The organism is Turicibacter sp. HGF1 (assembly GCF_000191865.1).
GTDB lineage: Bacteria > Bacillota_I > Bacilli_A > MOL361 > Turicibacteraceae > Turicibacter > Turicibacter sanguinis.
The window spans coordinates 1-48,530 of sequence record NZ_AEXQ01000083.1 but is presented as its reverse complement, the minus strand read 5'-3'; the positions used below and the strand labels follow the sequence as shown (position 1 = coordinate 48,530).

The window sequence follows — 48,530 nt, the reverse complement described above, 5'->3', positions numbered from 1 at the left end:
GATAGAATCTCTACGGATTCTATCAGTTTTTTTGTTTACACTAATTCTAATGTTTTCATGAAATCTTTAAGTTGTGATTCACGACTTGCACCTGCTAGTGCACACATCGGTTGATCTTGTGTTAATAAAAATCCCATGATAACCTGAGTCAGACTAATGTTTCGTTCTTCGGCTAATTGGTTAATAAGTTTAGCTAGCTCTAAGTTTTTCTCAGTATAATAAGGGCTGTCTTTAACGGCACCCTCGCCAAGCGTTGCTAATTTTGTAAAGAATCCGCTACATAAACTAAAATAAGGCATCGCTAATACATCTGATGTTCGATGGAACTCTAACATTTCTTCGTCCATTGTAACCATTGTTTCATCTGCATAAGGTTTCATATGAATTGAGCCAATGTTATAAAGGGCTTGGTTGGCTACAAATCCGCGATATCCTTTAGACTTTGCATAGTCCATGGCTTCTTTCATACGGGCAGTTGACCAGTTCGAGCAACCATAGTATTTGATTTTTCCATCACGGACGAAGTCTTGCATCGTTTCAATGAGTTCTGATACGGGACGATTTACATCATCACGATGATAGAAGTAAAGGTCGATACAGTCGATTTCAAGTGCGTCTAAACTTTTATTTAAATCGTAAGTCATATCTTCTTTAGATAGACGTGATGTTTGCATGTTTTCAAGAGGGGGATGTCCACCTTTTGTGACAATTACTAAATCATCATGACCACCACGATATTTAATCCATTCGCCGATTACTCGTTCTGAACGTCCGATTTCGCCATCAATCCAGTCGTTATAAATACGAGCTGTATCGATGACATTTCCACCCAATTCAACATATAAATCTAACATTTTGAATGCTTCTTCGCTATCCCAGGCAACACCTGCATTTGCTGTTCCAAAACCAATCGGGCAAAGTGATAAAGTCGTATCTTTAATTTGAATTCTTTGGTTCATAGATATGCTCCTTTTCCATTTTATAAATAAAAGTATGTCATGTTTTAGAGAATTAGTAAATAGAATAAACATTCGAATGTATACCTAAAATAACAGTGTAACAGTCTAGTTAAAACCAAGTAGTTCTTGGTGAAATGGGGATGGGTTCTCAGTACTACGTAGACGAATTTTCATAGTTATCATCGATTGGTAGCTCTACAGAATTTTAAGGTAAAATGCTTTTAAATAAAACTGAGGATGAGGTTAAACAAGATGTTGAATTTCATTTGAAGATGAATTAAAGTTTGTATTCGTTAGAGTAGCTGTTTGATATGGCAAGATGTATTTATACGTTTAGAACGGGAAACATTATAGCGAAGATGTCTGTTTTAGAGTGGGCCCTTGAGCTTTTGGGTGATGACGTGCAACCATTCATTTTCGAATCAATTAGAAGTTGAATGACTGAGGAGGTGACTGTAATGGATGATAAAATTTACTATCTCATTGGCTTATTTGATGAAGTAACTAATGAACAAATTCAAAATATTCATCGAGAGTTATCAAATCATGAAGTTCCATCTTCTTCAATGTGTCCACACTTAACGTTTGGTTCTTGGACGAATGTGGATCTAAATTTGTTATGCCATTGGCTTGAAGAAGTATGTGAAAATCAAGAAGAGATTCAGATTAATTTTAATCATCTTGGTTTATTTTCATTAAAAGTTTCTTTTTTAGCACCCTATGTTTCTAAACAGTTAATAGAGTTTCATGATAAAATTCATGAACGCTTTGAAGAGTATTGTGGACAGATGGGATATAATTATACTGCTAAATCTAATAATTGGGTTCCTCATGCAACCCTTGTTTTGGATGAAGAAGAGGCTGTATTAAGGTCATTACCGGTTATTGCAGAAGCTTTTGTGCCGTTTAGTGGGAAAATTACATCGTTATTATTATGTGAGTTTGGAACATTCGAGGAAATAAAGAAATTTAAATTAAAACAAAGCATGGAGGTTTAGGCCTCCATGCTTTGTTTTTATAGGGCATTTTCTTTGTTAGTTGATGCATCAAAATAATATTTTAATAATTGTTCAATTTCACTTTGAGTTAGCTCTTCATTGTTTGCTGGGGTTGAAGATTGATTTTGAGATGTATTTTTAGGTGAAGTTTCTATACGAATCATAGGGCTATAAGATTGCTTAGTGGAGACTGTACTTAGATAGGCGTAGTTAAATAGTTGTGAGACTGAGAAAGTTAAGAGACATGAAATGATAGCCACTGCTAAAAAACTAAATATTAGTGAACGATTATTGCTTCGACAGTTGTTTAGTATGTTTTTTATCTCTGTTTTTAAAGTGGATTGAATGGTTACTTGATTTATCATCTCATGAGTTGTTTCATCTGCTCCCTCATGTGTCATAGCTAGTGATTCATTTGAAATATCTTCCTTATAATCTTTCATAAAAATACCTCCAATAGTTTAGATGTTAACCTAAAAATAACATAAGAACCTTAAAATTAAATTAAATAATCACAGGCATACTTGAATATAATTTCATGAGATGAAGGAGGATTGAAAATGAGGGATATAAAACAACTTATTAATCAAATGACTCTCCAAGAGAAAGCAGGAATGTGTTCAGGACTTGATTTTTGGCGTTTAAAATCAGTTGAACGATTAGGAATTCCCAAGGTGATGGTTAGTGATGGCCCACATGGGTTACGTAAACAAAAAGATGGCGCAAGTGATGTAAATGACAGTATTAAGGCAGTTTGTTTTCCAGCCGGGTGTGCAATAGCCTGTTCATTTGACCGCGATTTACTCTATAATCTTGGTATTTTACTTGGTGAGGAATGCCAAGCAGAAAATGTTTCAATCTTGTTAGGTCCAGCGGTGAATATTAAACGTTCTCCCTTATGTGGACGAAATTTTGAATATTTCTCAGAAGACCCGTATTTGTCATCAGAGATGGCTTGTAATTATATTCAAGGTGTTCAAAGTCAGGGTGTTGGAACAAGTTTGAAGCACTTTGCTGCTAATAACCAAGAGTCACGCCGTATGACAGCAAGCGCTCAAATAGATGAGAGAACGTTGAGGGAAATTTACTTAGCTAGTTTTGAGAATGCTGTTAAAGTAGGAAAACCATGGGCAGTGATGTGTTCTTATAATCGAATTAATGAAGTCTTTGCTTCTGAAAATAAAAAGCTATTAACAGATATTTTAAGACATGAGTGGGAATTTGACGGATATGTGATGAGTGATTGGGGAGCTGTTAATAATCGAGTAGAAGGATTAAAAGCAGGTCTTGATTTAGAAATGCCAGGAAGTCATGGAACAAATGATAAATTGATTATTGAAGCTATTAATAAAGGGATATTAGATGAAACGACTTTAGATGAGGCTGTTGAGCGAATTGTAACGAAGATTTTTGAATTTGTGGATAACCGACAGGATGCTATTTTTAATCGAGATGTGCATCATGAAGCAGCAAGTAAGATTGCAACGCAGAGTGCGGTGTTGTTAAAGAATGATGGGGTTTTACCACTAAATAAAGAGGCCAAGATTGCTTTTATTGGGGCGTTTGCTAAGAGTCCTCGTTTTCAAGGAGGGGGAAGCTCGCATATTAATACGTATAAAGTTAATAGTGCACTCGAAGCGGTGTCAAATGTGACGTCGGTAAGTTATGCACAGGGATATGAGTTAGACGTCGATCAAATCAATGAAGAGTTAGTTCAAGAAGCGATTCAAGTTGCTAAATCTTCAGAAGTGGCTGTGATTTTTGCTGGATTACCCGATTTTTTTGAGTCAGAGGGTTATGACCGGACACATATGCAACTTCCAAATTGTCAAAATGAATTGATTAAAGAAGTAGTGAAGGTTCAACCAAATACGGTTGTCGTGTTACATAATGGATCACCAGTCGAGATGCCATGGATTCATGATGTTAAAGGGGTTCTTGAGATGTATTTAGCTGGTCAAGCGGTTGGATTGGCGACAATTGATTTGTTGTTTGGGCGCGTAAATCCAAGTGGAAAGTTAGCCGAAACATTCCCCTTAAAGCTTTCAGATAATCCATCATATTTAAATTATCAAGTTGTGGATGATTTAATTCATTATCGCGAGGGAATTTTTGTAGGATATCGATATTACGATAAAAAAGAAATGAATGTTTTATTCCCATTTGGATATGGATTAAGTTATACAACATTTGAATATCATGATTTAGTTTTAAGTCGAAAAGAAATGTTAGATACGGATGAACTTGTTGTTAGCTTGAAAATCACGAATACAGGAGCGGTAGCAGGAAAAGAAGTGGTTCAACTTTATGTGAGTGATTTAACTCATCTGACAATTCGTCCTATAAAAGAGTTAAAAGATTTTGTGAAAGTTGAGTTACAAGCGGGAGAGACAAAAGAAGTTCAGATGACACTCGATAAACGAGCTTTTGCTTGGTATAATGAAACTATTTCAGATTGGTATGTAGGCACTGGTGAGTATGAAATTTTAATTGGAAAATCTTCAAGAGAGATTGTTTTAAAAGATGTCATTAAAGTCCAAAGCACAGTGGAGTTACCATTTAAAGTCACAGCAAATACAACGTTTGGTGACTTAATGAAGCATGAAACATTAAGACCTATTATTGAATCCTTAGCTAAACAGATTGATATTTCTAATGTAGGGCAGGAGATAGACTTCAATCTTGAGCTAATTCAGGATACACCACTTCGTGAACTTCGCACTATTCAAAATATCGATAATGCAATGATTGAGTATTTAATTCAAACATTTAATCATTATTTATCTTAATTTTTTGAATAAAAATTATATAAAATACAGAAATTAGTCATGTAACATATTCTTAAAGGAGGCGGCTTATATGAAGCTAGCACCTGGAGAGTTACATAATTTAAAACAATTAACAATGAAGCGTTGTAGTCATTTAACTAACCAGGCTTTATATAAAGATAATGCTAAAGTTAATGCTACTAAATCTAGCTGATACTAGTACGTTTCATTTAGAAACAATGGCTTTTAGTTTTCTTTAATGTAGTACAGAGGAGATATATCGCGATGATATATCTCCTTTTTTATATTCAATTAGGTTCCGTCTAAAATATTTAAATTAATTTTCATTATCAATTAGAGTATTTAATTGATAAAATATCAGTTTTTATATTCACAAATAAACTCAATTTGATTATTATATTAATATAACTCTTTGCACTGCATATAAATCTACAGTACAAACTGAACAGGCAGCGACTAAGTCGTGTGGCCGGGTTGCTTAGCAACAGCAGATTTAATTATTCATATTGATGATAATTAACATCTGTGGGACAGTAAAATGTTTCACGGATGTTTTTTTATGTCCTTGTGAGACATTTTGCTCGTAAAACCATAGTAGTGAGGGTTATGAGAACGAAACTATGGGAGGATTAAGTATGAAGAAAAAAACTGATAAACAAATTGCTATGCGAGTATCAGCCGTCTCAATTATTGGAAATATTGCACTTTCTGTTATTAAATTACTTGCTGGTATTGTAGCTAATTCAGGAGCTATGATTTCAGATGCGGTTCATTCAGCATCAGATGTTATTTCTACATTTGTTGTTATTATTGGATACAACTTCTCAAGTAAAGGTTCAGATAAAGATCATCCTTATGGTCATGAACGTTTAGAATGTATTGCAGCATTATTTTTAGCAGCCATTTTATTTGCAACCGGTGTTGGAATTGGAATAGAAGGAATAAACAAAATTCTTCAAGGAAATTATGGAAACTTAGCGATTCCGGGAGCTATTGCACTTGTTGCGGCAGTTATTTCAATCGCCTTTAAAGAATGGATGTTTTGGTATACAAGACACGCTGCTAAAAAAATTAATTCGAGCTCTTTAATGGCAGATGCATGGCATCACCGTTCAGATGCTTTATCATCGGTTGGAAGCTTTATTGGAATCTTTGGAGCCAGACTTGGATTTCCAATCCTTGATCCAATCGCCTCAGTTATTATTTGTTTATTTATTTTAAAAGCAGCTTTTGAAATCGGACGCGATGCTGTGGATAAATTGACGGATAAAGCCTGTGATGATGAAACCATTAATGAAATGATTAAGTTAATAAAAGCTCAATCAGGTGTTATTAATATAGATGAAATTAAAACACGATTATTTGGAAATAAAATTTATGTTGATGTTGAAATTAGTGTAGATGGAAATCTAACACTTAATGAAGCTCATGATATTGCACAAAATGTACATGATGCTATTGAATCTAAATTTGAACACGTCAAACATTGTATGGTGCATGTTAATCCAGATACAACAAATATGACGTGCCATAAAAAAATTTCTCAAAGTGCCATGTAAGGCACTTTTTTTTATTTTAAACAGAGTATAATGAACTTAATCAAGGGGGGATTAGATGATTAAATTGAAGCATCTTTATATTAGAGAAGCAACGGTTACTGATGTGGAAACACTTGTGGTATGGTGGGCGACTGGTGAACTGATGCAACATGTTGGCTTTCCCAATGGGATTAGAACAAATATTGAAAAGTTAAGAACAGAACTTGAAATTCAAAAAGAGGATATTCAACCAACAAGTAAAAGATTTATGATTGTGAAAAATGATGGTTTTTCAATTGGAGAACTATCCTTTCATAATTTAGATCTTACGAATAAAAGTTGCGAAATCGGAATTAAGATATGTGAGCTTAGCGAACAAGGAAAAGGATATGGAGAAGAAGCGCTTCGAGGTTTTATTAATTATCTTTTTAGGACGTATGAGCTTCATCGTATTGAGCTTGATACGTTACTTGAAAATAAACGAGCACAACATCTTTATCAAAAAGTTGGTTTTAAGGTAGTAGGAGTTAAACGTGATGTTTGGCTTGATCCAGAAGGGAATTATCGAAGTGCTGTGGTGATGGATTTATTAAAAAATGACTTCTATTAAGAAGTCATTTTTTTATCTAAGAAAATTAATTTCGTTATAATTATATTGACGAAATTATACTATCATATTATGATAAAGTTAAGTTAAGGGAGGAATGAAAGTGGATATTAAACAAAAATGTGCTAAAGAAGCATTGAAGCTAATTCCTAAGTCAGGGGTTATCGGACTTGGTGGTGGAAGTACGATTAGTTATTTAATTGATGAAATTAAGGAAAATAAATTGAACGTTCAAATTGTAACGCCTTCTGTAAAAACTAAAATGCTCTGTCTTGAAAAGGAATTAACCGTCCTTGATCCTATGGCAATTCATCAAATTGATATTGCTTTTGATGGGTGTGATGAAGTAGATGCTAATTTTAATGCTTTAAAGAGTGGCGGTGGCATTCATACACGTGAAAAATTAATCGCATCGATGTCAAAAGACTACGTACTGTTAATTGATGAAACGAAGTTTAGTGAGGTTTTAACGTTTAAGCATCCAGTAGTTCTTGAAGTACTTGAATCAGCGATTTCTTATGTTCAATACGAGGTTTTAAAACTTGGAGGCGTTCCAGTGATGCGTCATTCAAGTGCAAAAGATGGATTTACGATTACGGAGAATGGTCATTATCTAATGGATGTGACGTTTTCTCAAGTATCAGATATTAAAGAGTTAAATGTAAAGTTAAATGAAATCTGTGGTGTGATTGGGACATCATTATTTACAAAAGAAGTGACTAAGGTTTTAATTGTGGATCAATTAATGGCAAAGGAGTGTTAAAATGAAAAAATTAAATTGGGCAATTTTAGGACCAGGATTAATTGCAACTGAGTTTGCACAAGCCTTACTAAATGTACATGGAGAAATTTATGCCGTTGGATCAAGGACGTTAGAAAAAGCAGAAGCGTTTGCTAAAAAATATCAGGTACAAAAAGCTTATGGAAGTTATGACGAACTATTAGCAGATTCAAATGTGGATGTTGTCTATATTTCAACCCCTCATTGTAATCACTATGAATATATTATGAAAAGTCTTCACCAAAATAAGCATGTGCTATGTGAGAAGGCCATTACGGTGAGTAGCTCAGAGTTAAAAGAAATTACTGAGTTGGCAGCCACTAAAAATTTAGTTGTTTCAGAAGCGATGACGATTTACCATATGCCTCTTTATGAAAAACTGAAACAAGTTGTACAGACCGGAAAATTAGGAACTTTAAAAATGGTCAATGTATCTTTTGGGAGTTGTAAGGAGTATGATGTGACGAATCGTTTCTTTAGCCCAGATCTTGCAGGGGGGGCATTACTTGATATTGGAACGTATGCTTTATCATTTGCTCGTTTCTTCTTATCAGCACAACCTCATGAAGTGTTAACGACAGTTAAAAAGTTTGAGACAGGTGTAGACGAGCAATCAGGAATCATTTTGAAAAATGATGCAGATGAGATGGCGGTCGTGACATTAACGATGCGTGCTAAGATGCCAAAGCGTGGTGTGGTAGCAGGAGATTTAGGATTTATAACAGTTGATAACTTCCCACGTGCAACACGTGCTATGATTACGTATCTTGATGGAACAACAGAGGTTGTTGAAGCGGGAGTCGAGGCAAAGGCGCTTGAATATGAAATCTTAGATATGGAAAACTATATTTTAAATAACGGTGGAGATGATGTTCTTCAGTTATCAGTAGATGTGATGGATATTATGACTGATGTCAGAAATCAATGGGGAATTAAATATCCATTTGAAAAATAAGGAGTTTTACTTCATGACTAAAAATGTGTTAGATAAAATTTTTGCGGTGTATGATGATTTATATGAAGCAGAGAAAAAAATAGCAACATATATTTTAAACAACCAGGAACAAGTCATTGAGATGACCGTTTCTTCTTTAGCATCTGCGAGTGGAGCTAGTGAAGCAACCATTATCCGTTTTTGTAAAAAGTGCGGATATAAAGGATTTCATGATTTAAAGATGAATATTGCAAAACAAATGATGAATTCAGGTTCAGTTAATTCAAATGATTTGAATGTAAGTAATTTAAAACAATCACTAAAAAATATTTTAGATAATAAAGTAGATGAGCTAACTCAAACGATTTCTTTGATGGATGAAAAAACGGTTGAATCGGTCCTTGATTTATTAGAAAAAGCAAGAGTTGTACAATTTGCCGCTGTTGGAAATACGATTCCTGTTGCACTTGATGCAGCTTACAAATTTAATCAAATTGGAATTAGTGCGGTTGCCACGCCAATTCATGAAACACAACTTGCACTTACTTATACGTTAACAGAGCAAGATATTATTATTGTCATTTCAAATTCAGGAGCTTCAAAAGATTTAGTGACTCTTATTGATGCAGCTAAAAAACACAATATTAAAGTCGTTGGAATTACGAATCATGATAATTCTCCAATTGCTGTTCTTTGTGATTATCACATTACCACGTTCTCAAGAGAGCGTCTATTCTTCAATGAATACTGTTTCTCTCGCATATCTGCGATGACTGTCATTGAAGTGTTATTTCTTTTATTAACATCTAAAAAACGAGATGCCTATCAAATCATGAATCAACATGAGCAAGCAATGGCAGATGATAAAATATAAACAGAATCATCTATGTTTTCTTTTTGGTGCAAATTAGTATTATAAATAGTAACAATATGATAAAATGGTAAAATTATCAATGGGTAACAGAATTGAAGAGAATAGGTGGGTTATTTTTGAATATTTTTACTATGATAAATGGATGGGGATCCGCAATCAAATGTAGTACCAGGATTCCAAATTTTAATTTTAAAAATATAATTTTTGAAAAAAACAGACCAGATTTAGAAGAAACTACATTAGTACAATCATCATTTGATAATTTATTAATGCAATTACCTATAACAATTATTAAAACAAAACATATTGTTAGAGATAAACAATGCAAGCATCTATATCCTGATATGTTACAGGCGGTGATTAAAAATAAGACGTCTGTAAAGATTAAAGATGTTGTTGTAGCCTTTGTCGCATGGGATAAAGACAATAGTCCGGTTAAAATAAAAGAAAGTATTGACTTTGGTGACGGGGCTTATATTAAAACAGTTAACTATACAGATATTAATTTAATTCCTGGTGGAATATTTAAAGGCCAAAGAAGATTAGAAATTGATGAAAGTTGTGAAATAAACACATTCAAATCCATTGTTTTATCGTACACCAATTATAAAGAAGAAACATGGATTAATCCACAATTTGAAAAATTCTGCAGTCTTTATGAAGGAAAACAATTGAATTAATTGATTTAAGAATATTAAATAAAAATGCGTCCTTTTAATAGAGACGCATTTTTTTATGAGGCATTTATCAAAGATATAAAAAACCGTGAGTGCCTCACGGCAGTCATGGTTTAGAAATAGGAGTGTAGAGCTATAAAAAGGAGGAACTTTAGTATATGGGTTGGATCACCAACCACTACTTATAGTTTCTACTAAATCCGACAAATTATTCAATTAAATTAAATAACACTTTTCTTATTAACCACAAATAATCAGAAAAGTGTTATTTTTATTTATGCACTTAAAAGAGGAACCTGGCTAAGCTAGGTTGAGATTTCCCCAAACTTTGTTCGCACTATCCACAACTAGTTTTAATTTGTTCCACTGATCCTCATGTGTAATAAGATTTCCTTCTTCAGTTGAGGCAAATCCACACTGCGGACTTAAACATAACTTATTAATATCCACATATTGAGATGCTTCTTTGATTCTTTCAATAATTAAATCTTGATTTTCAAGTTCGGCATGTTTCGTTGTAATAAGTCCAAGAACAACAAATTGGTCTTGGATGAAACGCAAAGGAGCAAAATCACCGTTACGGTCTGTATCATATTCAAGGAAGAACGCATCTACTTTCGCATTGCCAAATAAGATTTTGGCAACAGGCTCATAACCACCTGATGAAAACCAAGAAGAACGGAAATTCCCATGACAAACATGAAGCCCAATTTTTAAATCATCAGGACGATCCCCAATAATATCATTAATCATATTTACACAATCAAAGCATAACTCATCTACATCAATTCCTTGATCAATGTAACCTTGACGATACTCTTTTGACGCAAACACACCCCAGCTCGTATCATCTAACTGCAAATAACGACACCCTAAGTCATAAAATGCTGCAACCGCCTTGCGATACGTCTTCACAATATCTGCACGTAATGCTTCATTACTTTCATAAACTGGATTTTCATTATATCTTGAGTCAATAAGTGCTCCTACCATATAAAGCATACTTGGTGATGGAATCGTCATTTTGGCAACATGATCACCTGCTATTGATTTTAAAAACTTAAAATCTTCAAGCATAGGATGATTAGTAAAATCTAATTTACCAGATACATAAACTGTTTCAGCCTTTGTATCCACATCATGAAAATGATAACCTTCTTCTACCTCATACTTTGTTACGCCATCTAATCCTTCTAGGAAATCTAAGTGCCACCAAGCACGTCTAAATTCTCCATCAGTTACAAACTGTAACCCTGCGTCCTTTTGTTTTTGAACTAATTTTTTAATCTCATCATTCTCAATATCGCGTAACTCATCATCAGATAAAAATCCAGACTGATGTAATTTACGGGCTTCCTTAATACTATCTGGTCGTAAAAAGCTTCCTACAACCTCCGCTCTAAATGGTGCTACATGACGTGATTCTCCTTTAATAACCATTATATTTTCCCCCTTTATTTTTAGCTCAAAAAAACACTAGAGAATCGTCCTCTAGTGCTTAATAGCGCTAATTAACATTCTCTTATCTACCGAGATTTAGGACAAGAAATTCACGCTAAGGGGTGAGCAACAGAACCCTCAGCTATCTTCCTATGGTGGATAAAAATATTATTTCTGAATGTAGTCCCTTCACTGCTCTTGATAAGAATATTTAATTTTCTTTAAAGGTATTTTAATATATTTACCAATATTTGTAAATATCTATCTTACAATTAAGGTATAATTATCGATTAAACCTTGATCACTGCGAACTGCAATTTTCCCTTCAAACTTAATCTTATTTGTATTTGTATCTAAAATAGATAGATATTGAGTTGAATGACTTTGTTTATAAGCTATATAAAGAATATATAATTTATTGTCATGAGCAATGGTCTGTTCAATCCAGAAGTAATCGTACTGATTAAGTTCTTCTGTAAAACTTGGTGTTATGACCTCAGTAGAACTGATTGAAGCATCATACGTATAAATTCCTGAATCTGAAATTAAATATAGCTTATTATTTTTAACAATTAATTGATTTGGATAGATATTTAGGTTCAAGTCTATCGTTTTTGGTTCTTCGGTTTCTAAATCTAAAGACAGGAGTTGTAATTGATCTGAATGACTTGGATATCCTGTCATGTATAACATTTTTCCATCTGTTGTAGCAGTTCCTGAATAATCACTTGATAATTCGAATTTAAAAGTTGTACGTAATGTATCAGGGTTGAATGTATAAACAAGAATTCGAGAATTAGAATTCATTCTTCCGTAAGTTGTTAAAATGTAATAATAGGTTCCGTTATAGTCTGTAATATATTCACTGTCTCGTCCTTCTTGGGATGAGAATTCCTTTAACGCTACAGTAGTCGTTGTAATTTGATTTGTCTTTTTATTTTTAACAGCTAGACGACTCGTTGCCACATCAGCTGAGTAGGGGAATGAGGTATCAAACTGACTTGTGATAACATAGTCATCATTTTCAAACGTTTTAGCCCAAGGAGCATTTCTGTAAAGTTCTCTATTATCTAACTTTTCATCATCCATTGAATAGAAATAATCATATGTTGTGGGTGACATTTGAAAAGTGTCACTCTCAAGTAAAACTTTTGAGTAATTTGATTGATCCGTTTTAATAATTCCTTTAAGTGCAACTCCATCTAGTTCACTTAGATTCCCACTAATATTTTCTATTTTAAAATCTTGATTTAATTCAACCCGTTTCACATTTGTCATGAACGCCAGAGATCCTAACGAAATAAGACTAGCTGTAGTTAATCCGATCATATGATATAGTTTCATCATTTCACCTCTTTAAATTGACACTTTTTTATTTAGTAGCCAAGTGCTGATACCGTAACTTAAGACAGTCCCAATTAGAACAAATCCAAAGTTTACAAAGAAACGCTCATCTACAAATAAAAATAGTGATTTAGTATATAGGAAGACTGCAATATTGGCAATTCCATAGAATATCCCGAAGATAATTCCAAATATTCTTTTTGATCGGTCACTTAAGACAAAGACAGAAATAAGACCAAACATTAATATAACGAATAGTAATTTATAGATAAAATCAGTCATCGTTAGTGGAAGTACAAAATTGATGAATTGTGATTGAAGTAAGGCCCCTTGCACTAAATGTTTTCCGGTAAGTCCATCAGGTAGTAATGTGTTTAGGAGTAGTGAACCAATACCTAAATTTAAAAGTACGATGGCGTAATAAACAAAGACTGATAGGATAATCACGATTAATTTTGATAATAAAATAGACGTTCTTTGTCCCTTTAAAGATAACAACATGTAGATTCGTTTTGAAGAACCAATCCATTCTTTATACCATAGATAAAGGCCTAGGCAGATGATGATGATAGCGAAAAGAATGAAGATTCCAATAATTAATATTTGATTATCGAGTATTGATGCTAGTGTAACATGACCATTATTTTGGACGTAGTCATCAATAGAGCTATCTAATAGAGTAGGAATTAATTTTTTCTTTAAATCACTAATTTCTTTGAAAAAGAGGCTTCCTGTTAGAACGGTCATCAAGGTAAATAATGAGATGAGCCACGGAATAATTTTTTTGACTTCGATTTCAATTAAAGTTAAAAGTTTCATGTTACTATACCTCACTATATAAAGTTCGCATTTTATCCACAATGCTTAAACCTTCGTTTTGAGCTTCTTCTTTTGAGAAGCTTGCAAAGACTTGACCTTCTTCAAGCAAGACGATATGATCGGCAATATCTTGAATTTCATCAATTTCATGCGTCGTAATAATGACTGTTTGACCGTCTTCTAAGAATTCTGACTTTAAAAGATTGATAAACGACTGGCGTGTGAAAACATCGATTCCACTGAAAGGTTCATCGAGTAATAAATAAGGAGCGTCTTGGCACATCCCAACAATGATATTAAAACGTGCTAAATTACCTTTTGATAATTCTTTTAGTTTTTTATCCGTTGGAACCTTGAAAAACTTTAACATACGTTCTGCTTTTTCGAGGTTAAAGTTTTTATAAAAGACTTGTGCAAAACTTAAGTTCTGTGGAATCGTCCATCCTAAATCATGAATTGGAATATCTGGAATATAAGCCATTTTATTAATGTTTTGTTGTGTAATAGGCTCTCCATCTACTAGGATTTTCCCCTTTGAAATAGGAACTAATCGCATAATTGCTTTCATCGTTGTACTTTTTCCAACACCATTCAATCCCAGTAAACAAGTAATTTCACCCTTTTTAAATTGAATGGATACATCATCTAAAACTGTTTTTTTACCATAACGCTTTGTGACATTTTGAAGTTCTAGCATCATAATCCTCCTTGATTTGTTGATGAAAGAATTATATCTGTTAAATTTTAAGAAATAGTTACCGAAAAAGTGAAGATATTCTTAATATCATCTTAAGAAATAGATAAGTTGTATGTAGTTGAAACTTGTATATGAACCGTAGGGGGATGTTAGTACGGAATGTATTGATTAGGTATTATGCTTGATACGAGAACATCACTAAAGCTCGTGTATGGTGGAGTAAATTTAACAGTATGCTTTGAAATATTTCTTAGATTATCTAAATTTAGAGTAACTAAACCCAATCTTAACCGTTCTAAATGAACTTGATATCAAAGTAGAAAAACCTATTTTTATCGCTACTAATGTATGCAATATTACTATGACGTGATAAGGATATAAAATTATTCATTAAAAGAATTAAAAAAGTACTAAATCATTGATCTAGTACTTTTTTAATTCTGCGAAGACGGCGACGTCGTTCATTCAGAAGATATCCAGTTAGTGTTGATATAAGTGTGATGAATGTAATAGTAAAGAAGGTAACCCAGCTATAATGAAGTTTAGTAGCTGTGTTTTCAATGAATAGCATGAGAACTAGGTTCACAAATAATAAAGAAACACTGGCACAAGATCCTAAAACACTAATTAAACGTAAATTTTTTAATAATACAATCATCACCAATCATCCTTTTTTAAAATTATAATAATTTTTCCTGTGGATAATGTGTGCATTTTCCTAAAAGGTACTTATAATATCTCATATAAGTAGAGTGAAATTTGCCGAATTTATACATTCAATTTACGCAATAAAGTTCACGAAAAAACAAATTGTGATTTATCCTAATCTCAATTTTAACAAGCTGTGGATAATATTTTATGGTGAAAATTGGTCGAAAAAAAAGATATATCGTTTAGAAATTTTATGTTAAGATTGTCTTTGTGTATTTTTTGAGATGTCGTAAAATGTCGGACTCTTGAAAAATTTTTTTTATGATTAAAAGAGAGGAAGAGGTGAGCGATGTTGATTACTATTGGAGCGATGATTGGTGCAGGTAAAACAAGCTTAGCCACACTTGTTGCAGATCATTTCAATTCAGATGTATTTTTTGAAAGTGTTGATGATAATCCGATTCTACCGTTATTTTATACGTCAACAGAAGAAGAGATTCAAGCGAATCGATATCCATTTTTATTGCAGTTATGGTTTTTAAATACTCGTTTTAAAAGTATTAAAGAGGCTTTAATACAAGATAATAATGTACTAGACCGTAGTATTTATGAAGATTGGTATTTTGGTGCGACTTGTTGCTAGACAAAGGGAAGCGAGGGTTTCCTACAAAACTAGCCTAATTATTATAGATTAATAATTAGAACTATTATTGCGAAGAGTAGAATGATAGGGTAACGCCTTGAAATGCTCTCTCAAAGTTACGATTAGCATAACATTGAGTGAACAATGGTGTGTTAAAAGCTCGTTAAAACGGACTAGGTATTACCGTAAGATGTGGTTAAACAAATCACAACACGAAAAGCGAACTAGAGGTAGTCGAGTAATATATGGTTCTAGAGTCCATAAACTATCTATGGTTAGGATGCTTGCTATAAATAGAGCTGACGAAGTTGGGAATGTAAGGGTCTAAAACCAGAACTTCTCGAAAGGGATGTATCATCTAAGTATGATTTTAGTGTGGGTGAGTAAGACTCGAAGTTATGAAAATCCATATAGTGTTACAGGCACTATCAAGCTAAAAGGCTCAGACCAACGACCTAAGGATAGATGTAAGGATAGCAATAATGGAACAAGGGAAGCATGGAATATGGAGTGTTCACTCACTATGAAGTATTAATAAGGAAATGTTAAACAACTATAACTTATTTTAATCCATGTGAAAGTGGTGGCATGAAGCTATGAAATATTTTGTAATGAAATATGAGCAATAGCCACTAGACAATTTGAAGTTAAAACTTTAGAAGTTAAATAATTTTAATCAAGGTTCGAGTAAGACTAAGAGATGTTGTAGAACTATCTGAAATTGAATTTCAGATAAGGAGACAGACTTGACAACTAAAATCTTAAAGAAACAGAAACTCAGGAACAACGAGTATTACGATATACAAGATGTTTTTGACAGCTTATACAGTGAGTCTCTAGAAAACAAAAACTTCACTAAACTTATGGAGTTAATTACAAATAGAGAAAATATCTTATTAGCATACAGAAACATCAAAAAGAATAAAGGTTCAATGACTAAGGGAACAGATGGCAGAGACATAACGTTCTACAGTAATATGCCACAAGATGTGTTTGTAAAACATATCCAAAATATGTTCCGAAATTATCATCCTAAAAGTGTTAGAAGAGTCGAAATCCCTAAACCAAATGGGAAAATGAGACCTCTAGGGATACCATGTATGGGGGACAGAATTGTACAACAATGTATCAAACAAGTTCTTGAACCTATATGTGAAGCCAAATTCCACAAACACAGTTACGGATTCAGACCGAATAGGTCGACACATCATGCTATATCAAGAAGTATGTCTTTAATAAATATGAACAAACTTCACTATGTGGTTGATATTGATATAAAAGGTTTCTTTGATAACGTAAATCACAGTAAATTAAAGAAGCAAATGTGGAAATTAGGAATACAGGATAAAAACCTAATCTCTATAATTGATAAAATTCTTAAATCAGAAATCGATACTGTTGGAGTTCCAACAAAAGGCACTCCACAGGGAGGTATTTTATCGCCACTTCTCTCTAACATAGTTCTTAATGAACTTGACTGGTGGATAAGTAGTCAATGGGAATCATTTCAGACAGACCATGACTACACAAGCATTAGAAAGAATGGATATGTAGACCAATCTAACAAATACAAAACAATGAAAACCACTAACTTAAAAGAGATATGGCTCGTGAGGTATGCAGATGACTTTAAAATATTCTGTAGAGACTATGAAACTGCTAACAAGATATATATAGCAACCAAACAATGGTTGAAAGAAAGACTCAGTTTAGAGATAAGTGAAGATAAATCGAAAATTACTAATCTCAAAACAAATTATACCGAATTTCTAGGTTTCAAACTAATGGCTAAACCAAAGAAAGGGAAATATGTATGTCAAAGTAGAATGTCTGAAAAGGCACAAGATAGTGTAACTACAAAATTAAAACATCAGATAGTCTACATGAGAAGTAATTATGAATCTAAACAAGTAAACAAACTAAATGCTATGATTCTAGGAGTTCACAACTACTATAAGATAGCAACAAATGTCAGTTTAGACTTCAATAAAATAAATTACTTAACATCAATAACCTTACACAACAGATTAAAACAAGTAATTTCTGACAAACCTTCAACTTCCAAAGCTTTCAAAAAGTTTTATGGTAAGTATAAAGGAAAGATAAGAACAATTAGTAATGTAAGTATATATCCTATCAACGGAATATCTACATCACCACCAATGAACTTCACTCAAGAGATTTGCAACTATACAGTTACAGGTAGAGCGTTAGTGCATAAGAAGTTAAACAACAATTATCATCTTCTAGTCAGATACCTACTAAACAACGTTAGAGATTGTGAATCCACTGAATACAGTGACAACAGAATATCACTAATGATAGCACAAAAAGGTAATTGTGGTGTGACAGGAGAACCTCTTAACATATGCGATATGCAATGTCATCATAAACTTCCTAAATCACAGGGAGGAACGGATGCGTATAAAAACCTAATATGGGTTAATGAAGATATACACAAATTGACACACGCAACTAAAGAGGAAACAATAAATAAATACTTACATAAACTAAAACTTAACGAGAAAAGTCTTGAGAAACTTAATTCTTTAAGAGAACAAGTTGGAAATTTAACTATTTAAATAATAACTGAAAATTGTTGGAACGCTGTATGAGCTGGAAACTCTCACGTACGGTGTGAAGTGGGGGAAAAGATGGAGATAACATCAAAGTCTTACCTATCACTATCTAAAGTTAATAAAGATTTAGGTCGTATTTCAGATTTAGAATTCAGTTTATATGAGAGTCTTTTAAATAATATGATGGAAGAATTAAACGAAATTCCAAAAAAATCACCAGATTTAATGATTTATTTATCGGGAAGTTTCGAAACTATTTTAAATCGTATTAAAAAACGTGGGCGTGAGTATGAATTAGATGAAGGATTAGTATCCTACTATTATGAGTTATGGAAAGGATACGATCAATGGATTTACGAGCATTATAAAGCAAGTGAAGTTCTTGTAATTAATATCGATGAATTTGACTATGTGAATAATGAAGAACATAAAATGAAAGTTTTATCCATGATTGAAGAGAAATTAAAAGAAATTAGAAGTTTATAACATCAAGTGGAGGGCAACATGAATATTTTGTTTAGTATATTAGCACTAGTATGTTTACTAGGAATTGCATTTATTTTATCAACAGATAAGAAAAGTATTAAAGTTCAAACGGTTGTAATGGGATTATTATTACAAATTATTTTGATTTTCTTCGTTATTAAAGTACCAGTTGGACAAGTGATTTTAGAAAATTTAGCAATGGGTGTAAATTCTATTGTTCAAATGGGAATGGAAGGAGTTAATTTCGTTTTCGGTGGAATTTCAGATAGTTACGTTTTTGCAATTAATGTCTTATCATTAATCGTCTTTACATCAGCTCTAATTTCAGTTCTATATTTCTTAAAAGTTATCCCATTTTTAGTTAAATATGTTGGAAAAAGTGTTGCCAAATTAATGGGAACAACAGATGTTGAGACATTTGCAGCTGTTGGAAATTGTTTCTTGAGTGGAACAGAGTCTCCGTTATTAATCAAACCATATCTTCCAAAATTAACAAAATCTGAATTGTTTGCTGTAATGGTTGGAGGATTTGGTTCAGCATCAGCTAGCATCTTAGCAGGATATGCATTAATGGGAATTGATATGAGATACTTATTAATTGCTGTATTTACAGTTCCATTTAGTACATTAATGGTTTCTAAAATTATGGTTCCTGAAACGGAACAATCATTAACAGAAAATGCAGAAGTATCCGGATCTGAATCTGATAGTTTATTCGAAGCAATTTCTGAGGGAACAGGAAATGGATTAGGATTAGCTTTAAATGTAGGGGCAAGTTTAATTGCCTTCGTTGGATTAATTGCAGTTATTAATGCCTTCTTAGGATTATTCGATACAAATCTTTCACAGTTATTCGGATATGTTTTCCTACCATTTGCGTATTTATTTCATGTACCCTCAAATGAGGCTTTCACATTTGCTACATTAGTTGGAACAAAGTTTGGTATCAATGAGTTTGTTGCTTATGGAGACATGGTTAATGTTATGGGAGCATTATCACCTCGTACAAACGCTATTTTGGCTGTTGTATTATGTAACTTTGCTAACATTTCATCAATTGGAATTCAAGTTGGAGGATTCAATTCCTTCGCCCCAACACGTAAAAAAGAAGTTGCTAAATTAGGATTTAAAGCATTAATTTGTGGAACAATCGCTACGTTAACAACAGGAGCGATTTTAGGAATGTTTATTTAAATCGACAATCTGTTTCTAAATTTTATCGAAAAAAATCGTTACAAGTCGTAACGATTTTTTTTATGTCTTAAAACAAAAAAATATTAAAAATTTAATGATAAACGATAACTTTTTAATATTTTAAACATATAATTTTAGTGTAAGAGAAAAGAAAATTTGGGGTGAGCGTAATGAAGAAGTTAGCTAAGTATTTAGATTTATTTTTAAAGGTTGGTTTTTGGGTTTTAATTATTCTTAGTCCGCTAATGATTATCACGATGGTCGGAGTTGAAACTTTGATGAATAATCCAGCTATTCCTGATACTTTAAAATTAGAAACAAATTTTGTTTATCATGGATTAAGCTTTGTGATGAATTCAAATCTGGATAACTATAATTATATGTCATGGCTATCGGTCATTGAATTATTAATTGGAAATAGTGTCTTGTTATATAATATAGTTCAAATTAGAGGGATTTTAGCTGGGGTATTAGAAGATAATCCATTTAGTAAACAAATAATTAAATGTGTTAAAAAGTTAGCATATGGAATTATAATCGGAAGTCTTATCTTTTCAACTACACAAGCCATTATAAATTATTTATCACTAAATCATTTAAATATTTTAGAATCACTTTATCAAGCAGGAATTGAAGTAAATTATACCTTTAATATTTTTGAAAACTCACTCATTGTGGAAGGGTTGTTAGTTTTACTATTAGCACATGTCTTTCAATACGGACTTCAGTTACAAGAAGAATATGATGCTACACTTTAAGGGAGGAAATGAATGATGGCCATTATAACAAGACTTGATCGGATGCTTGCGGATCGAAAAATGCATTTATCGGAACTTGCAGACCGAGTAGGTGTATCTATTGTTAATTTATCAAATTTAAAAACAGGTAAAGTTAAAGCAATCCGATTCTCCACTTTAAATGCGATTTGCAAGGAATTGAATTGCCAACCTGGAGATATATTAGAGTATACGGATGAAGATTAATTTTAATGCTTTAAAGATGTGAATAGAAATAGGTGATAAGTGAAAGGATTTTATAAAGTCTACAGTGCTAGAGAGATTGTGAGATGCATATCCATATAATAAGGAAAGGATAAAGAAGGATGTGAAGACATGTCTAAAGAAGAGATGATTGTTGATTTATTTAAATGTATCGGGAATCCGACGCGATATAAAATTTTAAAAGTATTGTGTGAGCGTCCTTTATGTGTAAATAAATTAAATGAAGCAGTGGGTTATTCGCAACCTAATATCTCTCAACATTTAAAACTAATGAGAATGTCTGGGATTGTGACATGTTCTAAAAATGGAATGAATATTTGTTATCAGATTGCGGATGACGACATCATAAAGTTGTTAGAATTGGCAGAAGATATTGTTTTGAAACAACGAAATAGAACATAATGATATAATGAAATAATTATATCAACATTTAGATAACGTCAGCATACGATACTATATATTAACTATGAATATCATTATTCCGACAGAGGATAATGTTCCAAAGGAGAGAGTCTAGTGATTGAAATTAAAAATAATGAATTTAGATCAGAAATTGAAGATGGGATTGTTTTAGTTGATTTTTATGCACAGTGGTGTGGACCATGTCGTATGATTAGTCCAGTACTTGAGCAATTACATGAAGAATACGATGGAAAAGTTAAATTTGTAAAAGTTGATATCGATGTGAATCCGGAAACAGCAAAAGAATATGGAGTCATGAGTATTCCTAACTTATTAATCTTTAAAGATGGGGAGTTAGCAGATCGTTTATTAGGATTTAAGCCGAAACAAACCTTACAACAATGGATTAACAATTATTTATAAGCTAATGAAAGATTCATAAAGTAAAATCCATCTGTTTAGCTTTAATGAGTTTTTTAATCTGTGAAACACTTATCTACATATAGAATATGATTGAATAAAGAAGTCAATTTTATAAATAGCTAAGAAAAAGCGATAACTCTTAAAGAGTCATCGCTTTTTTTAACGCAAATTGTTGAGATTATAATATTTTCTACCGGTTACATTTCTTGTTCTTAGCACAATTCTTTTTAATTTTTTACCTGTTCGAACACAGGTATCCGAATGATGAATCTCAGCTCGCCCCATAGCAATCACACTTTTTACTCCATCTGGATTACGCCAATTAAATTCTAGACAGATTTTTGGGTTGCTCTCTAAGAACTCCCATTTCATTCCTTCATTATAAGTATAAAGAGTAAATGTATATTCTCCATCCGATTCTGTATAGCAATAACACATTGGAACAACGTAAGGTTGATTATCTTGAGGATCTACATCTCGAGACCCACTCGAAGAACTAGAGCTTCGACTTGAAGAACTTGAACTTCTAGTAAACGAACTTGAAGAACGTGTACTAGAACTATTATCATCAGCATTATAAGATAAGCCCAACAAGCAATAAGAAGCATTGTCTAATAAGTTATGAATTTCATTGCAAGTTAAATAGCGATATGTTACTGGCACCATGAGTATAATCACTTCCTATATAAAGTAGAACTCCTAAGAATTCTTCTATATCATATGCATTGAAATTTTTCTCAGTTAATTAAAACACCTAGTAATAAATAAAAACCTAATGATTCAGATATGAATCACTAGGCTAAGAGGTCTATAAACTAATTTTATCTTGAAGTATAGAATTTACGACCTGTAACACCATTCTCATCAGGTCGTATAGTTATTCTAGCTAAGCCATTATTTAGTATATCTACATCAGCAGTTCCTGTTACCATGACACTCAATCGACTACGAGAAGTATGATAATTGAATTCTAAACAAACTCTATCATTATCATTGATAGCATCGATTTTTTGTCCATGATTTAAGCTGTGTAAAGTGAAAGTATAAACATACTCATTATTTACACGTAAATATCGGTAGGTGTAATTCATAGGAAAAACAAGAGGTTGTACCTTTAAATTATGGGATTGACTAGAACTAGATTGAACAGAGTGGTTATAAGCAACTCCTAGTAAACAGTAGGGAGCATTATTTAGTACTTCGATAATTTCTGTTGTGGATAGGTTGCGAAAGTTTGGTATGTTAATTTGGGAGGCCATTAGTATAATCACTTCCTGTATACAGTAGAATTCATTATGAATCCTACTTTATACTATGTTGACCATTTTCGATTACCTACTTCAAACGACTATTTAATTTTCTGTTTTTAATAATTTATCACTCGTTAGCTTAATTCCAATCGCACCAATAGGAGCTGTAATTAAGACGCTTAATATTGCGATAGCTTGCATAATTTCACCGCCCACAACTCCCATCTGCATTGGAATAGCTGCTTTGGCAGATTGTACGGTGGCTTTAGGAAGATAAGCAATGACACAGAAAATTCTTTCTTTTAGTGAGAGATTAGTACCAATTAATGAAATTAGTACACCAATTGATCGAACAAATAATGAACAACTTAAAATCCCAACTCCGATTAAGAAAAATTCTCCGACGAGTGTTGGATTAATGGCCATTCCAACGAAGGCAAATAAATAAAGCTTTCCTGTTTTCCAGATAAGGTTCATTTTATCTAGTATGATTTTTGAACTATCCACAATGTAATTTCTAATAAAGAATCCAAAGACCATAACGGTTAATAAAGAATTAAAAATCTCAACGTGACCGTATTTTTCAACAGCGCGCATTGCTAAACAAAGACCGAAGGCAATCATCACTTTTAGATAGTCATTTGAAACGTGTTCAATAATCCCTCTTGTGAGTTTGAAAACAAGATAACCTACACCAATACTTAATACAAGTGTTACTGGAATCATAAGAAGTTGGGTGCTAATCGATCCTGTGTTGAAGTAGATTCCGAGGAATGTTGTAAACAAAGTGATGGCAATCGTATCATCGGCGCTCGCTCCAACGAGTAGCATCTGCGGAATTGCTTTATCTTGGCCAACGCGTCGATTAATTAAATCAATCATAGACGGAATCAAAACAGCAGGACTCACAGCTGCGATAATAAACCCTAAAATTGCCCCTTGAACGAAGCTAAATTTAAGAAGAAGCATCGACATTAAGGCAATTGTAAACCCTTCAAGTGTAGCGGGAACCGCACTTAATAAGATGGCGGGACGGCCAATTTGCTTCATTTGTGCTAAACTGATTCCAAGTCCACCGATAAATAATACGGCTACTAGGGCGATATCTTTGATGACTGGTGCTATTTTTAAAGTAGCTTGCGGCACAACGTTTAAAAATGCGGGTCCGATTATCATCCCAAAAATCATCATTCCAATTAAAGAGGGGAGTTTAATATATTCGACTAACTTCCCACTATAGTTAGCCAAAATTCCAATAATTATTAAACTGAGTAAAACAATCAATATTATCACGTTAATCCTCCTATTTCTTCTAACCACAAAAAAACTCCTACCCTTTAATCCACGACAAAAAAGATTAAAGAGTAGGAGTCATTAGCTTACGCGGTTAATGGCGAACTCCATCGCCTATTGATAACATTATTATATGAGAAATATAACCGTTTGTAAACACTAATCATCACATGATATAATGAAAGAAGTTCTTTAAATGCGACTTTTTTTTGCTAAAAATCTACAGAGGAACTATTGGAGAGAGAAGATGAAGAAAAAACTAATTAAAGACCAGCACATTATCTGGATGACGATGATTTTATCCATTTTAATTTTAGTATTTTATTTATTAAGCTATACAAAAGAGGCATGGATTTTATTTTTAATCATGTTTATTTTTGAAAGAATCATTACACCCTACACAGGAAAAAGTTTTGAACATACTCTAGATCAATTAGGAGAAATACTCGATAAAGATTTAGATGAATCAGAATCGAAAAGAGTGTTAAAAGTGATTGTTAGTTTAATTGCTTTCGTCATTGTAGCCATTGGTATTTATATTTACGCTTTGATTTCTCATCCATTACTATTTACTATCTTAATGTTAGCAGAAATTATCGATAAAATAATAGAGAAATTCATCTTAAAAAGAGTTTAGCGATTTGTTAAACTCTTTTATATTAGCGAGGTCATCCTATGAATCCGAAGGCTCTTAGTTTTCCAAAATAATAGAGTAATATTGGAATTCTACGATACGTAGATTGATTATTTTTCTCTACTAAGTTAGATTATTTAGTGTACATAACCCATTTGGTTAACCAAGATAAAATACAGATGATTGAGAGATAACTATAGAGTAATTAGGAAAAGATGTAGTTAATTTCATGGCAGTTAATGATTAACGATAAAGGAAGAGGTGAAAATTTTGGATTGTGTGAAGGTAGGAAAGTTACTTTATGACTTACGTAAAGAGAAAAATATGACGCAAAAACAAGTAGCTGAATTAATGAACATTAGCGATAAGACGATTAGTAAGTGGGAAAGAGGACTAGGGTGCCCTGATGTTTCTTTGCTTCCTGAATTATCACAAATTTTTGGAGTTAGTATAGATGGAATTTTATCCGGAGAACTAAATCAAAATCCGGTAGTAGGAGGAAATATGAGAAGATTAAAATTTTTTGTTTGTTCACAGTGTGGAAATATAATGACGGCAACAGGAGATGCAACAGTATCTTGTTGTGGAAAAACGTTAGAAGCATTAGTGCCTCAAAAAGCAGAAGATGGACATTTATTAAGTATTGAGCCAGTTGAAGATGAACTATATGTAACATCAGATCATGAAATGACAAAAGGTCATTATATTACGTTTATCGCTTATGTAACAGGAGATACTGTAATACTTGGAAAGCAATATCCGGAGTGGAATTTACAATTCCATTTCCATAAGAGAAAACATGGAAAGTTATTCTATTATTGTAGTAATCATGGTTTATATTATCAGGTTATTTAACTGGAATTTCTTTAGAATTAAGAGAAATTACCCCAGTAGTTGAGGAGTGTTCACTATGTTCACACTGGGTTCCCCCCCATCAGTGGAGGAAAGCTAAGAGCCTGTCGTCTACTTAGCATGTGGACCCTATGGTTTATATTATCAGGTTATTTAACTGGAATTTCTTTAGAATTAAGAGAAATTACCCCAGTAGTTGAGGAGTGTTCACTATGTTCACACTGGGTTCCCCCCCATCAGTGGAGGAAAGCTAAGAGCCTGTCGTCTACTTAGCATGGGGATCCTATGGTTCATATTATCAGGTTGTATAATTTAATATTTCAAAAAGTAAACACTATTACATTATTTAGGTGTGAAATTGAAAAATAAAAGCTCTAGTTATTCAAATCTTCTCAGTTAGAGAGGAAGAATAAGATAGAGCTTTTTTAGTCATTACAACTTTTAAAAATAAATTCATGGATGACATTTTAGATTCTTTTCATCATAGGCTATTTCATAACTGGATAAGGTTGTCCCATAGGTTGATAAGGTTGATTCATAGGCCAATTTTGTTGTCCCATAGGTTGATAAGGCTGATTCATAGGCCAATTTTGTTGTCCCATAGGGTGATAAGGCTGATTCATAGGCCAATTTTGTTGTCCCATAGGGTGATAGGGTTGATTCATAGGCCAGTTTTGTTGTCCCATGGGTTGGTAGGGTTGATTCATAGGCCAATTCGGTTGCCCCATAGGTTGATAAGGTTGTTGAACAACTGGATAGTATTGGGCTCCCATAGGATTGTTCATAATAGGTTGTCCACCGCCTACTCCTTGTGGGATTATGATTCTTTGCTCGGTTTGCTCGGGTACACTTTGAATAGTATAATTTGAATAATTATCAATAGGTGTTGAAAAATTTTCATTATTATAACTCATAGATGAATAAGGTTGATTACTGTACATACCATCATCTCCTAGCTTCATTTCTTGATATATTATGAAATGATAGCCTAATTGTGACATGATTTTAGATATAAATTGAATTATATATAGCCACGCTTAAAAAGCGTGGTTTTTTATTATTTTATACAACAGGAGAGTAGTTGCTTCTTATGTGACTTAGTTACATAACTTTTAGAATATTCAGAATATACTTTAGATATAAAGAGTGCAGGGGATATTTATCGATTGAAGAAAAATTTGTTTAATTTATAAAGCAAATTAAACGATGGGTTCCTTGTGAAAGGAGTTTTAAGATGAGTAAAAAAGTAATTATTGTTGGTGGAGTCGCTGGGGGGGCCTCAACGGCGGCACGTTTACGTCGGCTAGATGAAACAGTAGAAATCATTATGTTTGAAAAAGGGGAATATATTTCATTTGCAAATTGTGGATTACCTTATTATATTGGAGAAGTCATCGATGAACGTGAAAAATTAATTGTTCAAACAGTTGAACAAATGAGTACTAAATTTAAAATAGATATTCGTAATTTAAGTGAAGTTATTAAAATCGACAAAGAAAATAAAGTTGTTACCGTTACAAATCATAAAACAGGTGAAAGTTACGAAGAAACTTACGATGTACTCGTTTTATCACCTGGGGCTCAGCCTATCAAACCAGGGATTTCTGGAATCAACGAATGCAATAATCTATTTACCTTAAGAAATATTCCAGATACAGATCAAATCAAATCATTTGTGGATAACCAAAAACCTAAACATGCTGTTGTCATTGGTGGAGGATTTATTGGTCTGGAGATGGCCGAAAATCTGCATGAAAGAGGGCTTGAAATTACATTGGTTGAAGCAAGTAGTCAAGTCATGGCTCCATTAGATATTGAAATGGTAAGTATAATTCATGAACACTTAGTAGATAAAGGTGTTAAATTAATTTTGAATGATGGAGTTAAATCCTTTGAAAATAACGGTAAAAAAGTTGTGTTAAATAGTGGGCAAGTTATTGAAACTGATTTAATTATCTTATCCATTGGGGTACATCCTGAAACAACGATTGCACGTGAAGCGGGACTTGCTTTAAATGAACGTGGTGCGATTGTTGTTGATAAAAAAATGAAGACAAGTGATGAGTCTATTTACGCATTAGGTGATGCGGTTGAAATCATGGATTTTGTTAATAAACAACCCACGATAATTCCTCTTGCATGGCCAGCTAATCGTCAAGGTCGTATCGTTGCTGATAATATTTGTGGTAAAGAATCGGAATATAAAGGAACACTTGGTTCATCAGTTGCAAAAGTATTTGATTATACAGTTGCAGCAACAGGAAATAACGAAAAAACATTAAAACGATTAAATCTTGAATACAAAGCACTTCACATTCACCCAGGCTCTCATGCAGGTTATTATCCTGGAGCCTTCCCAATCGCGTATAAACTCTTATTCAATCCAACAACAGGACAAATTTATGGTGCTCAAGGAGTTGGAATAGATGGTGTTGAAAAAAGAATCGATGTTATTGCCACAGCTATTAAAGGAAATCTAAACGTTATTGATTTACAAGATGTTGAAGTTTGCTATGCCCCACCATATAACTCAGCTAAAGATGCAGTGAACATGCTAGGGTATTATGCAGAAAATATCATGGATGGCTTAATTGAAACCATTGATTGGAGTGAAGTAAATAGTTTAGATGAAACAACATCAGTTGTTTTAGATGTGCGTGAATCTTTTGAATTAATGACAGGTAAAATTAAAAATTCGATTCATATCCCACTAGGGCAATTAAGAAATCGTTTAAATGAACTTCCAACAGATAAAACTGTTTATGTTACCTGTCAGGTAGGACTACGTGGTTATGTGGCTTGTCGCCTACTTAACCAATATGGATTCAAAGCTAAAAATATTGATGGTGGAGTTAAAACGTATCTAGCGATTGAAAAAGCACAGCAAGCAATAAGTAAGCAGTGGATATCAATTATTAAAAATAAGGAGGTAACGCCAGTGGTATCACAAAATTTAGATGATATGCCTGTCAAAGTAAAATTGAATGCTTGTGGATTACAATGTCCGGGGCCAATTCGTCGAGTATTTGAAGAAATGAATCATATGACAGATGGTGAGATTCTAGAAGTTAAAGCAAGTGATCCTGGTTTTACTAAAGACATTTCATCTTGGTGTGAGAAAACTGGAAATACATTATTAAATTCAGAATTTAATAAAAATGAAAAAAACTTTGTTGCTTATCTTCAAAAAGGAACTCAAGTTTCTCAAACAGCGAATACAAATACCCTCGATAAAAATGGAGCAACACTCGTTGTATTTAGTGGTGATTTAGATAAAGCAATTGCCTCATTTATTATTGCAACAGGGGCTGCCTCAATGGGGAAAGAAGTTACGATGTTCTTCACGTTCTGGGGATTAAATATATTAAAATCTAAAAATAAACCAAAAGTATCGAAAGATACAATGGAAAAAATGTTCGACTTTATGTTACCAGGGAATACAGATAAATTACGATTATCACAAATGAACATGATGGGAATGGGTCCTGCTATGATTAAAAAAATCATGAAAAAACATAATGTTGATGATTTAGAAATATTAATTGAAAATGCCATTAATATGGGAGTAAAAGTTGTTGCCTGTTCTATGAGTATGGAGTTAATGGGAATTAAACAAGAAGAATTTATAAAAGGTGTTGAAATTGGAGGAGTTGCTTCATACTTAGGTGCAGCTGAAGATTCAGGGTTGAACTTGTTTATCTAATGAAGTGAAGGGGTTTATATTTTTCTAAGATTTTTGTTTAAGAAGATAAAGTTCAACACAAGCGAGCAATTTAACGAGTAAGACAATTTATGTTGAAAGAGAGGGAGAATAGATAAGAGATGGTGAAGCAACTGTTTCAAGCATAGATCAGTAGAATAAAAGGGTAAGTAAATTATTATATTTCTTTAAGCATTAAAAAAACATAAAAGCGAGTTCATTTGATAGCAAACTCGCTTTTATGTTCTAATCGATGAAAGTTACAACTTCTTCTAATGGCTTACGTTTTGGAGCAGGAGGAGTGTTATCCTCAGGTACTCCAAGAGCGATTAAGCTCATTAATTGATAACCATCTTTTTTAAATCCGATTAAATCTTCAATTTCTTTTTTTGCATGAGTTGGGCCTGTCATATAACAAGTTCCATATCCCATTGCTGTTGCGGCTAGTAAAAAATTTTCAACAGCAGCACCGATTCCTTGTATAGCTGATTGAGGTGCGATAATTTCGGCTAATCGTTCTTCACTCGCACCATTTGCCTTTAAAATATCGTACTCAATCATATCATATTCGTTTCCATAAACAATAATAACGACTGGAGCGTGTTTGAATAGGGTGTAGTATTTTAGTAGGCGCATATATTTTTCACCCTGTTCTTTTGTTGGTGCCAAGTTTGCAATTTGAGTATGACTTTCTGTTACGATGTCACTCATTTGATTAATAATATCTCGATTTTGGAGCACAACAAAATGCCAATTTTGTTGATGTTTAGGCGATGGTGCCTGTGTTGCAGCATCAAGTAATGTTAAGATATCTTCCTTAGGAATCTGGATATCTTTAAATTTACGGATACTTTTTCTATTATAAATAAACTCTAAATTTTTCAACGAAATACCCCCTTTTTAACTATTATTAAAACAGATGTTAATTCAAGATGCAATGCAATCCTCGGATTATAACCCATAATCTGATTATTTTCTACTGCATTCTAGATATAAAAAGAAGACTCAAATTCATTTTATAAAAAATGAGCTTGAGTCTTTTTGTTAAGCAATAAAATTTGAACTACGGTATTCGCGTGGGCAAGTTCCAATGACTTTTTTAAAGATTTTGGAGAAGACTAAAGCATCGGTATATCCAACAGAATGGGAAATCTCTTGAATCGTTAAGTTAGTTTTCCTTAGTAGGTTACATGCTTTATGAATTCTGAAATGAATTAGATAGTTTTTAGGTGAATCAGCCATTAATTCATTGAATAATTTAGTTAAGTATTTTCGATTAATTCCCACATAATTTGAAATTTCTTCAACTGTAATATGGCGTGCGTAATTCGTTTCAATAAATTCAATTGCTTGACGAATATAATCTGATTGTTTACTCATTGTTTGAATTTTAGTTTGATGTGAATGACTATACTCAGCTAATGTCGCAAGTAGTGCATAAAATCCACTTAATGCTTGTAGGTCCATGCTGTGTTTGAATTGCCCTGCTGTCAATATTAGTTCAAAGCAACGTTCAATTGCTTCATGTCGATCACATTTTGAGATTGGTGAACAGGGTGACAAGTTAAGGCGTCCCAAGTAAGAATCAACATGTAGTCCATTAAAAGATACAAAATAATATCCCCATGGATTACTTGGATTCGGTCGATAGGAAACAAGTGAGTGTGGTGGCACTAAAAAACAAGTACCTTCTTTAATTTCATACTCTTGCCCATCAATAATTAAATAACCTTTCCCCTCGTAAACATAATAAAGGCTATAATAATCACGAACTCCAGGCCCCCATGAAGAATTCTTTTCACACTCACCGGTTCCACAGTGATATAGCATAAAATCTAATTTAGTGTAATCTGATTTTGGTTTGAAACAAATCATGATAGCGCTAACCCCCTCTATTATGTAGACATTATATCATATTTTTGAGTATTTAGATAATACTATTTGTAAGTGCTTTTATATATAATTAAAAATAATTAGAAAATGTAAGTGTTTTTATTAAGGGGTATAAAACTTCAAAAAGGAGGACGTTATGTATAGGGCAGATGATTCGCGTTATGGGAAAATGTCATACCACCGATGTGGTAATAGCGGATTAAAATTACCGGCTATTTCACTTGGTCTATGGCACAATTTTGGGGATACGACATCTTATGAAAACAGTCGTGAGATGATTACAACGGCATTTGATCATGGTATTAATCACTTTGATTTAGCCAATAATTATGGACCTCCTGTAGGTGCTGCGGAAATGACTTTTGGTCGTGTTTTAAAGGACGATTTAAAACATTATCGTGATGAGATATTAATTTCAACAAAAGCAGGATATAAAAATTGGGAAGGTCCGTATGGGGATTTTGGTTCTAAAAAACATTTACTGGCCAGTCTTGATCGAAGTTTAAAACGAATGGATTTAGATTATGTGGACATTTTTTATCATCATCGACCAGATAAGGAAACTCCAATTGAAGAAACAATGAGCGCACTCGCTCAGATGGTTAAACAGGGAAAAGCTTTATACATTGGATTATCTAAGTATAATGTGGAGGAAACCAAGGAAGCCTTAGCAATTTTAAAAGATTTAAAAACACCTTGCTTAATTCATCAAACAAATTATTCTATGTTAAATCGTACAAATGAAGAGGGATTATTTGATTTACTTGAAAGAGAAAAGATTGGAGCCATTACGTTTTCCGCAATGGCAGGCGGTAAGTTAACCAATCGATACTTAAATGGAATACCAGAAGATTCTCGTGCTGGAAAGGATGAAATGAAAGCATCAGATATTACGCCTGAATTAATAGCAAAAGTAAAACTATTAAATAAGATAGCACAGAGTAGAGGACAATCTTTGGCCCAAATGGCAGTCTCGTGGGTTTTGAAAAATCAAACAGTGACTTCTGTTATTGTAGGAGCAAGTCGTACGAGCCAGATTATTGATACAAAAGAAGCCGTTCATCAGACAGAGTTTAGTGCAGAAGAGTTAAAAATGATAGACGCTATTCTTTTAGGAAAAATGATCTAATTAATCATAAGAAATGTCTGATGCATCTAATAAATGAAGAGCGATATAATCATCTAAATGTAATTGAATGATTATTAAGTTGTAAAACTGAATATATTTGATGATTTAGACAAATAATGAAGTATTAAAAATAATAGAAGTTATATGGGTGGTAAAAATGAATATTAGACAAGCAACAGAGGCAGATGTATTAGAAGTTGCAAGATTGGCTTTAATGTTATGGCCTGAGCATTCTATGCATGCCATCGCATTAGAAATTTATGAAACAATTAATAGTAAGCAGGGGGCCTTTTTCTTAGCCTATGATGAAGAAGTAAAAGAGGCCGTTGGCTTTTCTCAAGTTTCTTTAAGAAATGATTATGTTGAAGGAACAAAAAATACCCCAGTTGGTTATCTTGAAGGATTATTTGTCTTAGAAGGATACCGTCTAAGAGGAATTGGCCAAGAATTATTAAGGCAATGTGAAGATTGGGCAAGAGCACATGAATGTGAAGAATTTGCAAGTGATTGTGAGTTAAGCAATGTAGAAAGTTTAAACTTCCATAGTCGCGTAGGATTTAAAGAAGCAAATCGAATTATTTGTTTTACAAAGTCATTAGTTGAATAACTATAAAAAGAGGAAGTCCTTTATTAAAATGGGCTTCCTCTTTTTACGTCATCAAAATAGTTAGTAAATAATAAAACAAACACAATAAATAAAATAATGCATATAGCGGCTGTTTTTGCATTAAACTGATTCATCATCTCACTTCCTTCTAAGCGATAAAGTGAATTTGAGTCTCATTAAATTATATGTCAAAAATGAAGAGGAAATGACATTCTATGAACTTAATGATGGAGTAGATGAAAAAAATTAGATGTAATTAATAGATTTTAAATTTTTATTGAGACATAATATACTATAAATTTATCTACTGTACCATTATTAAATTTAACTGATTCTTAACCTTCATTAACGTATAATTAAAATAAAAATTAAGAAGGTGATATGATGAAGATTTTATTAATAGAAGATGAAGAAGATTTAATTGAAGCATTGGCTCACGGATTAAAGAAGAATGGGTATGTTGTAGATATGGCAACAGATGGACGTGATGGGCTCGAACTTTCATATATAAATGATTATGATTTGATTATACTAGACTTGAATTTACCCTCAATGGATGGACTGGATATTTTAACCGAGATTCGAAAACGGGATCAAGAATGTAAAATCTTGATTTTATCAGCACGTTCTGATTATTCGCAGCGCATTGAAGGTCTTGATAAAGGAGCAAATGATTATTTAGTTAAACCGTTTGATTTTGGAGAATTATTAGCACGTACACGGGCCTTATTACGACGAACATTTATTCAACAAAATACACAACTAAAGCACGGTGATTTAATAATCGATACAGCAAAAAGATGTGTGATGTATCATCAACAACCTGTTGAGTTATCACCAAAGGAGTTTGCATTCTTGAATATTTAATGCTTCATAAAGGTCGAGCGGTTAGTGCGGAGGAAATTATGGAGCATGTCTGGCATAGCGATAATGATATGTTTTCGAATGCAGTCAAGGTACACATTAGCACGTTGCGTAAAAAATTAAGTGTTTATAGTAAAGAAGACATCATTTTAAATATTAGGGGTGCCGGTTATATTATTCATGAAAGAGGTGATTCAAATGTTTAAAAATATATCACTTCGAATCCAAATGACGATTTTAACAACATTGATTTTAGTTATTGTATCCGTTATTTTAACAGTGACATCTGTTTATAATGTAAATCAAACTCTAGTTGCCCCTATGTATTCAGCTCTAACAACAGCCCCAAGCTTTATTGAATCTGGACAGTATTTGGATTCAACGAACCCATACATGTATGAGATAGATCAATCTATTGAATTTATGATGCCTGTAGAATCAATAGTGAGTCTGTCTTATGCGGAGGAAGTAATTGCCGCTGGAACAAGTAGTTTTAGGTTATCGGCATTTGGTTCTATGATTTTAATTATTATTGTGGCAGCAGGATTTATTTATTATGTTCTTGGAAAATTTCTAAATCCTGTCAAACAGTTAAGTGATGAAATAGAATTAATAAATGAAAAACGTCTTTCTCAACGATTAATCGGATTTAATACATCGGGGGAGTTACAAGAGTTATCGCATTCTTTTAATATGATGTTAGATCGATTAGATCGTGCTTTTGAATCACAAAAGCGATTTTCATCGGATGCTGCACATGAATTAAAGACACCGCTAACGGTCCTTAAAACAAAACTAGATGTATTAGAAATGGATGCCAATGTGGAAATAGACGATTATCAAAACTTCGTAGAGGTGGCGAAAAAGCAAACAGAACGAATGATTAATTTAGTTGATCATTTGTTTATTTTATCCGCTCAACAAGATTATGAATTAAGTGATGAGGTTTATTTAGACTATGTATTTATTGATATTTTAGAAGATTTAAAGACTGCTATTGAATCTAAAAATTTAACAGTAGAGTATGAACCATGTGATATCACGATGACCTCTAATCAGATTATGTTAACGCATGCTTTTTCTAATTTAATTCAAAGTGCGATTAAGTATAATCATGATAAAGGGTCGATTGCTATTAGAACAAGTGTAGAAGAACAATCTTTGATAGTTGAGGTCATAGATACTGGAATTGGAATTCCAAAGGAACAGTCAGAACATATTTTTAATGCTTTTTATTGTGTTGATCCGTCACGTTCGCGTAAATTTGGTGGCGCAGGTCTTGGGCTTGCTATTACAAAAGATGTGATTGAGCGTCACCAAGGAACGATTGAATATTTACCGAATTCAGATGGAGGAAGTATTTTTAAAGTTATATTACCGATTTAAAAATCTCTATTTCAATATAGAGATTTTTTTTATTTAAATAGCTCTTAACCAAATCTTAACCAAGTATTTGTTAAGATAGGTGTGTAAAAGCGAGAGAGAATTTAAGATGGAAATATAAGAGGAGAGGAATTATGAAGAAGAAAGTGTCTAAAAAGAAAATCATTAGTCTAGCTAGCCTTATCTTAGTCATTTGTATTATTAGTGGTGTCACACTTGCAAATGCAAATAAAGATGAAGAGTTCGTAGAACCAATTAGAGAGTATCCAGTAAGTCGAGGTGACATCGTAGCGGGATTCAATGGAGCAGGAAGTTTAAAGCTCGAGGCAAAAGATTATAATTTTTCCGAACCGGTTATGGTGGAAGAGTTTTTTGTAAAGGTAGGAGATGCGATTAAAGCAGGAGATCCTCTTGCTAAGATTTCAGGTGAAGCAATCCAAAAGCAGTTAGAAGATTTAAATGAACAATTAACTAAAGCAAATATGGCATTAGAGCAAGCCAAGAATGCTAAGGAACTCAATATTTTAAATAATGAAAAATCGTGGAACCAGGTTACACAATCTAGTCAGGAACAATATAACAGTGAGAAATCTGTTGTTGAATCAGAACTTAAAAAATTGGATGAGCAGTTAGCAAATATTCAAACTAAAAAGCATGAAATTACGCAAAAGATTAATGAGTTAGAAGTAACTCAGGTACAAGCTAACAATGAAGCACCTGATTTAGAGGAGGAAGGAACTAATCCTGAAATCTTATTAAATTCTGATGAAGAACTTCAACAGTTAAGACAGCAATTATCGGATTTAGAACAACAAGAAGAAAGCGTCAGAGCACAAATTAACGATGCGATTGCTCGTAAAAATGATATAGATTGGCGTCGTGATAAGGAAGTGCAAAAAGAACAACAGGAAGCATCAAGTAATAAACAAATAAATGATAAAACATTGATTGAGATGGATCAATCAATTCAGTTAGCTTCTATGGAAGTGGAGAAAATTCAAAAAGAAATTTCTAAAGTAAAAGAATTAAGTGAAAATAATACCTTAGTATCGGATGTAGACGGAATTGTAACATCGCTTGGGTATACACCAAATACGATGACTTCAACTGATAAGCCAGTCGTTACGATTGGAACATTAGATATGGTGACAGCTGTAATTGGGGTATCACAAAATGATGTCAATAAATTAGAAGAAGGACAAGTTGTTCAATTAGAGGTAAATGCATATCCTGGTGAAAAGTTAATGGCTAAAGTAAAGTCTATTAATTATGTCCCTAGTAATGAAGGTGGATCAGTTGTTTATAAGGTAACTGTTGAACTAGATTCGACTGAACGTGCACTTCTTGAAGGAATGACGGTAAATGCAAAGTTCATCATTAAAGAAGTGAAGGATGTTTTAATATTATCTAATAAGGCCATTACGTTAGTTGATGGAAAACAGATGGTAAAGGTAAAACGTAAAGATGGAACAATTGAAGACGTTGAGATTACAACGGGGTTTTCTGATGGTCGTGTCAGTGAAATTAAAAATGGTTTAAGTGAAGGTGACATTGTTGTAGTAGGAGGTTAAAAAGATGAAGTTATTACAAATGCTACGCATCGTTATGATTAACATTCTACAAAACAAAGTAAAAGTAATGTTAACTTCAATTGGAATTATTGTGGGATCGGTCACGATTGTCATGGTTATTGCCATTGGTCGTGGGGGAGAAGAAGAAGTAAAGGCACAGTTTAGTGGGTTAAGTGCCGAAACTGTTTATGTTAATTTGGATTACATGAAGATAGGAAATAAAGATTTTAGTGAAATTCCTAAATTAACACAAGATCTTATGGAACAAATGATGGATGAAAGCCAGACACTTAAGGGTATTTATTTAAGGGGGGATGCTTATAGCGAAGTAACGTTAAATGGAAAAACTGAATATATTTCCGTGACTGGAGTGACAGAAGGATATTCATTAGTTTCAAATCTTGAAACAGCTTATGGTGAGAATATTTCTGAATTTGATGTTGAAGAAATGACGAGTGTAGCGGTTATTGGTGAGGGCATTGCAAAGAAATATTATCCTAATGTAGAAGAAGCTATTGGGAGTACGATTAGAATTGGAGATAAAGCATTTACGATTATCGGAATATTAGAACGAAAAGGAGATGGACTTCAAGGATTAAGTGCAGATGATACGATTTTCATTCCATTTACAACAGCAGAGCAATCAATTCTTAATGAGTATACAATGCCTCAAATTGTCGCTTTATCTAAAGACTTATCAACCGTTAAGTTTTCGATGAAAGAGATGAAAAGTACACTAAACTATGTTTTAGATGATGGTAGTTATTACACGTTAGAAGATGCAGGAAGTCGTATTGAAGCTGCCACTCAATCAGCAGGAACGATGAATATGCTACTGATTGCAATGGCGACGATTGTCTTTATTGTGGGTGGAATTGGAATCATGAACGTTTTATTCTTATCCATTAAAGAAAGAACGAAAGAAATAGGAATTTTAAAAGCGTTAGGAAGTTCGAAAGAAGAGATTTTACTACAATTCCTTTTTGAATCAGTGATTATTAGTACCTTTGGTGGCATTATGGGAGTGCTACTTAGCTATCTATTAATGCCATTGATGAAATATACGAATACACCCGTATCACCTTCGATTGAAGGGCAAATTATTTCGATTATATTTGCAATGATTACAGGAACCCTTTTCGGACTATATCCAGCATATAAAGCATCACAATTAAAACCAATCGAAGCATTGTCATATGAGTAGAAACATTGTAATTCGGGTAAACAATGTACCAAAAATAATAAAAATGAGAGGAAGATAAAGATGAAAAAGATAGTAATGACAACAGTTAGTGCAATGGTATTAGTAGGTTTAGTAGGATGTGGGTTTAACATACCAACAGATAAGGAGACACCTAAACAAGAAGTAGCAGGTGAAGGAACGACTGTATCATCTGGTGAGAATGAAACAGCAGATTTTCAAAATGTAACGCAAGTTTATGGAAAAGTTAAAAGTATCATTGGAAATGAAATTGAAGTGAGTTTAGCTAAAAACCCATTTGAACTTTCGGAGGAGGAGTTAGAGGCATTAGAGGGAGAAATTGAATTAGAAGGCGGAATGGAAATAGGACAGGCTGTTACTGTCACCGATAGTATTGCTGCTATGCCATCAGATGGTGAAGGTGGAAATTTTAGTTTACTGATAGGAGAACAGGAACCTTTAGAGTTAGGGTATACAGGTGAAACAAAAAGCTTTACAATTCCAACGGGAACGACTATTTTAAACTATTTAACCGGTGGAGAGGGAAGTATTAATGATATTAAAGAAGGATCGGTTATTGCGATTGCGATGGATGGAGAAGAGGACAATCAAAAAGTATTTGCAGTAGATATTATGGAGTAGACATATGGAAACTTTAATTCAATTAAAAGATATTAATAAATCATATGGACTAGGAGATAAGTCACTTCATGTTTTGAAAAACATTGATTTTGAGGTAAAGAAGGGTGAGTTTGTTTCGATACTTGGGGCATCTGGATCAGGAAAATCAACTTTAATGAATATACTAGGTGGGATGGATACTCTAGATGAAGGGCAATATTTCATTGATGGACAAGCAGTACATGACTGTGATGATCATGATTTAGCCTTAATTCGTAATCAATATATAGGCTTTATCTTTCAACGGTATCATCTAATTCCACAATATACAGTTTTACAGAATGTGATTATGCCCTTACTGATTAGAGGAATGTCGAGACATGAGGCAACTGAGGTGGCAATGGAAAGTATTAAGATGGTCGGGTTAGGGGATAGAATCGCTCATAAACCAAATGAACTTTCTGGAGGTCAGCAACAACGTGTTGCAATTGCACGAGCACTTGTAACTAAACCTTCTTTATTATTAGCAGATGAACCAACAGGGGCATTAGATTCACAGACGGGAAAAGAAATATTAGAATTATTTAAGTATTTAAATGAAGCGGGAAATACCATTGTGATGATTACGCATGATAAAAATGTAGCTAACTCTAGCAAAAGAATCGTTTATTTAAATGATGGTGTATTAAGTGAATAAAAAAGCTGTCCTTTAATTTGGCAGCTTTTTTTTTAATATTTCAAGACGTTAAATACTATAGAAATCGAAAGACTCCAAGAATGTAGGTGGTAGGAAATACTAGAATGTTAGGAATAAAAATAACAATGCCAAACTAGAATTGCGATTACGATTTCATGCCGATATATTTTTAAAATCATAAAATGTTTTGAATGCAATTTAAGATCATTTTGATGATAAATTAAGCATAATAAACCTATCTCAATCAGGACAAAAAATAATTCTTCCATCAAAGAACAAGTAAAATCCTAATATTGAAAGTATGATAGGATGTTTCATTTCTTTATTTCATTTCATTTCATGTGGAATTATTTTATCAAATGAAACAAAAAAAGACGATTAAACGTCTTTCTTTGAGTTCATTGTATAATGTTTTAAGAACCAATATAAATGATAAAAAACAGCAATTAAGTAAGCAAAGTAAGCAATCTTTGTTAAGAAAAATGAGTCAATGACACTACAAACACATACAATTGCAGCAGTTGTCCATTCATGTTTATAAAGAGATTGATAGTTTGTTTTATCTCTTATTTGTTCAATTGCTTTTTTACGTTTAATTAAGAAATAAATACCAATTGCCATAAAGAAAAAGATAATCAATAACTCTACTATCAATGCTGTCATTCCTTGATTGGCATAACTTCCTAATTTTGATAAAGAATATAAACTACTGAAAAAGAATATATAAAACCATAATGTTAATTTTTGAATTTTAATTGGCATAAAATGTCCTCCTTTGTCCTTCGTCATTATACTATAAAATAGCACAAAAAAGGTGTTTTCGTATAGAAAACACCTTTTTGTAATCCAATCGATACCCACTACATTTAGACCACAATCGTATTTAAACATCCAACTTCATGAGCGATATTTTCAAGATGAGCCATCATCTTATCACTTGGTGTTTGCATGTTCAATGAATTCTTTCTAACTCCGAGGTTACGGTACTTAATCAGCTTATATCTGATATCATGTCCGCTAATACGAATGGCTACCTCACGAATCGTTTCCTCATTATCAAAAAGTTCTGGAACGATAACGGTACGAACTTCATAAAGTTTTTTTGTTTTGATTAAGTAGTCTAAATTTTTTAATACCATATCATTGGGTGCCTTAATGTATTTTTTGTGGATGACTGAATCCCATACTTTAACATCAAGCATGACACCATCTGTTAACGACATTAAGTCATGGTGAAGAGACAAATCAGTCGAACCATTTGTATCAATGAAGCAAGTTAATCCCGCTTCTTTTGCTTTTTTGAAAAGTTCAATTAGGAAAGGAGCTTGTAGGGTACATTCTCCCCCCGATACTGTAATCCCTTGAATAAATGGGCGATAATTCATGATGTCGTTCATAATGTCATCAGCAGTCAGTAATTTATATTTTGGGGTACTATTACGATGACATTTTTTTGTACAGGCATCACATTCCACACATTTTGAAACATCGAATTTAACGAGACGATCCACGCGAGATAAAGCTTGAACAGGGCAGGCACTTACACACATACTGCAATTAATACAGTGATTAATTGTTTCAGGATTATGACAATAAACACAGTCAAAATTACATCCTTGTAAGAAGATAGCTGTTCGATTACCAGGACCATCCACGGAACTAAACGGGATAATCTTATTTAGATATCCCTTCATTATCGTACCTTGCGATCGTAAACTTTACCGTTACGAACTTGTCCTTGACCTAAAACAACCGTATCTTGTAATGTTGCAATTCCTTGATCTAATTTTGCGATTTCGCTACGTTTAACAAGGTATCCTGTAATACGAATCACATCAGCATCTGATGAGTATAATGAGAAGTAGCGCATTCCCTCTTTGAAAGCCCCTTGAATAATATTCAAGATAAATTCAGGGTTGTTCGCGGCATTTAATTCGAATGGGAAGATATCCCCAGTTCCAGAAGGAAAGTATTTATGGAATCGAGCTGTTTGTTTTAAGTGTTTCCAAAGCTCTGGTTCTTCACCAATAGGAATACGAGCACCCGGACTTGTATTAATATCATCTCCGATACCTACTTGAGCGTGAAGTAATAAACGCTCATTAGTCACTGTACAATGCTTACTTTCAAAGTTTTTAATGAAATCTTCCATTGTGTCCATGATGCGAACTCCTAAATCATCAGCAACTTTCGAATGTCCGAATTTATCTTCTAATTTTTCTGCTTTTAATAAGATGTTGACACATTCAGCAAGTCCAACAAGTCCAAACATTGAAGTAAAGCGATCTTTAGAGATAAATCCTTCTGTTACTAAGAAGTTTGTTTCAAAGAATGTACTTTCTTCTACAATGTAGCGGATACGTTCGTTAATATAGTTAGCCATGCAAGTCATTGCATGAGGTAATTTATTATTCATGAAATCTTCAATGTCAGATGCAGTTTCAGCTAGCTTTGATAAACGCATACGAACTAGTGTATGGGCCCCTCCGCCAACATGAAGTCCATTATAGCAGCTTGCAATCCCATAGTCACCTAAATCTTCTGTAAACATTGCATGATTTGCAAAGCTTGGTTTAGCCGTTTTTAAAGCAGTTTTAATCGCTTCAATCGCTAAGTCATCTGGTGTTTCTTCACTATACTTTAATGTTAAGTTTGGAATCGCGTTTTCAAGTTCACGCTCAACCTCTAAAATGATTTTAGCAGCACGAGTTGGTTTTGGCCCTAAGTTAGCATGGCAGAATGAATCTGTAATCGTGCGGTCTAATTGTGTTAAGAATAAGCGAATTGCTAATTTTGCTTCTTCTTCATCTACAATGAATGGCTCTAATAAGTAATCGATATTTCCAATGTAAACTGGCATCGTCGTAATAGATGGAACATGTTTATAGAAAATTAATAAGTAGTTTGTTGCTTCCCAAATATTTGTCGGTGGCTCTAATTGTAAGAATTTTGAACCTTCTTTCATGAACTTTTCATAGTTAGGAAGGATATATCGTGGTCGGTAAGGGACGTTTCCTTCAAATAAATCACAGATAATCCCTGCATCACGTAATTTTTGAGTTTCTTCTGAAATATTTAAAACTTCAACACTGTTTTCTGCAAAACGTGCTAAAGATACAACTTTTTGTTCGAATGTTAATGTTTTATCTTTAACGATTTGTTCAACACCGTTCATACTCTCACCTCATAGATTATTTTCTTACATGATGTCATTACTTGACGATTTGTGTAAGAGTTCATTATAACATGTTTGAAAGCAGCTAGACTACAGTAGATTTTAACTAATCTTTACATTTAATCCACAGAATGGTCACAAAAAATGTAAGCGTTAAAATATAATTGAATAGATAGTGAGACTACAGGGGAGGGGATAGTTTTGAAGAAAGTATTAGTGATTGGCGGAACAACATTCGATTCGATTGTTTATTTAGATAAATTGCCACAAGGTCAGCCACAAACATTATTTGCGAGCTCACCACTTAATGAAACATTAGGTTCAACAGGAGCGGGGAAAGCTTTAAATTTAACAAAACTCGGGATTGATACGACGCTTCATTCAGTTATCGGAGACGATGAATATGGTCATAAAATTATTCGAAAATTAAAAGACGCTGGTGTAAATTTTGAGTACGACTTTGATCCACTCGGAACAGAGAGACATGTGAATTTACTTGATCCACTTGGACAACGAATTTCTATTTTTGTGACACAAGGTTCTGCTCAACCAGCATTAGATTTAGAGCGCTTAGAGAAATTAATTATGGAATGTGATATCGTCGTTTTAAATATCATCAGTTACACAAAACAGCTCATCAAACTTATCGAAAAACATCAAAAACCAATATGGACTGATTTACATGATTATAATCTGGAAAATCCATATCACCAACCATACATTGAAGCAGCTAATTACATCTTTGTTAGCTCAGATAATTTACCAGAATATCATGAAACGATGTTGCAATGGATGAGTCAGGGGAAAGAATTAATTGTTTGTACACATGGTAGTGGTGGGGCAACAGCCCTAACGAAAACGGGCGAATGGATTGAACTTCCGATTATTTCTGATTATAAATTTAAAGATGCGAACGGTGCAGGTGATAGTTTCTTTAGTGGTTTTTTATATGCGTATTTGAATGGGAAATCAATAATAGACTGTATGAAATATGCTACTATTTTAGGGGGACTTTGCATTAGCTCATATGAACTAGCGCATGAAAAATTAAGTGCAGAGTTAGTAGAACAGCACTTTTTAAAATATTATAATTGACATTTATAGGTGATAAATCTATAATCTAGTTAACTATAAAGATAAAATTAAAAAGGAGACGATTTCTAATGAATACATTTAATGTGCAATTAAATAATTGGCGTAACTGGTCATACTAGACAGGTTTGTATTCTTAGATTGAAGTCATTCATCATAGATACAAGCCGTATACGGTAGTATCTATGATGACCAAATATATTTTTCGTGGTCACATAGAGTTTAAACAATGTGACCTTTTTATTATCCTAGGCAAAAAGGGTCACATTGTAACTTCAATGTGGCCCTTTTAATTTTATCGTTATAGTTGTGAAAGGAGAAAAATCATGTCAGTTAACAATAAACGAGAAACATTTAGTTCCAAATTTGGCTTTTTGATTTCATGTGTTGGAGCCGCACTTGGACTCGGGAATATATGGTTATTCTCATATCGCTTAGGCGCTTATGGAGGAGCTGCATTTTTAATTCCATATTTCATCTTTATTTTTATATTAGGAACAACTGGACTTATTACGGAGTTTTCATTCGGACGACTTTTTAAGGCAGGAGCACCGACTGGAATTCGTGAAATATTTAGATCGCGTAAACTAAAAGGTGCAAAAATAATTTCTTTAATACCAGTGCTTGGGGTAGCAGGAGTTTTCATGTTTTACTCTGTTGTAGTCGGGTGGATATTAAAATACTTTATATTAAGTGTAACAGGAGAGTTAATGACTTTGGATGCTACCGCATTTTTTAATCAATTTGCTGGTTCAACATCATCCGTTATTTGGTTAATTATCGCCATGTTAACAACTGTTTTAATTGTGAAAATAGGTGTTGCAAAAGGCATTGAAAAACTAAATAAAATTGCCATGCCACTTCTTTTAATCCTATTTATCATTTTAATTATTCGTTCTGTCACATTACCTGGAGCGGAAGTTGGGATCGAATACTTATTAAAACCAAGATGGGAGTATTTATTAAAAGTTGATACTTGGGTAATAGCCCTTGGGCAGGCCTTTTTCTCGGTTTCTCTGAGTGGATGTTCATTGGTTGTTTATGGAAGTTATACAAATGATAGATATGATATTGTTTCAGCATCATTTCAAATGGCTATCTTTGATACAATAGCCGCTTTACTAGCATCATTTATCATCGTTCCAGCGACCTTTGCTTTCGGATTTGATCCGGCATCAGGACCCGCGTTACTTTTCATTACATTACCTGCGATTTTTAAAGTGATGCCATATGGAAATATTATGGCTATTATCTTTTTCTTAAGTATTATCTTTGCTGCTATTTCCTCATCAATTGGGATGTTAGAGGGACCTGTTGAAGCGTTAATGACAAGTAGACATTTATCCCGTGCAAAATCAACCATTATCATCTCATTGATTTGCTTACTGCTTGCGATACCATTAGCTGTTAATATGGAATGGTTTAATTTGTTTGCAGACTTTATAACGATTATTTTATCCCCAGTTGGCACAATGATTACAGCAATTGCATTCTTTTACTTATACAAAGGGGATATTTTAGACGAAGTTAATAAAGGTGCTAAATACTCATTAGGAAAATCATTTGTTTATTTTGGAAAATTAATTTTCGTGCCAATGACAATCCTTGTTATTTTATTGGGGATTATTTACGGAGGTATCGGTTAATAAATGGAATAAACTGTAATAAATGTGTTTGAGATATGTTGACAATGTGTACATGAGGTGATAACATACTCCTAACACATCATTTAAATTCGTTGAAGAGAAAGAGTAAGTTAGTTTAATATCTCACAGAGAGTCGATGTTAGCTGAGAATCGATGGTCATGAATTAACTGAAAATCATCTCGAAGAAGTAAGGCTGAAATAAAAGTAAGTCTTATCGGGTCTCTTTTCCCGTTATCAAATAAAGTCATTAAAGCCTGATAAAAGGTGAGATGAGTAGAGTGCTATAGTCTTTTTTAGATTATAGAATTTGGGTGGTACCACGGAGAATTTTCGTCCCTTGATTAATCAAGGGGCTTTTTTTATGTGGAATTACCCCATTAGAGGAGGGGAGCTAAGAGCCTAACGGCTACTTAGCATGGGGGCCCAGGGGCTTTTTTTATATTTAGAATTACCCCATTGGTTGAGGAAACCTCTCTATGAGAGGATAAGGACTCCAGGGGATTTTATTACCTGCTAGAGGAGGATAGTTGAGAGTCTAATAGCTACTTGGCATGATGATATGTGTTTTTATTTGAAAGGGGGAATTTTTATGGAGTCAGATATTTGTGGTGATATTAGAAATTGAAAGTGTTTATATGGAGTTATGTTATTAAAGGGGGATTTCCCTACACAAGAAGGAGACGATTTAATGAATAAGTTATCAAGAAAAGATTTATTGTTAGTTGGTTTGATGTTATTTTCTTTATTCTTTGGAGCAGGAAATTTAATTTTTCCACCGTTTTTAGGTCAGTCAGCGGGGGTTAATACATGGATATCGATGCTTGGTTTTTTTATTACAGCTGTAGGATTTCCGGTTCTTGGAGTTGTGGCAGTTGCAAAATCTAAGGGGCTATATCATTTAGCAAATCGTGTGAATCCTGTTTTTGCGTCAGTTTTTACTGTATTAATTTATTTATCAATTGGTCCTGGACTTGGGATTCCACGTGCAGGAAGTTTACCGTTTGAAATGGCAGTCTCACCTTATTTACCAGAGTATTTCTCGGTTGCATTAGCGCGTTTATTATTTACAGCAGTTTTCTTTGTTATTGCGTATTGGTTATCCTTAACGCCAACAAAGTTAGTAGATCGAATGGGGAAAGTTTTGACACCAACCTTATTAATCTTAATTTCTTTGATTGTTTTAGGGGCTATTTTAAAACCACTAGGAACTTACGGAGTTGCAACAGGTAATTATAAAAGTTCTGCGTTTGTTCAAGGGTTTTTAGATGGATACTTAACTATGGATACGATCGCAGCATTAAATTTTGGAATTGTGATTGCATTAGCAATTAAGTCAAAAGGACTAGAAGATGAAAAAGCGATTGTCAGTACAACGGTTAAAGCAGGAATTTTTGCCGGAATTTTATTAATTTTAATTTATTCAATTCTAGGCCATTTAGGTGCGATGAGTGGGGGCTTATACGGAGCGACTGAAAATGGAGCTCAAACATTAACTAATGTCATGACTTATATCTTTGGTCAACCGGGAGCGATTCTTTTAGCCATTGTCTTTACATTAGCTTGTTTAACAACATGTGTTGGATTAATTACATCTTGTGGACAATATTTTGCAACGTTAACACCTAAATTAACTTATCAACATTGGGCGGCTATTTTATCGTTAGTGAGCATGGTGTTAGCGAATATGGGATTAAATCAAATTTTAGGAATCTCAGTTCCAATCTTAAATGCTATCTATCCAGTTGCCATTATGCTAATCATCTTAGCCATGGTCAATCGCGTTATCAATGGAAGCCGTGCTGTCTATAGCTTAACTATTTTATTCACCGCCACAATTAGTATTTTAGATGCTTTAGGCCAAGTTGGGTTACAGTTTGGATTTGTTTCGACGCTATTAAAAAAATTACCTCTTTATGAACAAGGATTAGGATGGGTAATTCCAGCCCTTCTTGGATTGGTTATCGGGGGTTTATATGAGTTTATATCGAGTAAACAAACAGAATCAGTTTCAGACTATTTAGCAGAATAATAAGTGAGGAGGCCATGCCTCCTTTTAAATTTAACAAAAATTCCCCCTCCTTTTTACATGGTCTATTTTGTGGTATATTGATAGTAGGTGAAGAATTAGGAGGGAATAACTATTGAAATGTAAACACTGTGATTTCGAGAACTTAGATCAGGCTACGTATTGTAGTGGATGTGGAAAGCCATTAAATGAATCTAATGATGTCGTGACACAATCTAAAAATTTTGAAACGAAAAATAGACGAATTTTAATTAGCGTTATGAGTATATTAGGAATAGGGTTAGCAATGATCATCGCATGGATGATTCTTAGACCCAATCAACTTGAACTTGCAAAAGAAGCCTATCAATCAGATGATTTAACAGCTTACGAAAATGTTGAAAGTAAGCTTTCAAAAGAACAAAAAACTGAATTTGATGCATACCTGATTGAAGAAGCTCAATCAATTTTTGATGCTTTTAAATCAGATGGATTATTTTATAAAGAAGCTGTTCGTCGACTTGAAAAAATTAAGTTATATGTTATTCAAACAGATGAAGTCAATACCATTATGACTCAATTAGAATCGTTAAATAGTTCACGCCAAGCATATAATGAAGGAAAGTCATGGATTGAGGCAAAAGAGTGGGACAATGCTAAAGCTTCATTTGAAGCCGTATTACCATTAGATCCAAATTACGATTTTGCACTTCGTTATTTAGAATCGATTCAAAGATGGCAACTACAAGAAATAGGAGCAAAGGCATTAGATTATCTAGAACAAGAAGACTATGAGAAAGCCGTGAATGAAATTATGAAAGGCTTAGAAATTGATCCAACTAATGAAACGTTATTGAATATTAAACAAACAATTCAAGATGCGTTAAACACTCCTCCAGTTATTGAAGAGGCACCACAGGAGCAACCTAAAGGATTAGGAGAAATGATTAAAGACGGACTTCAAGCAGTTGGAGATGGAATCAAATCATTCTTTGATGGTAGCTGGCTTGAAAATTAAAGATGAAAAATAGCATGATCTAAAAGCTTTAGAATTTTGTTACAATACTTATATTAAAAAAT

General features: G+C 33.3%; 48 protein-coding genes, 2 riboswitches and 1 other annotated feature. Of the genes, 33 read left to right on the top strand and 15 right to left on the bottom strand.

Going from position 1 to position 48,530, the window contains the following annotated elements; translation table 11 throughout:
* Positions 1 to 35 precede the first annotated feature (35 nt).
* Positions 36 to 959: an aldo/keto reductase gene (locus HMPREF9402_RS08310; RefSeq protein WP_006783935.1), complete on the bottom strand. Its 924-nt coding sequence runs from the start codon at positions 957 to 959 to the stop codon at positions 36 to 38.
* A 458-nt stretch (positions 960 to 1,417) separates the two neighbouring features.
* Between HMPREF9402_RS08310 and HMPREF9402_RS08305 the strand changes: the two genes are divergently transcribed.
* Positions 1,418 to 1,957: a 2'-5' RNA ligase family protein gene (locus HMPREF9402_RS08305; protein ID WP_006783936.1), complete on the top strand. Its 540-nt coding sequence runs from the start codon at positions 1,418 to 1,420 to the stop codon at positions 1,955 to 1,957.
* Between the two features lie 17 nt (positions 1,958 to 1,974).
* Here the strand turns inward: HMPREF9402_RS08305 and HMPREF9402_RS08300 are convergent, their stop codons facing one another.
* Positions 1,975 to 2,400 (bottom strand): hypothetical protein, encoded by a 426-nt coding sequence (locus HMPREF9402_RS08300; RefSeq protein ID WP_006783937.1) that lies wholly within the window; start codon positions 2,398 to 2,400, stop codon positions 1,975 to 1,977.
* A 117-nt stretch (positions 2,401 to 2,517) separates the two neighbouring features.
* Between HMPREF9402_RS08300 and HMPREF9402_RS08295 the strand changes: the two genes are divergently transcribed.
* From HMPREF9402_RS08295 to HMPREF9402_RS08265, 8 genes are all read left to right on the top strand, one after another.
* Positions 2,518 to 4,746 (top strand): beta-glucosidase family protein, encoded by a 2,229-nt coding sequence (locus HMPREF9402_RS08295; protein ID WP_009607099.1) that lies wholly within the window; start codon positions 2,518 to 2,520, stop codon positions 4,744 to 4,746.
* 70 nt (positions 4,747 to 4,816) lie between these two features.
* On the top strand, positions 4,817 to 4,939 hold the full coding sequence (locus tag HMPREF9402_RS14905) for a hypothetical protein (protein ID WP_006783939.1): 123 nt from the start codon (positions 4,817 to 4,819) through the stop codon (positions 4,937 to 4,939).
* Positions 4,940 to 5,177: 238 nt separating this feature from the next.
* Positions 5,178 to 5,282: riboswitch (NiCo riboswitch) on the top strand.
* 99 nt (positions 5,283 to 5,381) lie between these two features.
* Positions 5,382 to 6,305, top strand: a complete 924-nt coding sequence (locus tag HMPREF9402_RS08290) for a cation diffusion facilitator family transporter (protein WP_006783940.1) — start codon at positions 5,382 to 5,384, stop codon at positions 6,303 to 6,305.
* 55 nt (positions 6,306 to 6,360) lie between these two features.
* The gene (locus tag HMPREF9402_RS08285) at positions 6,361 to 6,894 is read left to right on the top strand and encodes a GNAT family N-acetyltransferase (RefSeq protein ID WP_009607097.1); all 534 of its coding nucleotides are present in this window, start codon (positions 6,361 to 6,363) and stop codon (positions 6,892 to 6,894) included.
* 100 nt (positions 6,895 to 6,994) lie between these two features.
* Complete coding sequence (rpiA, locus tag HMPREF9402_RS08280; RefSeq protein WP_006783942.1) at positions 6,995 to 7,654, top strand: ribose 5-phosphate isomerase A; 660 nt, start codon at positions 6,995 to 6,997, stop codon at positions 7,652 to 7,654.
* 1 nt (position 7,655) lies between these two features.
* Entirely contained in the window at positions 7,656 to 8,627 is a 972-nt protein-coding gene (locus HMPREF9402_RS08275) for a Gfo/Idh/MocA family protein (protein ID WP_006783943.1), read from the top strand.
* Positions 8,628 to 8,640: 13 nt separating this feature from the next.
* Complete coding sequence (locus tag HMPREF9402_RS08270) at positions 8,641 to 9,480, top strand: MurR/RpiR family transcriptional regulator (RefSeq protein WP_006783944.1); 840 nt, start codon at positions 8,641 to 8,643, stop codon at positions 9,478 to 9,480.
* Positions 9,481 to 9,596: 116 nt separating this feature from the next.
* Positions 9,597 to 10,160: a DUF5780 domain-containing protein gene (locus tag HMPREF9402_RS08265; RefSeq protein WP_050780861.1), complete on the top strand. Its 564-nt coding sequence runs from the start codon at positions 9,597 to 9,599 to the stop codon at positions 10,158 to 10,160.
* A 297-nt stretch (positions 10,161 to 10,457) separates the two neighbouring features.
* Here the strand turns inward: HMPREF9402_RS08265 and HMPREF9402_RS08260 are convergent, their stop codons facing one another.
* The 4 genes from HMPREF9402_RS08260 to HMPREF9402_RS08245 all read right to left on the bottom strand — a co-directional run bounded on the left by HMPREF9402_RS08260 (position 10,458) and on the right by HMPREF9402_RS08245 (position 14,457).
* Positions 10,458 to 11,597: a 5-methyltetrahydropteroyltriglutamate--homocysteine S-methyltransferase gene (locus HMPREF9402_RS08260; protein WP_009607089.1), complete on the bottom strand. Its 1,140-nt coding sequence runs from the start codon at positions 11,595 to 11,597 to the stop codon at positions 10,458 to 10,460.
* A gap of 261 nt (positions 11,598 to 11,858) precedes the next feature.
* The gene (locus HMPREF9402_RS08255) at positions 11,859 to 12,941 is read right to left on the bottom strand and encodes a hypothetical protein (RefSeq protein WP_009607086.1); all 1,083 of its coding nucleotides are present in this window, start codon (positions 12,939 to 12,941) and stop codon (positions 11,859 to 11,861) included.
* A 12-nt stretch (positions 12,942 to 12,953) separates the two neighbouring features.
* Positions 12,954 to 13,760, bottom strand: coding sequence for a hypothetical protein (locus HMPREF9402_RS08250; RefSeq protein WP_006783947.1), 807 nt, complete (start codon positions 13,758 to 13,760; stop codon positions 12,954 to 12,956).
* Positions 13,761 to 13,764: 4 nt separating this feature from the next.
* Positions 13,765 to 14,457, bottom strand: coding sequence for an ABC transporter ATP-binding protein (locus HMPREF9402_RS08245; protein WP_009607103.1), 693 nt, complete (start codon positions 14,455 to 14,457; stop codon positions 13,765 to 13,767).
* Between the two features lie 1,000 nt (positions 14,458 to 15,457).
* Here HMPREF9402_RS08245 and HMPREF9402_RS08235 point away from each other — a divergent pair.
* The 8 genes from HMPREF9402_RS08235 (at position 15,458) to trxA (ending at position 21,836) form a co-directional block, all read left to right on the top strand.
* The gene (locus tag HMPREF9402_RS08235; protein ID WP_006783949.1) at positions 15,458 to 15,751 is read left to right on the top strand and encodes a deoxynucleoside kinase; all 294 of its coding nucleotides are present in this window, start codon (positions 15,458 to 15,460) and stop codon (positions 15,749 to 15,751) included.
* 746 nt (positions 15,752 to 16,497) lie between these two features.
* Positions 16,498 to 18,333, top strand: coding sequence for a group II intron reverse transcriptase/maturase (gene ltrA, locus HMPREF9402_RS08230; protein ID WP_009607109.1), 1,836 nt, complete (start codon positions 16,498 to 16,500; stop codon positions 18,331 to 18,333).
* Between the two features lie 72 nt (positions 18,334 to 18,405).
* On the top strand, positions 18,406 to 18,816 hold the full coding sequence (locus HMPREF9402_RS08225; RefSeq protein ID WP_006783951.1) for a deoxynucleoside kinase: 411 nt from the start codon (positions 18,406 to 18,408) through the stop codon (positions 18,814 to 18,816).
* Between the two features lie 18 nt (positions 18,817 to 18,834).
* Positions 18,835 to 20,010, top strand: coding sequence for a NupC/NupG family nucleoside CNT transporter (locus tag HMPREF9402_RS08220; RefSeq protein ID WP_009607095.1), 1,176 nt, complete (start codon positions 18,835 to 18,837; stop codon positions 20,008 to 20,010).
* A 170-nt stretch (positions 20,011 to 20,180) separates the two neighbouring features.
* On the top strand, positions 20,181 to 20,768 hold the full coding sequence (locus HMPREF9402_RS08215) for a DUF2975 domain-containing protein (protein WP_009607092.1): 588 nt from the start codon (positions 20,181 to 20,183) through the stop codon (positions 20,766 to 20,768).
* A gap of 12 nt (positions 20,769 to 20,780) precedes the next feature.
* Positions 20,781 to 20,993 carry a helix-turn-helix domain-containing protein gene (locus tag HMPREF9402_RS08210; protein ID WP_006783954.1) on the top strand — a complete coding sequence of 71 codons (213 nt, stop codon included), beginning with the start codon at positions 20,781 to 20,783 and terminating at the stop codon, positions 20,991 to 20,993.
* 129 nt (positions 20,994 to 21,122) lie between these two features.
* On the top strand, positions 21,123 to 21,413 hold the full coding sequence (locus HMPREF9402_RS08205) for an ArsR/SmtB family transcription factor (RefSeq protein WP_006783955.1): 291 nt from the start codon (positions 21,123 to 21,125) through the stop codon (positions 21,411 to 21,413).
* Between the two features lie 114 nt (positions 21,414 to 21,527).
* Positions 21,528 to 21,836 (top strand): thioredoxin, encoded by a 309-nt coding sequence (gene trxA, locus HMPREF9402_RS08200; RefSeq protein ID WP_006783956.1) that lies wholly within the window; start codon positions 21,528 to 21,530, stop codon positions 21,834 to 21,836.
* A 159-nt stretch (positions 21,837 to 21,995) separates the two neighbouring features.
* On the opposite strand, the gene HMPREF9402_RS08195 is transcribed toward trxA, so the two are convergent.
* The 3 genes from HMPREF9402_RS08195 to HMPREF9402_RS08185 form a co-directional block, all read right to left on the bottom strand.
* Complete coding sequence (locus HMPREF9402_RS08195) at positions 21,996 to 22,502, bottom strand: pyridoxamine 5'-phosphate oxidase family protein (protein WP_009607090.1); 507 nt, start codon at positions 22,500 to 22,502, stop codon at positions 21,996 to 21,998.
* A gap of 155 nt (positions 22,503 to 22,657) precedes the next feature.
* A complete protein-coding gene (locus HMPREF9402_RS08190; protein ID WP_039930904.1) occupies positions 22,658 to 23,095 on the bottom strand; it encodes a pyridoxamine 5'-phosphate oxidase family protein in 438 nt (145 codons plus the stop codon).
* 93 nt (positions 23,096 to 23,188) lie between these two features.
* The gene (locus HMPREF9402_RS08185; protein WP_006783958.1) at positions 23,189 to 24,379 is read right to left on the bottom strand and encodes a cation:proton antiporter domain-containing protein; all 1,191 of its coding nucleotides are present in this window, start codon (positions 24,377 to 24,379) and stop codon (positions 23,189 to 23,191) included.
* Between the two features lie 65 nt (positions 24,380 to 24,444).
* A riboswitch (Fluoride riboswitch) is annotated at positions 24,445 to 24,503 on the bottom strand.
* Between the two features lie 123 nt (positions 24,504 to 24,626).
* Here HMPREF9402_RS08185 and HMPREF9402_RS08180 point away from each other — a divergent pair.
* On the top strand, positions 24,627 to 25,016 hold the full coding sequence (locus HMPREF9402_RS08180) for a hypothetical protein (RefSeq protein ID WP_009607104.1): 390 nt from the start codon (positions 24,627 to 24,629) through the stop codon (positions 25,014 to 25,016).
* Positions 25,017 to 25,292: 276 nt separating this feature from the next.
* The gene (locus HMPREF9402_RS08175; RefSeq protein ID WP_237701258.1) at positions 25,293 to 25,868 is read left to right on the top strand and encodes a helix-turn-helix domain-containing protein; all 576 of its coding nucleotides are present in this window, start codon (positions 25,293 to 25,295) and stop codon (positions 25,866 to 25,868) included.
* A gap of 485 nt (positions 25,869 to 26,353) precedes the next feature.
* On the opposite strand, the gene HMPREF9402_RS08170 is transcribed toward HMPREF9402_RS08175, so the two are convergent.
* The gene (locus HMPREF9402_RS08170; protein ID WP_009607101.1) at positions 26,354 to 26,806 is read right to left on the bottom strand and encodes a hypothetical protein; all 453 of its coding nucleotides are present in this window, start codon (positions 26,804 to 26,806) and stop codon (positions 26,354 to 26,356) included.
* Between the two features lie 293 nt (positions 26,807 to 27,099).
* Here HMPREF9402_RS08170 and HMPREF9402_RS08165 point away from each other — a divergent pair, with 293 nt between their 5' ends.
* Positions 27,100 to 29,568: a CoA-disulfide reductase gene (locus HMPREF9402_RS08165; RefSeq protein ID WP_009607093.1), complete on the top strand. Its 2,469-nt coding sequence runs from the start codon at positions 27,100 to 27,102 to the stop codon at positions 29,566 to 29,568.
* A gap of 243 nt (positions 29,569 to 29,811) precedes the next feature.
* Here the strand turns inward: HMPREF9402_RS08165 and HMPREF9402_RS08160 are convergent, their stop codons facing one another.
* A complete protein-coding gene (locus HMPREF9402_RS08160) occupies positions 29,812 to 30,450 on the bottom strand; it encodes a nitroreductase family protein (RefSeq protein WP_006785297.1) in 639 nt (212 codons plus the stop codon).
* Between the two features lie 159 nt (positions 30,451 to 30,609).
* Positions 30,610 to 31,440, bottom strand: a complete 831-nt coding sequence (locus HMPREF9402_RS08155; RefSeq protein WP_006785296.1) for an AraC family transcriptional regulator — start codon at positions 31,438 to 31,440, stop codon at positions 30,610 to 30,612.
* A 154-nt stretch (positions 31,441 to 31,594) separates the two neighbouring features.
* On the opposite strand from HMPREF9402_RS08155, the gene HMPREF9402_RS08150 reads away from it, so the two are divergent.
* The 9 genes from HMPREF9402_RS08150 (at position 31,595) to HMPREF9402_RS08110 (ending at position 39,531) form a co-directional block, all read left to right on the top strand.
* Positions 31,595 to 32,587: an aldo/keto reductase gene (locus HMPREF9402_RS08150; RefSeq protein WP_009607106.1), complete on the top strand. Its 993-nt coding sequence runs from the start codon at positions 31,595 to 31,597 to the stop codon at positions 32,585 to 32,587.
* 157 nt (positions 32,588 to 32,744) lie between these two features.
* Positions 32,745 to 33,194: an aminoglycoside 6'-N-acetyltransferase gene (aac(6'), locus tag HMPREF9402_RS08145; RefSeq protein WP_009607088.1), complete on the top strand. Its 450-nt coding sequence runs from the start codon at positions 32,745 to 32,747 to the stop codon at positions 33,192 to 33,194.
* 384 nt (positions 33,195 to 33,578) lie between these two features.
* Complete coding sequence (locus HMPREF9402_RS08140) at positions 33,579 to 34,061, top strand: response regulator transcription factor (protein WP_006784077.1); 483 nt, start codon at positions 33,579 to 33,581, stop codon at positions 34,059 to 34,061.
* A gap of 38 nt (positions 34,062 to 34,099) precedes the next feature.
* Positions 34,100 to 34,264: a winged helix-turn-helix domain-containing protein gene (locus HMPREF9402_RS08135; protein ID WP_006784076.1), complete on the top strand. Its 165-nt coding sequence runs from the start codon at positions 34,100 to 34,102 to the stop codon at positions 34,262 to 34,264.
* Complete coding sequence (locus HMPREF9402_RS08130) at positions 34,257 to 35,444, top strand: sensor histidine kinase (RefSeq protein ID WP_009607112.1); 1,188 nt, start codon at positions 34,257 to 34,259, stop codon at positions 35,442 to 35,444. Before HMPREF9402_RS08135 ends, HMPREF9402_RS08130 begins: the two co-directional genes overlap by 8 nt.
* Before the next feature lie 131 nt (positions 35,445 to 35,575).
* Positions 35,576 to 37,012, top strand: a complete 1,437-nt coding sequence (locus HMPREF9402_RS08125) for an efflux RND transporter periplasmic adaptor subunit (protein WP_009607094.1) — start codon at positions 35,576 to 35,578, stop codon at positions 37,010 to 37,012.
* A gap of 4 nt (positions 37,013 to 37,016) precedes the next feature.
* Positions 37,017 to 38,216, top strand: coding sequence for an ABC transporter permease (locus HMPREF9402_RS08120; RefSeq protein ID WP_009607087.1), 1,200 nt, complete (start codon positions 37,017 to 37,019; stop codon positions 38,214 to 38,216).
* 60 nt (positions 38,217 to 38,276) lie between these two features.
* Complete coding sequence (locus HMPREF9402_RS08115; protein ID WP_009607108.1) at positions 38,277 to 38,855, top strand: hypothetical protein; 579 nt, start codon at positions 38,277 to 38,279, stop codon at positions 38,853 to 38,855.
* A gap of 4 nt (positions 38,856 to 38,859) precedes the next feature.
* A complete protein-coding gene (locus HMPREF9402_RS08110) occupies positions 38,860 to 39,531 on the top strand; it encodes an ABC transporter ATP-binding protein (protein WP_009607102.1) in 672 nt (223 codons plus the stop codon).
* Positions 39,532 to 39,909: 378 nt separating this feature from the next.
* Here HMPREF9402_RS08110 and HMPREF9402_RS08105 read toward each other — a convergent pair whose 3' ends face one another.
* From HMPREF9402_RS08105 to HMPREF9402_RS08095, 3 genes are all read right to left on the bottom strand, one after another.
* Positions 39,910 to 40,293 carry a hypothetical protein gene (locus HMPREF9402_RS08105; RefSeq protein WP_006784070.1) on the bottom strand — a complete coding sequence of 128 codons (384 nt, stop codon included), beginning with the start codon at positions 40,291 to 40,293 and terminating at the stop codon, positions 39,910 to 39,912.
* A 104-nt stretch (positions 40,294 to 40,397) separates the two neighbouring features.
* Positions 40,398 to 41,225, bottom strand: coding sequence for a YjjW family glycine radical enzyme activase (locus tag HMPREF9402_RS08100; RefSeq protein ID WP_009607091.1), 828 nt, complete (start codon positions 41,223 to 41,225; stop codon positions 40,398 to 40,400).
* The gene (locus tag HMPREF9402_RS08095; RefSeq protein ID WP_006784068.1) at positions 41,225 to 42,706 is read right to left on the bottom strand and encodes a YjjI family glycine radical enzyme; all 1,482 of its coding nucleotides are present in this window, start codon (positions 42,704 to 42,706) and stop codon (positions 41,225 to 41,227) included. Before HMPREF9402_RS08095 ends, HMPREF9402_RS08100 begins: the two co-directional genes overlap by 1 nt.
* Before the next feature lie 201 nt (positions 42,707 to 42,907).
* Between HMPREF9402_RS08095 and HMPREF9402_RS08090 the strand changes: the two genes are divergently transcribed.
* The 4 genes from HMPREF9402_RS08090 (at position 42,908) to HMPREF9402_RS08075 (ending at position 48,468) form a co-directional block, all read left to right on the top strand.
* Positions 42,908 to 43,801 (top strand): carbohydrate kinase family protein, encoded by an 894-nt coding sequence (locus HMPREF9402_RS08090; RefSeq protein WP_009607096.1) that lies wholly within the window; start codon positions 42,908 to 42,910, stop codon positions 43,799 to 43,801.
* A gap of 323 nt (positions 43,802 to 44,124) precedes the next feature.
* Positions 44,125 to 45,444, top strand: a complete 1,320-nt coding sequence (locus tag HMPREF9402_RS08085) for a sodium-dependent transporter (protein WP_009607110.1) — start codon at positions 44,125 to 44,127, stop codon at positions 45,442 to 45,444.
* Between the two features lie 83 nt (positions 45,445 to 45,527).
* Positions 45,528 to 45,786, top strand: a binding site (T-box leader).
* Between the two features lie 347 nt (positions 45,787 to 46,133).
* Complete coding sequence (gene brnQ, locus HMPREF9402_RS08080) at positions 46,134 to 47,474, top strand: branched-chain amino acid transport system II carrier protein (RefSeq protein WP_039930901.1); 1,341 nt, start codon at positions 46,134 to 46,136, stop codon at positions 47,472 to 47,474.
* 112 nt (positions 47,475 to 47,586) lie between these two features.
* Positions 47,587 to 48,468, top strand: coding sequence for a zinc ribbon domain-containing protein (locus tag HMPREF9402_RS08075; protein ID WP_009607098.1), 882 nt, complete (start codon positions 47,587 to 47,589; stop codon positions 48,466 to 48,468).
* Positions 48,469 to 48,530: the final 62 nt, after the last annotated feature.

What these genes read in the sequence shown, in the direction of transcription:
- HMPREF9402_RS08110 (WP_009607102.1), top strand. Translation starts at nt 38,860, where the DNA reads ATGGAAACTTTAATTCAATTAAAAGATATTAATAAATCATATGGACTA.
- HMPREF9402_RS08170 (WP_009607101.1), bottom strand. Translation starts at nt 26,806, where the DNA reads ATGTACAGTAATCAACCTTATTCATCTATGAGTTATAATAATGAAAAT.
- HMPREF9402_RS08150 (WP_009607106.1), top strand. Translation starts at nt 31,595, where the DNA reads ATGTATAGGGCAGATGATTCGCGTTATGGGAAAATGTCATACCACCGA.
- HMPREF9402_RS08295 (WP_009607099.1), top strand. Translation starts at nt 2,518, where the DNA reads ATGAGGGATATAAAACAACTTATTAATCAAATGACTCTCCAAGAGAAA.
- HMPREF9402_RS08220 (WP_009607095.1), top strand. Translation starts at nt 18,835, where the DNA reads ATGAATATTTTGTTTAGTATATTAGCACTAGTATGTTTACTAGGAATT.
- HMPREF9402_RS08290 (WP_006783940.1), top strand. Translation starts at nt 5,382, where the DNA reads ATGAAGAAAAAAACTGATAAACAAATTGCTATGCGAGTATCAGCCGTC.
- HMPREF9402_RS08235 (WP_006783949.1), top strand. Translation starts at nt 15,458, where the DNA reads ATGTTGATTACTATTGGAGCGATGATTGGTGCAGGTAAAACAAGCTTA.
- HMPREF9402_RS08125 (WP_009607094.1), top strand. Translation starts at nt 35,576, where the DNA reads ATGAAGAAGAAAGTGTCTAAAAAGAAAATCATTAGTCTAGCTAGCCTT.
- HMPREF9402_RS08270 (WP_006783944.1), top strand. Translation starts at nt 8,641, where the DNA reads ATGACTAAAAATGTGTTAGATAAAATTTTTGCGGTGTATGATGATTTA.
- HMPREF9402_RS08095 (WP_006784068.1), bottom strand. Translation starts at nt 42,706, where the DNA reads ATGAACGGTGTTGAACAAATCGTTAAAGATAAAACATTAACATTCGAA.
- HMPREF9402_RS08310 (WP_006783935.1), bottom strand. Translation starts at nt 959, where the DNA reads ATGAACCAAAGAATTCAAATTAAAGATACGACTTTATCACTTTGCCCG.
- HMPREF9402_RS08225 (WP_006783951.1), top strand. Translation starts at nt 18,406, where the DNA reads ATGGAGATAACATCAAAGTCTTACCTATCACTATCTAAAGTTAATAAA.
- HMPREF9402_RS08085 (WP_009607110.1), top strand. Translation starts at nt 44,125, where the DNA reads ATGTCAGTTAACAATAAACGAGAAACATTTAGTTCCAAATTTGGCTTT.
- HMPREF9402_RS08275 (WP_006783943.1), top strand. Translation starts at nt 7,656, where the DNA reads ATGAAAAAATTAAATTGGGCAATTTTAGGACCAGGATTAATTGCAACT.
- HMPREF9402_RS08260 (WP_009607089.1), bottom strand. Translation starts at nt 11,597, where the DNA reads ATGGTTATTAAAGGAGAATCACGTCATGTAGCACCATTTAGAGCGGAG.
- HMPREF9402_RS08140 (WP_006784077.1), top strand. Translation starts at nt 33,579, where the DNA reads ATGAAGATTTTATTAATAGAAGATGAAGAAGATTTAATTGAAGCATTG.
- HMPREF9402_RS08100 (WP_009607091.1), bottom strand. Translation starts at nt 41,225, where the DNA reads ATGAAGGGATATCTAAATAAGATTATCCCGTTTAGTTCCGTGGATGGT.
- HMPREF9402_RS08255 (WP_009607086.1), bottom strand. Translation starts at nt 12,941, where the DNA reads ATGAAACTATATCATATGATCGGATTAACTACAGCTAGTCTTATTTCG.
- HMPREF9402_RS08190 (WP_039930904.1), bottom strand. Translation starts at nt 23,095, where the DNA reads ATGGCCTCCCAAATTAACATACCAAACTTTCGCAACCTATCCACAACA.
- HMPREF9402_RS08155 (WP_006785296.1), bottom strand. Translation starts at nt 31,440, where the DNA reads ATGATTTGTTTCAAACCAAAATCAGATTACACTAAATTAGATTTTATG.
- HMPREF9402_RS08215 (WP_009607092.1), top strand. Translation starts at nt 20,181, where the DNA reads ATGAAGAAGTTAGCTAAGTATTTAGATTTATTTTTAAAGGTTGGTTTT.
- HMPREF9402_RS08300 (WP_006783937.1), bottom strand. Translation starts at nt 2,400, where the DNA reads ATGAAAGATTATAAGGAAGATATTTCAAATGAATCACTAGCTATGACA.
- HMPREF9402_RS08165 (WP_009607093.1), top strand. Translation starts at nt 27,100, where the DNA reads ATGAGTAAAAAAGTAATTATTGTTGGTGGAGTCGCTGGGGGGGCCTCA.
- brnQ (WP_039930901.1), top strand. Translation starts at nt 46,134, where the DNA reads ATGAATAAGTTATCAAGAAAAGATTTATTGTTAGTTGGTTTGATGTTA.
- HMPREF9402_RS08135 (WP_006784076.1), top strand. Translation starts at nt 34,100, where the DNA reads ATGGAGCATGTCTGGCATAGCGATAATGATATGTTTTCGAATGCAGTC.
- HMPREF9402_RS08180 (WP_009607104.1), top strand. Translation starts at nt 24,627, where the DNA reads ATGAAGAAAAAACTAATTAAAGACCAGCACATTATCTGGATGACGATG.
- HMPREF9402_RS08305 (WP_006783936.1), top strand. Translation starts at nt 1,418, where the DNA reads ATGGATGATAAAATTTACTATCTCATTGGCTTATTTGATGAAGTAACT.
- HMPREF9402_RS08120 (WP_009607087.1), top strand. Translation starts at nt 37,017, where the DNA reads ATGAAGTTATTACAAATGCTACGCATCGTTATGATTAACATTCTACAA.
- HMPREF9402_RS14905 (WP_006783939.1), top strand. Translation starts at nt 4,817, where the DNA reads ATGAAGCTAGCACCTGGAGAGTTACATAATTTAAAACAATTAACAATG.
- HMPREF9402_RS08105 (WP_006784070.1), bottom strand. Translation starts at nt 40,293, where the DNA reads ATGCCAATTAAAATTCAAAAATTAACATTATGGTTTTATATATTCTTT.
- HMPREF9402_RS08195 (WP_009607090.1), bottom strand. Translation starts at nt 22,502, where the DNA reads ATGGTGCCAGTAACATATCGCTATTTAACTTGCAATGAAATTCATAAC.
- HMPREF9402_RS08130 (WP_009607112.1), top strand. Translation starts at nt 34,257, where the DNA reads ATGTTTAAAAATATATCACTTCGAATCCAAATGACGATTTTAACAACA.
- HMPREF9402_RS08250 (WP_006783947.1), bottom strand. Translation starts at nt 13,760, where the DNA reads ATGAAACTTTTAACTTTAATTGAAATCGAAGTCAAAAAAATTATTCCG.
- HMPREF9402_RS08205 (WP_006783955.1), top strand. Translation starts at nt 21,123, where the DNA reads ATGTCTAAAGAAGAGATGATTGTTGATTTATTTAAATGTATCGGGAAT.
- HMPREF9402_RS08210 (WP_006783954.1), top strand. Translation starts at nt 20,781, where the DNA reads ATGATGGCCATTATAACAAGACTTGATCGGATGCTTGCGGATCGAAAA.
- HMPREF9402_RS08245 (WP_009607103.1), bottom strand. Translation starts at nt 14,457, where the DNA reads ATGCTAGAACTTCAAAATGTCACAAAGCGTTATGGTAAAAAAACAGTT.
- HMPREF9402_RS08115 (WP_009607108.1), top strand. Translation starts at nt 38,277, where the DNA reads ATGAAAAAGATAGTAATGACAACAGTTAGTGCAATGGTATTAGTAGGT.
- HMPREF9402_RS08285 (WP_009607097.1), top strand. Translation starts at nt 6,361, where the DNA reads ATGATTAAATTGAAGCATCTTTATATTAGAGAAGCAACGGTTACTGAT.